Annotated in this window: 45 protein-coding genes (1 of these 45 cut by a window edge); 29 read left to right on the forward strand and 16 right to left on the reverse strand. The window is 48.4% G+C overall.

The features are described from left to right. Position 1 precedes the first annotated feature (1 nt). Positions 2–538 carry a chromate transporter gene (locus ABXR35_RS14325; RefSeq protein ID WP_367061741.1) on the reverse strand — a complete coding sequence of 179 codons (537 nt, stop codon included), beginning with the start codon at positions 536–538 and terminating at the stop codon, positions 2–4. A gap of 12 nt (positions 539–550) precedes the next feature. Continuing rightward, positions 551–1,204 (reverse strand): chromate transporter, encoded by a 654-nt coding sequence (locus tag ABXR35_RS14330; RefSeq protein WP_367061744.1) that lies wholly within the window; start codon positions 1,202–1,204, stop codon positions 551–553. Positions 1,205–1,647: 443 nt separating this feature from the next. Between ABXR35_RS14330 and ABXR35_RS14335 the strand changes: the two genes are divergently transcribed. The 4 genes from ABXR35_RS14335 to ABXR35_RS14350 all read left to right on the forward strand — a co-directional run bounded on the left by ABXR35_RS14335 (position 1,648) and on the right by ABXR35_RS14350 (position 5,335). Then, on the forward strand, positions 1,648–2,136 hold the full coding sequence (locus ABXR35_RS14335) for a PTS sugar transporter subunit IIA (protein WP_367061747.1): 489 nt from the start codon (positions 1,648–1,650) through the stop codon (positions 2,134–2,136). A 284-nt stretch (positions 2,137–2,420) separates the two neighbouring features. Then, positions 2,421–3,077, forward strand: a complete 657-nt coding sequence (locus ABXR35_RS14340; RefSeq protein ID WP_367061750.1) for a peptide-methionine (S)-S-oxide reductase MsrA — start codon at positions 2,421–2,423, stop codon at positions 3,075–3,077. A gap of 299 nt (positions 3,078–3,376) precedes the next feature. Further along, complete coding sequence (locus tag ABXR35_RS14345; protein ID WP_367061753.1) at positions 3,377–4,363, forward strand: LacI family DNA-binding transcriptional regulator; 987 nt, start codon at positions 3,377–3,379, stop codon at positions 4,361–4,363. Positions 4,364–4,495: 132 nt separating this feature from the next. Continuing rightward, on the forward strand, positions 4,496–5,335 hold the full coding sequence (locus ABXR35_RS14350) for an endonuclease/exonuclease/phosphatase family protein (RefSeq protein WP_367061756.1): 840 nt from the start codon (positions 4,496–4,498) through the stop codon (positions 5,333–5,335). Between the two features lie 419 nt (positions 5,336–5,754). Here the strand turns inward: ABXR35_RS14350 and ABXR35_RS14355 are convergent, their stop codons facing one another. Together ABXR35_RS14355 and ABXR35_RS14360 are read right to left on the reverse strand one after the other, a co-directional pair. Next, a complete protein-coding gene (locus tag ABXR35_RS14355; protein WP_367061759.1) occupies positions 5,755–8,868 on the reverse strand; it encodes a DEAD/DEAH box helicase in 3,114 nt (1,037 codons plus the stop codon). Next, entirely contained in the window at positions 8,865–10,112 is a 1,248-nt protein-coding gene (locus ABXR35_RS14360) for a hypothetical protein (protein ID WP_367061762.1), read from the reverse strand. The genes ABXR35_RS14355 and ABXR35_RS14360 overlap by 4 nt, the downstream gene beginning before the upstream one ends. Before the next feature lie 256 nt (positions 10,113–10,368). Between ABXR35_RS14360 and ABXR35_RS14365 the strand changes: the two genes are divergently transcribed. The 5 genes from ABXR35_RS14365 (at position 10,369) to ABXR35_RS14385 (ending at position 16,628) form a co-directional block, all read left to right on the forward strand. Continuing rightward, positions 10,369–11,688: a diguanylate cyclase domain-containing protein gene (locus ABXR35_RS14365; RefSeq protein ID WP_367061765.1), complete on the forward strand. Its 1,320-nt coding sequence runs from the start codon at positions 10,369–10,371 to the stop codon at positions 11,686–11,688. 289 nt (positions 11,689–11,977) lie between these two features. Beyond that, positions 11,978–12,610: a LysE family translocator gene (locus ABXR35_RS14370; RefSeq protein WP_367061768.1), complete on the forward strand. Its 633-nt coding sequence runs from the start codon at positions 11,978–11,980 to the stop codon at positions 12,608–12,610. Positions 12,611–12,899: 289 nt separating this feature from the next. After that, complete coding sequence (locus ABXR35_RS14375; RefSeq protein ID WP_367061771.1) at positions 12,900–14,483, forward strand: response regulator transcription factor; 1,584 nt, start codon at positions 12,900–12,902, stop codon at positions 14,481–14,483. A gap of 36 nt (positions 14,484–14,519) precedes the next feature. Continuing rightward, a complete protein-coding gene (locus ABXR35_RS14380) occupies positions 14,520–16,325 on the forward strand; it encodes a sensor histidine kinase (RefSeq protein ID WP_436669369.1) in 1,806 nt (601 codons plus the stop codon). Between the two features lie 171 nt (positions 16,326–16,496). Next, positions 16,497–16,628, forward strand: coding sequence for a hypothetical protein (locus ABXR35_RS14385; protein WP_367061774.1), 132 nt, complete (start codon positions 16,497–16,499; stop codon positions 16,626–16,628). A gap of 100 nt (positions 16,629–16,728) precedes the next feature. Here ABXR35_RS14385 and ABXR35_RS14390 read toward each other — a convergent pair whose 3' ends face one another. Then, complete coding sequence (locus ABXR35_RS14390) at positions 16,729–17,337, reverse strand: DedA family protein (RefSeq protein WP_367061777.1); 609 nt, start codon at positions 17,335–17,337, stop codon at positions 16,729–16,731. Positions 17,338–18,025: 688 nt separating this feature from the next. Here ABXR35_RS14390 and ABXR35_RS14395 point away from each other — a divergent pair. The 8 genes from ABXR35_RS14395 to ABXR35_RS14430 all read left to right on the forward strand — a co-directional run bounded on the left by ABXR35_RS14395 (position 18,026) and on the right by ABXR35_RS14430 (position 29,171). Next, a complete protein-coding gene (locus tag ABXR35_RS14395) occupies positions 18,026–18,937 on the forward strand; it encodes a copper amine oxidase N-terminal domain-containing protein (RefSeq protein ID WP_367061780.1) in 912 nt (303 codons plus the stop codon). A gap of 509 nt (positions 18,938–19,446) precedes the next feature. After that, positions 19,447–20,736 (forward strand): extracellular solute-binding protein, encoded by a 1,290-nt coding sequence (locus ABXR35_RS14400; protein ID WP_367061783.1) that lies wholly within the window; start codon positions 19,447–19,449, stop codon positions 20,734–20,736. A gap of 219 nt (positions 20,737–20,955) precedes the next feature. Then, positions 20,956–21,831 carry a carbohydrate ABC transporter permease gene (locus ABXR35_RS14405; protein WP_367062789.1) on the forward strand — a complete coding sequence of 292 codons (876 nt, stop codon included), beginning with the start codon at positions 20,956–20,958 and terminating at the stop codon, positions 21,829–21,831. Beyond that, the gene (locus tag ABXR35_RS14410; protein WP_367061786.1) at positions 21,824–22,648 is read left to right on the forward strand and encodes a carbohydrate ABC transporter permease; all 825 of its coding nucleotides are present in this window, start codon (positions 21,824–21,826) and stop codon (positions 22,646–22,648) included. Before ABXR35_RS14405 ends, ABXR35_RS14410 begins: the two co-directional genes overlap by 8 nt. Positions 22,649–23,127: 479 nt before the next feature. Next, positions 23,128–26,229, forward strand: a complete 3,102-nt coding sequence (lacZ, locus tag ABXR35_RS14415; RefSeq protein ID WP_367061789.1) for a beta-galactosidase, LacZ type — start codon at positions 23,128–23,130, stop codon at positions 26,227–26,229. Positions 26,230–26,445: 216 nt separating this feature from the next. After that, on the forward strand, positions 26,446–27,051 hold the full coding sequence (locus ABXR35_RS14420) for an esterase/lipase family protein (protein ID WP_436669375.1): 606 nt from the start codon (positions 26,446–26,448) through the stop codon (positions 27,049–27,051). 157 nt (positions 27,052–27,208) lie between these two features. Then, on the forward strand, positions 27,209–28,018 hold the full coding sequence (locus tag ABXR35_RS14425) for an AraC family transcriptional regulator (protein ID WP_367061794.1): 810 nt from the start codon (positions 27,209–27,211) through the stop codon (positions 28,016–28,018). A gap of 130 nt (positions 28,019–28,148) precedes the next feature. Continuing rightward, positions 28,149–29,171 carry a proline dehydrogenase family protein gene (locus tag ABXR35_RS14430; RefSeq protein ID WP_367061797.1) on the forward strand — a complete coding sequence of 341 codons (1,023 nt, stop codon included), beginning with the start codon at positions 28,149–28,151 and terminating at the stop codon, positions 29,169–29,171. Here the strand turns inward: ABXR35_RS14430 and ABXR35_RS14435 are convergent. From ABXR35_RS14435 to ABXR35_RS14460, 6 genes are all read right to left on the reverse strand, one after another. After that, positions 29,147–29,440 (reverse strand): hypothetical protein, encoded by a 294-nt coding sequence (locus tag ABXR35_RS14435; protein ID WP_367061800.1) that lies wholly within the window; start codon positions 29,438–29,440, stop codon positions 29,147–29,149. The two genes, ABXR35_RS14430 and ABXR35_RS14435, sit on opposite strands and share 25 nt — an antisense overlap. A 283-nt stretch (positions 29,441–29,723) precedes the next feature. Then, the gene (locus tag ABXR35_RS14440) at positions 29,724–30,317 is read right to left on the reverse strand and encodes a hypothetical protein (RefSeq protein ID WP_367061802.1); all 594 of its coding nucleotides are present in this window, start codon (positions 30,315–30,317) and stop codon (positions 29,724–29,726) included. 340 nt (positions 30,318–30,657) lie between these two features. Beyond that, complete coding sequence (locus tag ABXR35_RS14445; RefSeq protein ID WP_367061805.1) at positions 30,658–31,971, reverse strand: alkaline phosphatase; 1,314 nt, start codon at positions 31,969–31,971, stop codon at positions 30,658–30,660. Positions 31,972–32,483: 512 nt separating this feature from the next. Continuing rightward, positions 32,484–33,815, reverse strand: a complete 1,332-nt coding sequence (locus ABXR35_RS14450) for a sensor histidine kinase (protein ID WP_367061808.1) — start codon at positions 33,813–33,815, stop codon at positions 32,484–32,486. Continuing rightward, on the reverse strand, positions 33,812–34,486 hold the full coding sequence (locus ABXR35_RS14455; RefSeq protein ID WP_367061811.1) for a response regulator transcription factor: 675 nt from the start codon (positions 34,484–34,486) through the stop codon (positions 33,812–33,814). Before ABXR35_RS14455 ends, ABXR35_RS14450 begins: the two co-directional genes overlap by 4 nt. 130 nt (positions 34,487–34,616) lie before the next feature. Next, entirely contained in the window at positions 34,617–36,188 is a 1,572-nt protein-coding gene (locus tag ABXR35_RS14460; protein WP_367061814.1) for an MDR family MFS transporter, read from the reverse strand. 193 nt (positions 36,189–36,381) lie between these two features. Between ABXR35_RS14460 and ABXR35_RS14465 the strand changes: the two genes are divergently transcribed. The 4 genes from ABXR35_RS14465 to ABXR35_RS14480 all read left to right on the forward strand — a co-directional run bounded on the left by ABXR35_RS14465 (position 36,382) and on the right by ABXR35_RS14480 (position 42,841). Then, positions 36,382–37,008: a VC0807 family protein gene (locus tag ABXR35_RS14465; protein WP_367061817.1), complete on the forward strand. Its 627-nt coding sequence runs from the start codon at positions 36,382–36,384 to the stop codon at positions 37,006–37,008. Positions 37,009–37,175: 167 nt separating this feature from the next. Next, positions 37,176–38,327, forward strand: coding sequence for an iron-containing alcohol dehydrogenase (locus ABXR35_RS14470; RefSeq protein WP_367061820.1), 1,152 nt, complete (start codon positions 37,176–37,178; stop codon positions 38,325–38,327). Positions 38,328–38,683: 356 nt separating this feature from the next. Next, entirely contained in the window at positions 38,684–39,217 is a 534-nt protein-coding gene (locus tag ABXR35_RS14475; RefSeq protein ID WP_367062791.1) for an MOSC domain-containing protein, read from the forward strand. 36 nt (positions 39,218–39,253) lie between these two features. Further along, entirely contained in the window at positions 39,254–42,841 is a 3,588-nt protein-coding gene (locus tag ABXR35_RS14480) for a DEAD/DEAH box helicase (RefSeq protein WP_367061823.1), read from the forward strand. 31 nt (positions 42,842–42,872) lie between these two features. On the opposite strand, the gene ABXR35_RS14485 is transcribed toward ABXR35_RS14480, so the two are convergent. Next, positions 42,873–43,991 (reverse strand): HD-GYP domain-containing protein, encoded by a 1,119-nt coding sequence (locus ABXR35_RS14485; protein ID WP_367061826.1) that lies wholly within the window; start codon positions 43,989–43,991, stop codon positions 42,873–42,875. Between the two features lie 370 nt (positions 43,992–44,361). Here ABXR35_RS14485 and ABXR35_RS14490 point away from each other — a divergent pair, with 370 nt between their 5' ends. Then, entirely contained in the window at positions 44,362–45,150 is a 789-nt protein-coding gene (locus ABXR35_RS14490; RefSeq protein ID WP_367061829.1) for an SDR family oxidoreductase, read from the forward strand. A 404-nt stretch (positions 45,151–45,554) separates the two neighbouring features. Further along, positions 45,555–45,869 (forward strand): cupin domain-containing protein, encoded by a 315-nt coding sequence (locus ABXR35_RS14495; RefSeq protein ID WP_367062793.1) that lies wholly within the window; start codon positions 45,555–45,557, stop codon positions 45,867–45,869. A gap of 169 nt (positions 45,870–46,038) precedes the next feature. Here the strand turns inward: ABXR35_RS14495 and ABXR35_RS14500 are convergent, their stop codons facing one another. Beyond that, positions 46,039–46,224, reverse strand: a complete 186-nt coding sequence (locus tag ABXR35_RS14500) for a hypothetical protein (RefSeq protein ID WP_367061832.1) — start codon at positions 46,222–46,224, stop codon at positions 46,039–46,041. Positions 46,225–46,244: 20 nt separating this feature from the next. Beyond that, positions 46,245–46,583, reverse strand: coding sequence for an MGMT family protein (locus tag ABXR35_RS14505; protein ID WP_367061835.1), 339 nt, complete (start codon positions 46,581–46,583; stop codon positions 46,245–46,247). A gap of 395 nt (positions 46,584–46,978) precedes the next feature. Between ABXR35_RS14505 and ABXR35_RS14510 the strand changes: the two genes are divergently transcribed. Beyond that, entirely contained in the window at positions 46,979–48,475 is a 1,497-nt protein-coding gene (locus tag ABXR35_RS14510; RefSeq protein WP_436669376.1) for a methyl-accepting chemotaxis protein, read from the forward strand. A 187-nt stretch (positions 48,476–48,662) separates the two neighbouring features. Here ABXR35_RS14510 and pyk read toward each other — a convergent pair whose 3' ends face one another. Continuing rightward, a complete protein-coding gene (gene pyk / locus ABXR35_RS14515; RefSeq protein WP_367061841.1) occupies positions 48,663–50,078 on the reverse strand; it encodes a pyruvate kinase in 1,416 nt (471 codons plus the stop codon). Between the two features lie 271 nt (positions 50,079–50,349). On the opposite strand from pyk, the gene ABXR35_RS14520 reads away from it, so the two are divergent. Continuing rightward, positions 50,350–51,156: a helix-turn-helix transcriptional regulator gene (locus ABXR35_RS14520; protein ID WP_367061844.1), complete on the forward strand. Its 807-nt coding sequence runs from the start codon at positions 50,350–50,352 to the stop codon at positions 51,154–51,156. Positions 51,157–51,176: 20 nt separating this feature from the next. Here ABXR35_RS14520 and ABXR35_RS14525 read toward each other — a convergent pair whose 3' ends face one another. Then, positions 51,177–52,079: an AraC family transcriptional regulator gene (locus ABXR35_RS14525; protein ID WP_367061847.1), complete on the reverse strand. Its 903-nt coding sequence runs from the start codon at positions 52,077–52,079 to the stop codon at positions 51,177–51,179. Positions 52,080–52,458: 379 nt separating this feature from the next. Between ABXR35_RS14525 and ABXR35_RS14530 the strand changes: the two genes are divergently transcribed. The 4 genes from ABXR35_RS14530 to ABXR35_RS14545 all read left to right on the forward strand — a co-directional run. Beyond that, on the forward strand, positions 52,459–53,001 hold the full coding sequence (locus ABXR35_RS14530; protein ID WP_367061850.1) for a hypothetical protein: 543 nt from the start codon (positions 52,459–52,461) through the stop codon (positions 52,999–53,001). Positions 53,002–53,164: 163 nt separating this feature from the next. Next, positions 53,165–54,253, forward strand: coding sequence for a C40 family peptidase (locus ABXR35_RS14535; RefSeq protein WP_367061853.1), 1,089 nt, complete (start codon positions 53,165–53,167; stop codon positions 54,251–54,253). A 432-nt stretch (positions 54,254–54,685) separates the two neighbouring features. Further along, the gene (gene abnB, locus ABXR35_RS14540) at positions 54,686–57,166 is read left to right on the forward strand and encodes an arabinan endo-1,5-alpha-L-arabinosidase AbnB (RefSeq protein WP_367061856.1); all 2,481 of its coding nucleotides are present in this window, start codon (positions 54,686–54,688) and stop codon (positions 57,164–57,166) included. Positions 57,167–57,556: 390 nt separating this feature from the next. Then, positions 57,557–57,671: the start of a DUF4870 domain-containing protein gene (locus ABXR35_RS14545; protein WP_367061859.1), read on the forward strand. Its footprint extends 224 nt past the window's final position; only the first 115 of its 339 coding nucleotides appear in the window; it begins with the start codon at positions 57,557–57,559; its stop codon lies off the right edge, out of view.

The raw sequence follows: 57,671 nt of genomic DNA on the forward strand, positions 1-57,671 counted from the left end.
ATTAAAACAATACGATGCCCATCACTGCCGAGCCAAGGATGACCAGTAGCGGATGTGCCTTGTATTTGACGATTGCCACAAATACGCCTGCTCCAATCAGCAGTGTCAGCCATGTTTTCCATTGCAGCAGTGCATCCCAGCCGTTGCCCAATCCGAAGTGAATGGCAGCATACACGATCAACCCAGTCACAATCGGACGCAATCCGTAAAAGGATGACTTCACCATAGGGCTGCTACCGAGTCGGTAAAACAATCCTGCGAGCGTAATAACCAGCACCAGCGACGGCAATACAATCCCTGTTGTCGCAGCAAACGCACCAGCTATCCCCGCCACATCATAACCGATCAGCGTCGCACTATTGGTTGCGATCGAACCGGGCGCCATGCCTGCGATGGATATGGTTTGGCGAAACGTATCCGCGCTCATCCAGCCGAATTGCTCCGCATCATGCTGAATGAGCGGGATTACCGCATAACCGCCACCGAACGAAACAAACCCAATTTTCAAAAAAGATAAAAATAGCTGCCATAACAGCATGGGTACACCTTCTTAAATATAATATTCGATATACGCTTGAGACGCTGATGTCGCATGACGCTGTTTTTCGGTACGCGCCTGCAAGCCGAGTGCCATTTTAATACGGATGATAACCAGTCCAATAATCAATCCGGCAAGGATGAGAAAGACCGGATTAAGCCCTGTGAGTAGCAGAATCATGAGCGAACCAGCCGATACAGCGATTGTCGTCCAGTCGAATAGTGAATTTCTGCCCATCCGATACGCAGCGACAGCAATCAGCCCGATCACTGCGCCCTTGATCCCTTGAAACGCCGCCTGTACTTTTGGCTCATTTTGGAAGAATGAATAAAACAGACTCAATCCAAACACGATCAAAAACGTCGGCAGCGTAATCCCAAGTGTCGCCGCAATCGCCCCGCCAATCCCCGCCATCCGGTAGCCGACAAACGCCGACGCATTCACGCCTACACCGCCCGGTGCGGAACCAGCGACCGATAACAGATTGTTCATTTCCTCCTGCGGTATCCAGCGCCGCCGCTCGACCACCTCGCGCTCGATCATCGGAATCATCGCATACCCTCCGCCAAACGTCGCCGGTCCAATTTTGAAAAAGACCACAAACAGCTCCACCAGCATGCGCAAACGCTCCGATACTCGCGTCTGCTGGGAACTTGAAGTTTTCATACCCATCCGTCCTTTCTGTATACTTCTAGTATATCATCTTTTTTTCAAAATGAAATTAACTTATTGATGAACAGAGAAGCATGTTTGAAAACATAATGATAAGCAGACGCCATACTTTCCGAAATACCGTATTTTAAGTTCAAATCTACAGTATCATGCTGCAAATGAGTATATAATGGGCTTTTGTAGACATAATCATTGGATAAAAGCATCTAAAAGCCTTCGAAGCAATCGTTCTTTTTCTAAACAATAAACAAGGCTATAATGAGTTTTTTCGGTTTTGGTAAAAAGTCACTGAATTTGACAATCGCTTGGAACGGCACGTATCATAGAAGCCAAAATCCGGCGGAATCATAATATAGAGAATGATGAAATCGCAGACCACCTATGCTCCTGCAACCAGATCACTGTCTGCTCGCCGTCATCATAAGGAGGAACCAACCATGCTGTCATTTTTCAAAAAAGGAAAGACGCAACCCATTGAAGCACTATCGCCGATCACTGGTCAGGCGGTGGATCTATCTCAAGTACCTGATCCAGCATTTGCCGAGAAGCTGATGGGACAAGGCATTGCGATTGAACCGAAGGAAGGTAAAGTCCATGCCCCCTTCGACGGTAAAATCGCCCAACTATTCAAAACTCGTCACGCTCTATTAGTGGAGCATAGCTCCGGTGTGCAGGTGCTGATCCATGTCGGGGTAGATACCGTTTCGCTCAAGGGAGAAGGCTTTACCGCTCACGTGGCTACTGGCGACAAGGTAAAACAGGGACAATTGCTGCTGGAATTTGATATTGCACATATTCAGGCGGCGGGCTATCCGGTCATCACACCGATCATCATACCGGACGGACAGGACACGGTGAAAAGCGTAGAGGAATATACGGGCAGTGTTACAGCGGGACAGGATAAGGTACTACAAGTGAACCTGTAAGCTGATTACTATTGCCGATTTTATAGAAGGAATGTACAATTTCTGAATACGAATACGAATACGAATACGAATACGAATACGAATACGAATACGAATACGAATACGAATACGAATATGAGTCCGAGTCCTGTCGCTGCCGTTTAGGCGGGCAGGATTTTTCTTTATATACAAGAGAGAGCAGATAGATACTACGTAGATAGCGACTGGATGGAAATGATCTCAGCCAAACAGCAGTGGCAAGTGACAATCCAGCATAACGAGCCGAAAAGTAGGGGGAATACAACATGAACTATGATGCACAGAGCAATCCGAAGGACGACATCTCCATACAACGCATCACACTCGGACTGGGCTGCTTCTGGGGTCCAGAATCATGGCTGGGCGCATTGAAAGGCGTAGTGCATACATCTACTGGATATGCGGGTGGAACGACAGAGCAGCCGGTGTATCGGCAGATGGGCGATCATTCGGAAACCATTCGGCTGGAATATAACCCTGATGTGTTGCCACTCGAAACATTGCTCACCTTGTTCTGGGAACATCATCGTCCAGAAGTCATTAACACGTACAAGGATAGCCGCCAATATCGGTCGATTCTCCTCTACGAACATGAAGATCAACGGAACATCATCCAGCGTCTACAAGCCGAACATGAATCACGCGCATATACAGAAATTCAGCCATGTAGTACCTTTTATCTTGCCGAAGAACGGCATCAAAAATATTATTTACAGCGTAAGCCGGAGGTGCTGGCAGCGCTGGATTCCTTATTTACCAATCGTGAACAGGCTCTGCAATCGACGCTGGCGGCTCGCTTGAACGGATGGAGCCGAGAAGCTATAACAGTAGCTGATCTCCTCGCTGAGCTGGAGCACTGGCAGGAGCCGCTAAATGAGCAGCAGCAGGAACAGTATCGAGCATTGCTGCTATCGCTCACTTGATAGTAGCAATAAATAAGAAGGTGGAGTGGTAAAGTTTACCATTATTCCTGTATACTAAGTACGATTACAGGCATGGCATATCGGCATTAACGGCTGTGTCTTACATATAACATATGGATCGATGGGAGATACGAAATTCCAATTGAGCGATACATCAGCATATGAAGATGATGAATGGAGCTAGTGTATCTGACCATATGCTTGGGAGGATACTGTATATTTCCGTATGTATTTCGATCTTCATCAACGATAAAGGAATGATTCAGCCTGTATCCTTAGCAATAGGAGCGTATATGACTATGAAACCGAGTATTTTTGACGTAGCCAAACGGGCGGGATTATCCGTCGTAACAGTATCCCGTGTGTTAAATGGGGCAGGAACGGTGCGGGAGAAAAACCGACTCAAGGTGCTGGAAGCAATTCGTGAGCTGGATTACCGACCTAGCGCTGCCGCACGCTCATTAGCACGCGGGCGGACAGGCACGATTGGATTGATTTTGACGACATTACATGATTCCTTTTTCGATACGGTTGCCAAGGAGATTAACGATCTACTCGCGATGCAGGGATATTATCTGGCAATTTCGGTATCGACGGGGCTTAGCGAGCATGGCGAGCATTATATGATGCAGGAGGATCGTTTGGATGGCATGATTCTGCTGTCGCCAGTCGAGGAAAAAGAACTAGCGGATGAGCTAGCCAAGCGGGATATTCCGTATGTGATTATCGACAATCAGCTGCCGCAGCATAGCGCAGAAGCGATCTCCATCGACAATGCGCACGGCGGATATATCGCTGGACGGCATTTGCTGGAGCTGGGGCATCGCCGGATTGTACATTTGTGTGGAGATGAATTATTTTTGAGCACACGCGAGCGGCGCAGTGGATTTACGCAGGCATTGAAGGAAGCTGGAGTGGAGCCGCTGGTAGAGCAGGGAACGTATACCGTTGCGTTTGGATATGAAACCGGGCAGCGCTGGTTGCAGGAGGGGACATTGCCAGAAGCCGTATTCGCCGGAAATGACTATATTGCGATTGGATTGATCAATTCCCTGATGAATGGCGGTATTCGTATTCCGCACGATCTCTCGATTATCGGTTACGACGATCAGAATATCTCCTCCCAGCTGCGTCCGCTGCTGACCACGGTGCGACAACCCGCAGACGAGATGGCACGCACGGCAGTGGAGCTACTACTGAACAAAATGAATCAACCGGAGCAACCTGTACAGGGCATTTGCATTCGCCCACAGCTCATTGTCCGCGAATCAACCGCTGCACGCTGACAGCGGTTTTTTGATGTGGACTGTAGATGCAACCGATGCTGCACTCCCTATGGGGAAAAAGGAGTATGGTATGATGGAAGATAGCAAAGTTGCAGTGGCAACTCAATATAGAAAGAGCAGGTGGAGAGAATCATGAAACTGTTAACCTTGAATGTGCATGGCTGGCATGAGGAGAATCAATTGGACAAAATTCGCGAATTGGCGTCTTTTATCGATCAGCATCAATTCGATCTGGTCGCGATGCAGGAGGTCAACCAGTCGGCGGCAGAGCAGCCGTTGACGGATGACCAGCTGCGTCATTATGTAGAATTCGACTCAGAAGGAATCATCCGTCAGGATAACTATGCGCATGTGCTGGTGTCGCATATTCAGGCGGACTATTATTGGACATGGATTCCGGTACATTCCGCGTCCAAAGGACGACTGGATGAAGGATTGGCGATTCTGTCCCGCACACCGCTAACCGAGGCAGTCTTCGGTTACGTCTCCACCCAGCGCATCTATGACAATTACAAAACACGCAAAGTATTGGCGGTTCATACCGAATATGAAGGGCAGCCAATGTGGCTGGCAAATGGACATTTCGGATGGTGGAACGATGAAGTCGAACCATTCCGCCCACAATGGGATCGCGCAGAAGAATTGCTAGCACCCTGTCTGGATCAACAACTCTTTTTCCTCGGTGACTTCAACAACGTAGCCGAGATTCGCGGCGAAGGCTACGATTACATGATGAAGCAAATCTGGCACGATACGTACACCCTCGCCCAAGAAAAAGACGGCGGTCATACCGTAGTCAAATCCATTGGCGGCTGGGAAGGCAACACCCAACCTCTACGCATCGACTACATTTACAGCAACCGTCCCATTCCCGTACATCGCTCACAAGTAGCCCTAGACGGTCAAAACGGCGCAGTCGTCTCCGACCACTTCGGCGTAATGGCAGAACTACATTGGCCAAACCCAGAGTAAACAAGTCAAGAAGCATAACTACAAAGCACAAACTACAACCACAAGCCCAATCATTAAAAAACAAAAGAGAACGACACCAGATATCTGCTGTCGTTCTCTTTCTTCTACATAACCCACTCTCTACCACCTTCTATTCCCTCTGCTCCTCCCCGTGAAGAGTTGCAAATGGCGTTGGTGTTGCGGTGAGCACGGAGCGGAGGGAATAGGGGAAAAGGACGACTTACAGTGTTTGCGATATTCAAACACGGGGTTCAATCAAGAGTGATTTTTGCGAAAGCAAAATATCTTACTTCTTTGGAGGGGCGGGAATCTACCTATACTCTCAATTCGTAGATTCTCGTACCTCCACCGGAGTCCCGTCCCCTTATCCCTTCCCGCAGCGGACCCTCACCCAACCACCACTGCCCATTTCCCCACTCTTACACGTCCACCCACTCGCGCCGCAAGCTAAACAAACTTTGCAGCTCATCGTTGGACAATTCCGTAATCCACCCTTCCGAGGTGGAGATAATATTATTGCTTAGCTGCTGCTTACTCTCCAGCATCTCATCAATCCGCTCCTCCAGCGTGCCTAGCGAGATAAACTTATGCACCTGCACATCCCGCTGCTGACCCATCCGATATGCGCGGTCGGTCGCCTGATTCTCCACCGCCGGATTCCACCAGCGATCCACATGGAAAACATGATTGGCAGCGGTCAGATTCAGACCAACGCCGCCCGCCTTGAGCGACAGGATAAAAATATTCGGCTCGCCCGGGCTTTGGAATTGCTCGATCATGCGGTCACGCGCTGTTTTGGACGTGCTACCGTTTAAGTACAGCACCGACTCGTTCATATCCTCGCTCAATACCTTCTGAATGATCTGACCCATACCAATGTATTGAGTGAAAATCAGACACTTCTCGCCTTCGGCACGCAGCTCGCGTACCATCTCCACCAGCCGTTCTAGCTTCGCAGAGCGACTGATCAGCGCATCGATACTCCAATCCGTTTCTTCCTCTTCTCCCTCTTCCTGCGGCGATACGGTATGCACGAGCGCTGGATGGTCGCAGATTTGCTTGAGCTGAGTCAGTGCAGACAGAATCGCGCCTTTGCGCTTCATTCCCTGCAACTGGTTCATCTGCTGCATCAGCTGATTGACTGCCTGATCGTACATCACGCCCTGCTCCGGGGTGAGATTGATATACGTCTTCATCTCGTTCTTTTCCGGCAAATTCAACTGAATATTCGGGTCTTTTTTCGTCCGGCGTAGCATGAATGGCTTGACGAGCTGTTGCAAATTCTGGGTGCGCTCCTCGTCATGCTCTTTTTCAATGGCGGTCGCAAACCGATCCTGAAATCCCTTCATACTGCCCAGATAGCCGGGGGTGATAAAGTCGTAAATCGACCATAGCTCGGCAAGCCGATTTTCGATAGGTGTACCCGTCATAGCGACCCGATGAAGGGCATGCAGACTTCGTACCGTTTGCGATTGGCGCGTTTGTGCATTTTTGATATTTTGCGCTTCATCCAGACAGATCGTTGCCCATGTGACCGTCTGCAATAGCTCCTGATCCAGCGAAGCCGTTGCAAATGAAGTCAGAATGACGTCGTGATCGTCCACCAACTGCTGAAATGCGTCGCCGCTCAGTCGCTTGCTGCCATAGTGTAGCGCAACGCGCAGAGACGGCGCGAAGCGACTGATTTCCTTTTGCCAGTTGCCGAGTACAGACGTTGGACAGACCACCAGCGAGGTCGGGCTAGATACCGAAGAACTGACCAGCAGCGCGGAGTCCTGTTCAGCCGTAGGCTGGATTGGTTCGGAAAGGCTGGTGGAAAAGGCTGCTGCCAGTTGCGTATGCTGTAGCTGCTGCGCATCGTTTTGTTCCATGCTTTGCAGCACGATCTGATGCAATCGCTCAGCTTCGGTTTCGGCATCTTCCTTGATATGCAGCAGATAAGTGATCAGCTGAATTGTTTTGCCGAGACCCATATCGTCCGCCAAACAAGCGCCAAGCCCGAAGCGGCGCAGGAAGCTCAGCCATGAGAAGCCTTCCTGCTGGTACGGTCGCAGCTGAGCATGCAGTCCCGCAGGAACCGGAATAAGTGGCATATCGTTCTGCTGGCTAATTTGGCTGATTAATCCATTCAAATGCTCATTCAATTCCACTTCAATCTCAATACGCTGGAATTCTTCCTCTTCTGCATCGACGACATCTTCTTCTTCGCCATTTTGCTTGCTGCGGCGCATCAGATGCAGTTGCAGCACATCCTGAAATGACAATCCACGTCGTCGGTCAATACCCTGCATCGCGCGGCGAATCTGCTCCAGCAGTTCAGGATCGAGTACAATCCATTGTCCACGGAACAGCGCAAGTCGTTCCTGCTTTTCCGCCAATTCAAGAAATTCATCTTCGGTCAGTTCGGTTTCGCCGATAGCGACCCGCCAGTCGAAGTCAATGAGCGCATCCAAGCCGAAAAAGGACTTGCCAGTACGCTTTTCCTCTTCCTCGCTCACTTTGGCTTTGAGCTTCGGACGCTTGCGCCGTGCGGCTTCCCACCATGCAGGAAGCAGTACGAGCCAGCCCGATTGCAGTAGCCGATTACTGTACTGTGACAGAAAGCGCCATGCTTGCTCATTGTTCAGACTGCGCCCAATCATATCATGTTCCGTCCCAAATTGATGAATCGGCAGCACGGCGCGCAATTGCTCCCGCCAGCCAGCCGAGCGATCCAGTACATGCTGCTGCCACGCGGTTGGCCAGTCGCCATCTGCCTGCCCGTTCATGCTCAATTGCACAGGCACCAGATGCGTTTCGTCCGTTTTATCCTGTAAAATCAATCGCAATTGCCAGCCGTTATTATGCTCTTCCGGCTCCACCAGCTGCAAGGCTGGACGGAAAGGCGCGGAATCGCTTTTCCAGCCAATTGACACTAACCAGCTATTTTCATCCATTCCAGCAGTGCTATTGTTGCGGTCAAATAGCTGCGGATATTCGCGCCGCAGATCGGCAGCTTCGGCTTCGGTGTTGTAATACATCTCCGACACATTGGCGGAAAAGGATGCCTGCAAGCCTTCTAGCAGTTCCGGCTCTACGCCGGTTTGCAGCAATCGCTGCAATTCCTGCCGCTTGGTGCGGGATACGGATTTGAGTAGGTACTCTGGGTCCCATTTCCATTGCAATTTGCCCCGTCGATAAGCGCCGAGTGAAGGCAGGTACTTTTTATCGTTCAGGCAGTTCAATAGCGCAGGAGCGAGCTGACGCAGGGCATCTGCGTCGCCTTCCCAATCCCACTGCACATGATGCAGTAGCGGTGCCTCTGCAAAGAACGGAATAACCTGCTCCGCAGGCAAGACGATCAGCTCGACCTCTGGCGTTTGCTCCATTTGCAGCTGAGTGCCGTAAAAGGAAGGCTTATGCCAAGCAAACAGCAGATGCTTAAGGTAGAGCGCCGGTACGAAGCCGTACGATTCCTTGGTGCCGTAGATCAGCGCATCGCCATATTCGCTCATGCCGACGCGGATTTGGATATGTTGTAAATGATGACTCATGGAATCAGCTTCCCTTTCCGTAATTCTTCCTGTAACGCGCGCAAACGACTATGCTTGGCGGCAAATTCCTCAATATATTCCTGCCAGATGTCGTCCTGCTTGAGCTTGGCATACAGCTTGGACAGACGCTTGAGCAGCTTGACTGCTGCTTTGTAGCCGTCGCGATTTTTGTGTGCCATATGTCGCTCGACCGCCTGATGGTAAAAGGGCAGCAGCAGCTCCGGTGCGTTCATTTCCAGCGGCTTCAGCTCGGTTACTTTGTAGTTGGCAGGGTCTTTGCCTGCAGATAATTGGTAATCCATCCACTGACGGTATTTGCCATATGCCATCAGGCGTTCTTCATAAATGCGTCCACCGAGAGGTAGCATGCGTTCCAGCGCTTGCCACATCTGCGGCTCGCGATCTGGCAGCTGTTGTACTACCATTTCCCAATCATCGCCGTAATGCTGCAAGTCGGAATATTGTCGGCGCAGCACGGGAACCAGTTGTTCCAGCCACCATGCCAGTCGTTCCCACTGCTTGTCTGCCGCCAGTTCGCCGGTCAGATCCGGCATCCGTTCGGGGTAAAAGTCATGCCGCTCCGCCGCCTGCCGAATCCATTCCAGCGCCTGCTCATCGTCTTGAGATAGAAAATGAATATAGCTGCGCGCGAGCAACCCGGAGTTGTAAGCAAATCGCGGAGCTTGCCGATTCTCCTTTTGCTGCTCAGCTTGAGCAAAGGCGCGTTCTAGCAGCTTCAGCTCACGTTCTAGCAGCGGCACTGCCTGTGGCAATGACATCAGCCAGCCGTGCCAAAGCTGGTAATAGCAGCTCAGCAGCACATGCGTATCTCGTACTTCATACAGCATGTTATGCCGTAATTCCTTGAGCAGCCCACCCAGCACAACGCGTTCCTCCGCCTGTTCCAGTGGAGCCAGTGGAGTGGACAGCCATTGCTGCAAACGGGCTTGCACTTCCGTTGCCGCCATTCGGGTATGGTAGCCCAGTGATAATGTAGTCGAGCCGGTTGTGCGATGCAGCGGCTGCATCACCCGACTGTATATGGTTAATTCCACCAGCAACCGATACAATTGCGCAGCAGCTGGGGTTAGATCAGGCATGACGCGAAGACATTGCTCCAGCGCCTGCTCGGTATACGTAACGTTGCGGATGTCTTGCTCCAGTGGAGCCAGTTGCTGTTCAATCTGGCGCCGCCATTGATCCAAGATGGAATCCGCCGCGGATTCATGGGAAGGTTGATTCATATCAAATGTTCTCCTGCATACATAGGCTATGTGGTATCCCTTTATTATACCATTTGCCCGTAATGCCACGACCGTGTTTTTATAAAAATTTATTGTTTTTCCTACTAAAATGGGGCTTTGTACGCTATAAACTGCTTGGATTGCCGCCGATATAATATATATTATTTGTTTCCTTAACCATTCCCAACCGCGGTAGCTGATCGATACTGCTTGTAGAACGGCGGAGTGGGATCATTTTGCGGAAAGGAGGATTCTTATGGAATTCTCCAATGAGCTTCTGGTTGGCTTCGAGAACGATGCGCAGCTGCGCTTGTTGCTTGATATGATACCGGAGCTGATTGTATTGAAAGACGGCGAAGGGCGCTGGCTGATTTGCAACCGCATGGTACGTGAGGTGCATCAGCTGGACGAGTTCGAATATATAAATAAAACCGATCTGGAATTGGCAGAGATGCGACCGGAGCTGCGTTCGGTTTTTGAATTTAATGCCTTGACTGACGAGCAGGCATGGGAGAAAGGCTCCACTCTAGTTGTGGAAAAGTCCTTTGTAGGCTATGACGGAGAGGAGCGCACATGGGAAGTGATGAAAACGCCGATCTTTTGCGATGTTCATGAACGGAATCGTTTGATCATCGTTAGTCGCAATATCACCGACCGCAAGCTTGCCGAGATCGCTTTGCAGCAGAAAAAGGAACGCTACCAGCTGATTGCCGAAAATATGACCGATGTGATTACCATTCTCGGATTGGATCGTACGGTGCAGTATGTATCACCGTCGATTTGGCGTGCGCTTGGTTATACGCCAGAGGAATTAATGCACACGGAGCGTTTTCAACTGGTGCATCCCGATGATATTGTTACATTTGCCCAGCTGCTAAACGAGATTCTTGCAGAAAAGAAAGTGCATGTGGTGACGGAATGCCGGTATCGGCATAAAGATGGTCACTATATCTGGTTTGAGATGAATATGTCTTATGTGCATCAGGAGCACAAAGACGATTATCTACTGACCGTGGCGCGCAATATCGAAGAACGTAAAATGCACGTACAGCAGCTCAAATCGCTTGCGTATATTGATCCGTTAACCGGTGTACCGAATCGCCGTTATCTGATGAATCAGCTGCATCAGGATATTGAGCTGGCACATCAAAATCAGACGATGCTAGGTATCCTGTATCTGGACATCGACCGATTCAAGCAAGTGAACGATACCTTCGGTCATGAGGCAGGCGATTGCCTGCTGACGCAGATGGTAGAGCGGATTACCGGCGAGCTAGGTCCGATGGACACGATTGCCCGGATCGGTGGCGACGAATTTATCGTCGTGCTGCCATTGGTGAGCAGTCGCAGCCAGATTAGCTGGATGGCAGATACCATCTGTCACGTCTTGCAGAATCCATGGCAACTGGATAACCAGCACGTATGTACCGCCTCGTCCGTCGGCGTAGCGATGTATCCGAATGATGGTACAACCGCCAATGCTCTGCTACGTTGTGCCGATCTGGCACTATATGAAGCGAAGCGTTCAGGGCGTGCACAGGTTGTTTTTCATGAGGATATGGAAAGCACTTCGTAAAGGAATGTATAGATTCAATAAGATTCTTTATAGCCAGATGTGTAATAATTATTATTCTATAAAATGAATATTTATGTATTATAATTAGCAGTCAACTTTGCGATGAGGTTTGTATTTACTCATCTAACAAGGTTGACTTTTTTTCGTTTGAGATATTATTATTCAATATCATGTATAAGTAATACTCCTATAGCCATTCTATTGAATATTTAGCCAAGGGAACTTACAGAATACATATGGGCATAGGAGAAGCTGCTGTAATGAACTACATAGTATAGGAGGATGAATCATGCTGGATATGTCAACGATGATCGGCTTTGCTCTGGTGGCGCTCGGTATGGTGTGTGCGCCGGGACCCAATATGATCTATCTGTTATCGCGTTCGATTACACAAGGACGGATGGCAGGAGTGATCTCGTTAATGGGTATTATGCTGGCATTTACAGTGTATATTACGGCGACGATGCTAGGATTGTCGGCGCTGTTTCACGCAGTGCCGCTCCTGTATGAGCTGATTCGCTGGGCAGGCGCAGGCTATCTGCTCTGGCTCGCTTGGAAGTCGCTCAAGCCGGGACAATCGTCACCACTTGAACCGCAGCAGTTGTCGGTCGATTCGCCGCGCAAGCTGTTCATGATGGGCTTTATGACCAATTTGCTGAATCCGAAGGCAGCAGTGCTGTATATCTCGCTGTTGCCACAATTTATCGATCCAACGCGCGGTTCGATCCTGATGCAAAGTATGGAGCTGGGACTGATACAGATCACCATTAGCTGCATGATCAATCTGTTGATCGTACTCACTGCGAGTGCTGTCGCTGCATGGTTCTCCAAGCGTCCGCTCTGGTTAAAATGGCAGCGCTGGCTGATGGCAGGCGTATTGACTGGACTCGCTGCACGCATGGCGCTGGATCGCAGCAAATAAGCAATTGAGGAAGAGAATACCACCTGCGCACAGAGAAATGTGTAGGTGGTATTTTTAGCATATGATGGTGTAGCGATGGTACTTGATGCAAAACATTTTGTGCCGTAAATCTCTGTTTTGTGATAGCATAAAAAGACAAAATCAGACAACTTTATCGCTCTTTTATGAAAACGTTATCAAATATAAATTCGGAAAACGCCATATTCGCGATCCATCCCATATAATGAAGATATACCATCGTGTTCAAATCATATCTAGCGTAACATCCAGTCTTATAGGGAGTGTCCTAATGAAAGAATTATGCAAAATACTAATCGTCGATGATGAGGTGCTGGTTCGGCAAGGAATTAAGCATTATCTCGTCTGGGAACAATACGGATTCCAGATCGTGGGCGAAGCTTCCAATGGACGTGAAGCGTTGGAGCTGATGGATGAGCTGCGTCCGCATATCGTCATTACCGATATTGTGATGCCGATTATGGATGGCGAGGAATTCACCCGCATCGTGAAGCAGAACTATCCTGCCATCGAGGTCATCGTATTGAGTAGCTATGGGGAATTCAACTATGTGCGCTCGACCTTCCAAAACGGCGTAGCAGACTATATTCTCAAGCCCAAGCTAGAAACGCAGGAACTGCTACAAGTGCTGCAAAATACCGCCCGTCGCATTCCGTCGTTGCAATACGACGAGCAAAATGGTGGCGAGCAAATTACAGTGGATCATGTACTGGAAAAGCTCATCGCTGGATTCGATGCTGAGTATGACCCGGAGCTGCTCACTACGCAGTTTCCGTATGACCGCTGTTATCTAGTTGGTGTACAGCCGCGGCTGATCCATGGCGGTACGGGCGATGCGTTGAACCAACAGCGCAGCAAACAGATTGCTGGCATTAGCACTCGAATGGCAGAATGTCTGGAACAATGTGGGCTGCCGCTGGCTTTTCGTCCAGTAGCTGCTGATCCGCAGATGGTCGTCTTTTTATTAAATCTGGATGCGGCACAGTATGACGAACTGATCCAACTTCTGCGACAACTGGCATCTCATGATGAGGAAGAGATAGAGACGGCGCAGCATGCGTGGGCGCTCAGCGAACACTTTGAGCAGCCGCAGCAGATTGGAGTGATGTATCAGCATTTGCTGCGACTGCTGGAATATCGGTTTTATTTTCCCAATCAGGCGCTCATGATTGAGCATGAATTGCCGGAGCCAGTGGAGGTAAAGGGCGGATTCAATCTGAAGCAGTTTACCGAGGAGCTGCGACGTGAACAGTTTGATAGCGCCTTTGCATCTCTACAGGAGTATGTGCAGACGCTGGCGGGCAATTATCGGGCAACGCCGTTTGAATTGAAGTCGTTTCTTGGCAATATTATTTTCAACATTATTACGCTGCTGGGCAATCAGGATTATGATGTACGGCAGCTGGATCAGGAAAAGTATGACTATTTCCGCGATATTAACGATGCGTTGGATGTACAGCAGACATTGGCGCTGTTGCATGGCTTTTTGGAGAGAGTGCAAGCAAGCATCGCAGAGCGCTCCGGTCAGCAGGGCAGCTCCAATATGAAGATGCTGCTGGAATACATCGAGCAGCATTATGCCGAACCGCTGAGTCTGACTGGGCTGGGGCAGCATTTTCATTTTAACCCGTCGTATTTATCAAGCTATTTTACAACCCATAACAAGGAAGGCTTTAGTGAGCACTTGAATAAGATTCGGGTACAAAAGGCTGCGGAGATGCTGACGGATGATCGGTATGCCATCTCTGAGATCAGCGATAGAGTCGGCTACTCGGATCATAGCTATTTCACCAAAGTATTCAAAAAATGGACCGGTCTGTCGCCCAGTCAGTACCGCCGGCAGCATGTGCGCTAAACGGCAGGATCTTACGAAGATGAGTGTGAATGTGAAATGAACATCAAAAATCATATGCGCCGTTTTGAGCAAAAGGGATTGTTTTTCAAGCTGTTTATCGTGATGGTCGTCAGCATCATTACCGTCTGTTTATTGACTTCGCTAGTAACGATTCGGATGTCAGAGCGGCTATTTACGGAAACCTTTAGCATTACCAATTCCAAGGTGCTGAATCAGATCAAGAGCAGTATGGAATCGTTCAATGATTCGATTGTGAATGCGGTGAGCCATGCGTCCCAGAACGGGACTGTCAAAAGTTATCTGACGGGCGGGGAAGGCGATTCCTTAAGCGCGTCGGTTACCTATTTTGGCATGGGGCAGCAGATGAAGCAGATCAAGTCGAATGTGGATGCGTACGATGTAGGGGTGACGCTAGTCGGCGTTAATGGACGTAGCTTCACCTCGGATTGGTCGTATTGGCCGGTGCAGACTCAGCAATTGGCAAAGAGCCGGATCACCGAGCGTACGGTGGCAGAGCCGAAGCGGCTCATGTACCAGTATGACGAAGAGACGGCAAAGAGCGGGAAGGAAGATTATATCATCGCGTCCAAAGCGCTGATGGAGCGGACAAGCGATTACCTGTACGGTACGATCTATGTGGCGATTCGGGAGCAGGAATTCAAACGCTTTTACAGCAACTTCACCAGCACAGGCAATGATGTGCTGATTCTAGACGCGTACGGACGAATTGTTTCCTCCAATCGAGAAGAGCTAATCGGCACCTTTTCCCCGAAGCTCTTAAAGGATGTAACCGAGATTCAGGATCAGCAGCTCAGCTATAAAAATGACGATGTAATGGGCAAAAATCATATTATTCTCGCCAATTACATCCCGTCCTACAACTACTATCTGGTCAACCTGATCGACCGTGAATATGCTGTCGGACAGATCATTAACGTGCGCGACATCGCCTTGATCTGTATTGGCATCGTGCTCGCTGCGCTGCTGACCGTGTTCCTCATCTCGCGTCGCCTGACGCAATCACTGACCCGTTTGGTGCGCCAGATGTCTACCATTACGGAAAAGGACTTCGGCAACTACGTGCATGTGACGGGTAGCTATGAGGTGCAGGAGCTGAGCCGAGCGTTCAACTATATGCTGGACGAGCTGAACGAGTATATCGCCCGTCTGCTAGAAACGCAAAAAGAACAGCGGAATGCAGAGCTGGCAGCCCTTCAGCGACAGATCAATCCGCATTTCCTGTACAATACACTGGCGTCAATCAAGATGCTCGTGCAAAAGGGCAACAAAGAAACAGCTGCTGAGACGATCAACGCACTCATTTCCCTGCTGCAAAACACAATCAGCAATGTGAGCGAGACGATCACCATCGAGCAGGAATTGAACAATATGAAGAACTATGTATTTATCAACCATGTGCGCTATGGCAATAAGGTACAGGTCAACTATTTCGTCGCACCGGATTGCATGGACTACCAAGTGCCTAAGCTGATCATCCAGCCGTTTATCGAAAATGCCTTTTTCCACGCCTTTAACGAAAAAGGATCGGGCGTTATCTACATTATGGTGTCGCGTCTGGACGATATGTTAGTATGCGAAGTGGTCGACAACGGCGACGGCATCGATGGCTTATCCGATGGAGAGGACAGCCAACTGCCGAATCCGAAGTCCAAACGCCAGCTGTTCACAGGGATCGGTATTCAGAATGTAAACAACCGTATTACGCTGCTGTACGGCGATCAGTACGGGGTGAGTATTTCCAGTAAAAAGGGCGAGGGAACGAAGGTGAAGATTACCTTGCCGCTAATTGTGGAGCAACAGGAGTTGTTTGATCGTTCGTGATGAATGATGGTGATAGAGCCGCAGATGCTTATGTGTTACGTAAAGGCTCGTAAAGGTTTCCTATTTGATTCGGAGAATCCGATTTTGTGTAAGCTACAATGGTTCAAAGTGGAAATTGTTGTATTTTATATGATAGTTTGGATGTATCTCGAAGAAAAAAGGGGGACTTACATGAAGACCAACCGAATGACCAGTCGCAAACTGATCTGGGGCATCGTCGCTGCCGTTGTGATTGTGGCGGTGGGGATTGAACTGTTCATGCTGCTAGGATACGCGATGGTGACAAACCATCCGTCGAGTTAAGGTGTAACGATCATCGCAAGTATGATCATCCATTGCAGAATCATTATACAAAAAAGAGCCATATGGTATTGTCCATACGGCTCTTTTGTATTCCTTTCGTTTACGCCTTCTTATGCCTTCTCACATACCAAACAATAAACCCAATCCCCACCACAGCAATAATGACGTAAGCAATATTCGAATACACATCCATAAACTCTGTAATCCGATGCCAGTTCTCCCCTAGACTCGCCCCTATAATAACCAGAATCGAGTTCCAGATCACTGTCCCAATCGTCGTAAACAGCAGAAACAGTCCAAACTTCATATTGGACATGCCTGCCGGAATCGAGATCAGGCTGCGTACTAGCGGCACCATACGGCAGAACAGCACCGTCCAATACCCATACTTGTCGAACCACTGGTCTGCGCGGCGAATATCTTCCTTTTTCACCCGTAAAAGATGACCCCAGCGGTCGATGATTTTTTCCAGCCGCTCCACATCAATCAGCAGCCCCACGCCGTACAAAATAACCGCCCCGGCTACCGAGCCAATCGTCGCCGCGATAATCACACCAATCACCGTCAGTGACGAGTTGGTCGTCATAAATCCGCCAAACGGCAGTACAATCTCCGACGGGATCGGTGGAAATACATTTTCCAGCGCAATGATCAGCGCGATGCCGATATAACCGAATTGTTCCATAAAATTCGTAATCCAGTTTTGCAAAATAACCCTCCTCCAATATGGTTCACCTAATCTGGCTATAAGCGCTCTGTATCTCTATACGGTATACTGCCTATTTATTTGTACAAAATGACATATGAAACTGGTACTCCATCATAAGCCTTTTCTCTTTATACACCGAACGACCTTCATTTGAAGCGTGTAAATCCAGTCATATCAACATATTTATGGATAAAAAGTGTCATATTCCGACGGATTTGCTAAGAATTATGGTTTGCATAAAATATACAGCATCGGTTGTTCATATGCAAAGTTTGCCGTCTTTTCTGTTTGTCATCTCCCTGCATGTACGCAGATAGGACAGCAAGCGTTACAACAATAGATCATATTCATATGCCATTTTCCAAACGATGACAGAATTGAAATTTTATGAATACGCTATAGCGGGTAAGCATAGGTAAGCAGCAGAGCGGTTCTAACCAGCCGTTGCCGACTGGCTTAGTTGGCAGTGGGGGTATAAAAGATGATAAGATAAAGCTGGACAGCGGAATGTTCCGTTTCTGCATACCTCAGGGCAGCCAATTAGAAGCTGCGGCAGAATCGGGAGATGTTTCGGCATACGGATGGAATGGGAACCGCAAAACACGGCGTTGGCATAGGAACAGGTTGTGCAACATTTGTATGCACAGCGGGGTATCTGTTTGTATGACGATCAATGGAGGAATAGAATATGATGAAAACAGTTTCCAAGCTGATTGTATCAATCGCGCTCGTTTTTAGTATGGGAGCCGGTACGGTTCAGGCAGCAGCGGCATCACCAGACATTCAGGTTATCGTCAACAATTCAACCGTGTATGTTGGTGTGACCGCTTACGTGGACCGCGGCACAACGATGATTCCCATCAAGGCGCTGCAGTACATACCGGGCAATTCAACGATATGGAACAATATTAATCAAACGGTAACGGTCAGTCAGGAAGGCAAGGTCATTACGCTGGTCATTGGACAGACGACGGCAACGATCAATGATCGTACGGTGCAACTTCCAGTCGCGCCAACAATTCGTGACGGACGGGCAATGGTACCGCTACGCTTTATCGCGGAAGCGGCAGATGCAACGGTGTATTGGAATCCGACATCGCGCATCGTCTATGTTGCCAAAACACCAGATCAGAATCTACGCCAGCTGAGCGGCACCGATCTGGCAACCGCACGCGAGGCAGCCGTATCGATTCCGCGCATTAACCGACTCAAGAGCTTCACCCCATCGGAGAAAAGCGGCGGCAATTACCGTTATTACTTCCCAGAAGGACAGTATTACCCGTTCTTCGAGCAGCGTGGTGATGTCGTTTCCTACTATGAAATGCAGGACAACCACAGCGAGCTAGTATGGACAGCCAAGCTGGATCTGACCAAGCAGTCGACGAACAATCTGTTCTTCCTGCCGTATGCAATTGAGCAGGAGGACGGAACCATGCCGAGCATTCTGAGTCGCGTCGTCTTTTTTGATAATCTGACATCTAACGGTGTATCGCGTTATGGCTATATCGACAACCCGATTCAGTCGGCAGGCAACAATAGTAGTAGCAGTCAGGCAGAAAATCGCTTTACCAATATACCGGAAGAGAAGCCAGTCAAATAAGCATAGCCAGTATCACTCTATCGTCAGCTTGGCACATGTACTGAGTAAGCCGATCACGATAGACAAGCAACTCCAATGACACTGGCAGCAGATATGGATACGCCACGCTCGATGATTTTCCGTATCCATCCTTATCGTCCCGTCAACAGCCGAACCTGCGCAGTATAATGCAGGTTCGGCTGTTTGGTGTGGATATTCTCATGAATCATTACCAAAATACAGCTTCTCTTTTCCACAACTTCTACCTTGTCTTTCCACATTTGATTTGGAAAAGAAAGATAAAAGCGGATACAAAGCCATATCTCTTTTAAAATTAATCTAAAAAATGTACCAAAAAGCAAAGATAGTACCAAATGATAACGCTATCAAAAGGAGCGATGCCAATAATATAACAAATCCGTATAAATATATTCCTAACATCCGCTTAGAACGAGGTGGTAAGATTAATTTGTCAATAAGCAAACGCTTTCAAAAGTAAAACACTATACAAGAGCAGGGGTTGAAACAAAATGAAAAAACTGATGTTTCTTTTACTGGCAAGCGTACTGCTGCTGTCCGCATGTTCTAGCGGAGGCGGAAGCGCAAGCTCAGGTTCTGATCCATCCGCCAAAGAAATTACCATTTGGGCATGGGACAAGAACTTCAACATTGCCGCACTGGAACTTGCCAAAACAAAATATATGGAATCTCATCCTGATGTAAAAATCAACATCGTTGAAAATGCACAGGCTGATATCGTACAAAAGCTGAACACTGGTCTGAACTCCGGTACAACCAAAGGTCTGCCTAACGTTGTTCTGATCGAGGACTATCGTTCCCAAAACTTCTTGCAAGCGTATCCAGATTCTTTTGTCGATATGTCTAGCAAAATCAAAGCTTCCGACTTTGCTGATTACAAAGCAGGTCCTACCAGCTTTGAAGGCAAACAATACGGGATTCCATTTGACTCTGGCGTAACAGGCATGTATGTACGTACAGACTATCTGAAGGAAGCTGGTTACACACCAGACGATCTGAAAAACATCACTTGGGATCAATACATCGACATCGGTAAAAAAGTAAAAGCTGCTACAGGTAAAGATATGCTGACACAAGATCCTAACGATCTCGGTCTGATTCGTGCGATGATCCAATCCGCGGGTTCTTGGTACCTGAAAGAAGATGGCACAACACCAAACATCGCGAACAATGCCGCACTGAAAAAAGCGCTGGAAACATACAAAGCAATGTATGATGCCAATATCGTAAAAGCAAACTCCGACTGGAGCCAATTCTTGGCTGCATTCAACAGCGGTGATGTAGCATCCGTACCAACAGGTAACTGGATTACACCATCCGTAAAAGCAGAAGCTTCCCAATCTGGTAAATGGGCAGTTGTACCATTCCCAGTGCTGACAGATGTGCCAAACTCGGTACACGCTTCCAACATCGGTGGTAGCTCTTGGTATGTAATGAACGTAGACGGTAAAGATACAGCTGCTGACTTCATGGCTTCCACTTTTGGTTCTGACAAAGACCTGTACCAACAAATGCTGGATAAAATCGGCGTTGTGTCTACACTGAAATCCGCTTCCGAAGGTAGTGCATATGATAAAGCTGAAGAATTCTTCGGCGGTCAAAAAATCTATGCTGACTTCGCAAAATGGACAACAGAAGTTCCAAAAGTAAACTATGGTCTGCACACTTATGCAATCGAAGACATCATGACAGTGGAACTGCAAAACTACCTGAACGGTAGCAAAGACGTTGACACCATGATGAATGATGTACAAGCACAAGCTGAAGCTCAACTGAAATAATCCGGACATGGTAATGAATGGGGAGATAAAACCTTGGGCTGATCGTTCAAGGTTTTATTTCCTTATTATGACCGGGGCTGTAAACCATACCTGAAATGTGTACGTCGCAGGCTAAGCATACAAAAACAAACAAGCAAACCGGCGATACGAGGGAGATGAGACGATATGAAAACTGCTGAACCCGCTTTGAACCAGAGTCAGAAAACAACACGCCCACGCATGGGCAACCATATGAAAGAAAGTATTACCGGCTGGGTATTCGTTGGAATCGCAGCACTCTTGATTTGTATTTTCTTCTTCTATCCTATGATCCAAGCACTGATCCTGTCCTTCCAGACAGGTAAAGGCATGAATTTGAAATTTAATGGCCTTGATAACTACGCACGACTGTTCATCGACAGTACCTTTATCATGGCTGTCAAAAATACATTCATCTATCTTCTGTTCCAAGTACCGCTGATGGTCATTCTGGCCCTGTTTATCTCGGTACTGCTGAATGACCGCAATCTGAAATTCAAAGGCTTTTTCCGTACGGCGATCTTCCTGCCGTGTATCACTTCACTGGTTGCGTACTCCGTTGTATTCAAATACCTGTTCGCACCAGACGGTCTCGTTAACGGTATGCTGATGGGTCTGCACGTAATCGGTACACCGATCCAGTGGATCACCGATCCATTCTGGGCGAAAATCACAATCATTATCGCGATCACATGGCGCTGGACTGGCTATAACATGATCTTCTATCTGTCCGGTTTGCAAAACATTGATAGCTCCATCTATGAAGCAGCGCGTATCGACGGCGCTTCGGCAGTTCGTCAATTTTTCAGCATTACCGTACCACTGCTCAAACCAATCATTCTGTTTACGTCGATCACTTCGACGATTGGTACTCTGCAATTGTTCGATGAGGTTGTGAATATTACTAAGGGTGGACCGGGTAACGCAACAACGACCATCTCCCAATACATTTACAATCTGTCATTCAAATACTCGCCAGACTTTGGTTATGCGGCGACCGTATCATACTCAATCGTAATTATGGTTATCATTCTTTCCTTCATTCAGTTCAAAGTGGCAGGTGAGCGCAATGGCTAAGACCAAATCAACATTCACATATTTGTTCCTGATTATTGCTGCATTTGTCTCGATCTTCCCATTCTTTTGGATGATCGTCAGCTCGACGAATCTTTCGGTAGATGTTACGCAAGGACGTCTGCTGCCGGGTGCTCATCTGATGGACAATCTGGCGAAGCTGACCAGCTCCGTAGATATTTGGACAGCGATGGCGAACTCGGCTAAAATCTCTGTCTCCACAACGATTCTCGCGCTGCTGATTGCTTCACTGGCAGGCTATGGCTTTGAAATCTATCGCAGTAAAGCAAAAGACATCGTGTTCAATATCCTGCTGCTGTCGATGATGATTCCATTCGCAGCCCTGATGGTGCCGCTGTACCGTATGTTCGGTAAGATCACTAATGTTGTATCCTTTATCGGTATTGATACACCAGCAGCGGTCGTTATCCCAACGATGACTACCGCGTTCCTCATCTTCTTCTTCCGTCAAAGCACAAAGATGTTTCCAAAGGATCTGCTGGAAGCAGGACGGATGGACGGACTGAGCGAGCTGGGCTTGTTCTTCCGCATTTATATGCCAACGATGAAAACAACGTATGCAGCAGCTGCGATTATCACTTTCATGTCCAGCTGGAACAACTATCTGTGGCCACTCGTTATTTTGCAAACACCAGAGAATCAAACGATTCCGCTGCTCATCTCTAACTTGGGCTCCAGCTACTCACCAGACTATGGTGTGATCATGCTGGCAATCGTGATCTCAACTCTGCCAACAGCGCTTGTATTCTTCCTCATGCAGAAGCACTTTGTAGCAGGTATGGTTGGATCGGTGAAATAAGTTTGCGACTGGGTTTATGGAAATCATAGGCTGAGGTTGTGAGCTGGAACGCTCCGGGGAAGGGATTGTCCTGAAGTGTCGCCGTTAAGGGTCGGATATTTTGAATTTCCTTTGACAAGGAAAATATCCGACCCTTAAATGCGAGCGCTTCGCTCTTTTCAGGACAATTCCCTTCCCCTCCGCTCCAGCGTACCACCGCAGCCTTTTTCCATGCACAGCGTAAATGATTTCACTTGCGGTGAGGAGTAGGGGAAGGGATTTTGGGACTAGCGTTTGGAGTTGGAGTTTTGGATGTAGTGTTATGTATTTTTTTGTGTGGGTTGGGTCTGTGAATGTGGTTTGAGAGTTTTGAAGGATTTGGGATTTTCTTGTATAAGAATATGGAACTATTATTGAAGCGATTTTATTATATTAAATTGGTGTGGGATGACAGGATATAATAATTAGGTAGATATTTTAACGGAATGGAGTGGATGGGTATGAGTAAGACGGAAGTGGATGTTCGTGGGAAACAGCGTGTGAATGAGGCTTCGCTGGAGTGGTTGACGGATACTTCGGTGTTTGCGGTGAATCGGGTGGATGCGTATTCGGATCATCGGTATTATGAGTCGTTAGAGCAGGCTCAGGCTGGTGGCACGATGGACTGGCGATATTCGTTGAATGGCAATTGGAAGTTTCATTATGCGATCAATCCAGCGGCACGTCCGCAGGGCTTTTATACAGAAGGATTTTCTTGTGCGGGCTGGGGCGATATTACGGTTCCGGGGCATATTCAGACGCAAGGCTACGGGCAGATGCAGTATGTGAATACGATGTATCCGTGGGATGGCGTGGAGAATCTGCGTCCACCGTTTATCTCCGAGGATTATAATCCGGTAGGTAGTTATGTGAAGCATTTTGTATTGCCGGAGCAGCTGGATGGGGAACGTCCGGTGTACATTTCGTTTCAAGGTGTCGAATCGGCATTTTATGTATGGCTGAATGGCCAGTTTGTGGGATATGGGGAAGACAGCTTTACGCCGTCCGACTTTGACCTGACTCCGTTTATTCAATCTGGCGAAAACCGTCTGGCTGTGGAAGTGTATCAGCGTAGTACGGGAGCATGGTTGGAGGATCAGGATTTCTGGCGTTTCTCCGGTATATTCCGTGAGGTGTATCTGTATACAGTACCAGAGGTTCATGTGCGTGATCTGCATGTCCATGCTGGGCTAGACGATACGTATACGCAAGGGCAATTCCGTGTGAATCTGTCGCTGGAGCAAGGACAATCTGCCAATGGTGCCAAAGCGGTCTTGGAATTGAAGGACGTAGATGGCAATGTAGTGGCATCCGGTGAAGCTGCATTTGCAGATGGGGAACAGGGTGGAACAGCCAGCTTTGACGCAACAGTAGACAATGTATCCACATGGAATGCGGAGCAGCCATATCTGTATACACTGTACATTTCCGTATATAACGCTGCTGGCGAATTGACGGAAGTGATTCCGCAGCGCGTAGGCTTCCGCCGTTTTGAGATGATCAACAAGGTGATGTGCATTAACGGCAAGCGGATCGTATTCAAAGGCGTGAACCGTCATGAATTCAACTGCCGTACCGGACGTGCGGTGACGGAAGAGGATATGCTGTGGGATATTCGTACGATTAAGCAAAACAATATGAATGCGGTACGTACATCACATTATCCGAATCAGACACGCTGGTATGAGCTGTGCGACGAGTATGGCATTTACCTGATCGACGAGATGAATCTGGAAACCCACGGTTCATGGCAGAAGCTAGGTGCGGTTGAGCCATCGTGGAATATTCCGGGCGATTTGCCGGAATGGCAGGATATCGTGATGGATCGTGCGATCTCGATGGTGGAGCGCGACAAGAACCATCCGTCCATCCTCATCTGGTCATGCGGGAATGAGTCGTATGCTGGTCAGGTCATCCTGAATGTGGCAAACTATTTCCGCGAAACCGATCCGACGCGTCTGGTGCATTATGAAGGTGTCTTCCATAACCGCGATTTCGACGACAGCAGCGATATGGAGAGCCGGATGTACGCGAAGCCAGCGGATATTGAAGAATATCTGAACAATGATCCACAAAAGCCGTACATCAGCTGCGAATACATGCACGCGATGGGCAACTCGGTCGGTGGCATGCACAAATATACCGAACTGGAAAATAAATATGAGCTGTATCAAGGCGGCTTTATCTGGGATTATATTGACCAAGCGGTTATGAAGAAAAATCGCTTTGGCGACGAGTATCTTGCTTACGGCGGCGACTATGATGATCGCGCGACCGACTATGGTTTCTGCACAGACGGAATCGTGTACGCAGACCGCAAAGTATCGCCGAAAATGCAGGAGGTCAAATTCCTGTACCAAAATCTCAAGCTAATCCCTGATCAGCAGGGCGTAACCGTGCGCAATGAGAATCTGTTCGCTGGTACGGAGGAATACACGCTGGTGTACCGACTGTACCGCGAAGGTGTATTGGTGCATGAGCAGAAGCTGGATGTACAGGTAGAAGCAGGTACAGAGCAACATGTAGACATTCCCTTGCCAGAAACGGCGCAAGCAGCAGGCGAGTATGCGATTCACGCATCCTTCGTGCTGAAACAGGCGACGCTATGGGCGGAAGCTGGATATGAAATGGCATTTGGCGAGCATGTATTCATCGTAGAGTCTACGCAGTCGCAGACCATTCCCGTGCGTATCGGCGAGATGCGTATTGCCGAAGGCGATGTGAATGTGGGCATCCACGGCGACAACTACAGCATCATGTTCTCGCGTGCCGCAGGTAGTCTCACTTCGCTACGCTATGATGGACGCGAATACATTTCCACACCACCTGCACCGCTGTTCTGGCGGGCAACGACGGATAATGATCGCGGTACAGCGCAAGGCTTTACATCAGGTGCATGGTTTGCAGCTAGTTTGACGCGCCGCTGCACAGGTATGCAGTTGGACAAAGCGGACGACCGTGTAACATTTACATTCCAATACGCGTTCAGCATCCACCCAGATGTGAGTATGACAACCGTCTACACTGTATACCGCGATGGCAGTCTGCATGTGAAATCAAGCTATGTTGGCGCAGCCGGTCTGCCGGATCTGCCGATTGTAGCGTTGTCGTTCAAAATTCCAGCCGATTACCATCATCTGAATTGGTATGCGATGGGTCCAGATGAAAACTATATCGACCGCGCATTCGGCGCTAGACTGGGCGTATTCCAAAATGATGCTGCCGACAATGTGTCTGGCTATGTAGTACCACAGGAGAGCGGTAACCGTACTGGTGTGCGCCGTGTGGACATCACCAACGATAACCAGCAAGGTCTGCGCATCACGTCTCCTGCACATGCACCAGTGGAATGCAATATCTCGCCATACACTGCATTTGAACTGGAAAGTGCAGCCCATCTGTATGAACTGCCACCAGTACACTACACCGTCGTTACGGTTGCAGGTAAACAAATGGGCGTGGGCGGCGATGATAGCTGGGGCGCACCGGTACACCCGGAATATCGCATTTCGTCGGATACCGATCTGAGCTTTGAATTTACCATTGCACCGTTCCGTGTCTAAACATACACCCCTGTTGTGTCATTGCTGACATAACAGGGGATTTTTGTATTCCAGTATTTGACATAGATAGCAAGCGTGTTATATATTAGTGAGGTATTTTATTCCTAAAAATATACATATAGGGAATAAGAATCATAAGGCAGTTAAGCGGGACTACAAGATAAATGGTACATCGCTCTGCCCACCTTACTTTGACTATAAAGGAGAATACATATGATCAAATCTGTACTTCGTTTGCGCTTGACTATCGTTATGGCATTACTTGTTTCATTGACAGGGCTGTGGGGCAATACGCCGTCTGCCAGCGCGGCAACAACGCATACTCCAATTATTTTCGTGCATGGACTGGGTGGCTCTGCTAGTAATTTTATAGCGATTGAAAGCTATCTGACTCGTCAAGGCTGGTCCTCCAACGAACTGTATGCTATCGATCTGCCTACCAAAAATGGTGTGCAAACACTCAACGCCGCAGCGATTCGCAGCAAGGTAGACGATGTGCTGGCGCGTACGGGCAGCACGAAGGTGAACATCGTTGCGCACAGCATGGGTGGCGCTAACAGCTTATATTACATCATCAACTACGGCGGCGCTGATAAAGTGGACAAACTAATCACGCTTGGTGGTGCGAATCGTCTGACGACGAACAGTGCACCTGCTGGTGTGGATGTAACCTCGATCTATACACTGAACGATCAGATTGTTAGCAACTATCTGTCCATTCTGGATGGTGCGAATAATATCCGTATTGCGGGTGTTATGCACATCGGTCTGCTGTACAACTCCAATGTGAACAGCCTCATTCTGGAAGCTCTGCAAAAGTAGATTTCCATTTACAACAGGGTTGATTGGAATGGATGGTGCGAATCACGGAATCACATATCCATCTATCACGGTCGGCTAGGCATCTATTGCCTATGCCGACCCTTTTTTTTATACTGAGAGGACTATAACAATGAAGCGGGCTAGAGGGGGAGATGGCATGGCAGATGTATCCTTTTACCGTCATCATCAGCTGCCCTTTGTAGAAGGGAAACGCTGTCGAGCGGATGAGCTGGCGTATCATCGGCATTTTCATGATGAATATTCCATCGGGCATATTCATTGTGGACGTACCCATGCGTGGTGCGATGGGCAGGAGATGCAGGTGGAAGCGGGACGAATGATTAGCTTTCCGCCGCAGATGCTGCATGCCTGCCACCCAGAACAGGGGATGGCATGGAGCTATGATATGCTGTTTATCGACCCGGATTGGTTGAATGGAATGGAGCGGCGCGCGTTGGAGCAGATTCATATTCCATATCTGTTATCGGACGGCAAGAATCGTAATGCTCTAGTACCGATGCAGCAAGTCATGCAGACGCTGATGAATGGCGGCGAGCCGCTGGAAGTAGAGACGGCGCTAATTTCGCTGCTGCATATGATCACCGGCACCGAGCATGGGGATTTGGAGCATGGACAGACATCTGTACAACAGGATCGCAAATATATCGGAATCGTTCGCGATTATTTGCACGCGCACTTTGACCGTCCGGTGCTGTTGGAGGAATTAGAGCAGTTAACGGATATTAGCCGTTTCCATCTGATTCGGCTGTTCAAGCAGTGGCAGCATGTGCCGCCGCATGCGTATCAGAATGTACTTCGTATTAATTATGCCAAAGCTGAGTTACACCGCCAGCGCCCGATTGCTGAGGTGGCAGCAGAGGCTGGTTTTTACGATCAGAGCCATTTTACCCGCATGTTCACGCGGATTGTAGGTGCGACGCCGCGCCGGTATCAAGTCTCGGTATAAGTGTGCGATCACAGGCAACGATCCTGTGCGTTTGTAACGATTGGCAGTCATTTCGTATAAATAGAGCAATTTTGTACAATCATTGGTCCCTCTCTTCCGGTAATGTATACCGCAAAGGGAGGGATTTTGTATGAATCCAATCAATAGAGAACAGCAATTAATGACAGAGGCAGCGGCTGCATTAAAATCCATTGCACGTCGCCCAGATGTCAAATCCAGTGTAGAGCAGAATCCACAGCTTTATCAGCTGTTGCAACGGGCAGCAGCGCGTTATGTAACCGGAGATCATCAAGCACAGGCGCTAGAGGCAGGGCGGATTTTAAGCGATAACGGGTATGCCGTGTCGCTGGAATATATCGGGGAAAATACAAAAACCCTCGCCGAATGTGAACATGCCACTAGCGAGCTGGCAACGCTGATTGGAGCAATGGGGAAGCAGGGCATGAGCGGTCGAGTATCATTCGATCTATCGCATATTGGTCTGCTGCTGGATGCGGAGCTGGCACTAAAGCATCTGCTCCAGCTGGGGCAATTGGCACAGCCGCTGGGCATTGAGCTGTTTATTAGCATGGAGGAATCGGCGAAAACGGACGATATTTTGCATATTTATGAGAAGGCAGTAGCGATCTATCCATTGATCGGTATTACGCTGCAAGCACATTTGCACCGTACGCTACAGGATGCCAAGGCAGTGTTATCCGCTGGTACACTAGTACGGCTGGTCAAAGGGGCATATGAGGAGCATTCTAATATGGCATTATCGCGGTCGGCGGAGCTGGATCGACGGTATGGGGAGCTGTTCCAACTGGCGGTGGAGCGTGGCTGTTCTATTTCGGTGGCAACGCATGATGAGTCGCTGATCACATGCTTGCTGGGCATGGATTGGAGAGATGCGGCTGGGGTTGAATTTGAATTGCTATATGGGATTCGTCCTGAATTATGCGTGCGGCTGCGGCAACAAGGACAGCCCGTACGCGTGTATCTCACCTACGGGCAGGAGTGGTACTTGTATCTATGTCACCGAATTGCCGAATATCCGCCCAATCTGTTTCAGGCATTGATCGATATGGTGGATGGGAAACGGCAAGCGCCGGTGATGGAGTATGTACAGTCAAGCTTCGCTTTGGATCATTCCACCCATAGCGCCACATAGATAAACGTGACAAACAATACGACTGGTGTAGCGGCAGCCAGCACGTATAATAACGCTGTGCGCGGATTGCTAAAGTATTCTTTGAGACGCTGCCAGTCGCTTTTCAGATAGGACTCGGTTATATCGGCATCTAAAGGTTGCGTAGGTGCTTGTAGACTACGGATCATCTGCTGTAAGGCAGCGACTTGCTCCGACTCACTGCGTTGCTGCAATTCCTGCTGCAACTGCGCTTGTAGTTCCGCAATGGAAGGCTGTGTGGAATGCTTCATCATTTGGACTCCTTTCTAATCATTTCCAGTTTCTATCTATACCATATCATGAACAGGGAACAGATGAAATACAAAAACACACGGATCGCCAATGATGGCGATTCGTGTGTTCCTTTAAAGTTTTATGGAGACATTTCATAACAGGGAGTAAAGTGTATGCCAAAAACACCACCAGTAATCCGAGTGATTCTCTTCTTTCTCATTCTCAAACCAATACTTTTTTGATAAGAATGCTTCAACCGCTATAGCTGCTGTACATAAACGAGTACTTACTAGAATTCAATTAATCGTTAATGTTCTCAAGATCAAAGATAGTAGCCTCTGATAACATGATAAGTCTATTATTGTTTATAATAAAAAAGCTTAAACTTACAGGTATGCTCATTTTTGTAGAAGGATCACTTACATGTATTACTTTTACTACATCGTCTATTTTTAAATCGGGTATGTCTATTTTATATAATCTATAAAAAGCGTCTGAATTATAACATGTAGCTGTAATATTATATATTGGTTTTTTCAGTTCGTATTGATAATTACTATAATTTTGTAATCCTTTTGATGAGAAGAAATCTTTTCCTAGTATAATTTTATCTCCGATAAATGTTTGTCCTGTTGGATTTTCGGAAGCATCATTATACGAATTTGCAAATCCTAAAGTCTTCTTGATGTTCCAATCCCCATAAAAATATTTCTCAGCATCACTATCCAAACGTATAGTTTCTTGAGAACAATACTCAGAGTTATTTTTTGGTGTATTTGATTTTTCAATTACAGGTGTAGACCCATTCAATTGATTCGATTTTGGATCAGCATTTCCACAAGCCGATACTAGCAATAAGAGTATCGTAATACAAATAAACAGTGCTTTGTTCATACATTACACTCCTACTATACATTTATTTTTCGTATGGATTTTCTTTGCTTGACTGCATTAAGCTCATTAATCTAGGAAAAATTATATTAAAGTAATTAAAGTGATGAATGACATAAAATTAACTTTATTTGTAATCACTTTAAATTTTTTGAGGAAAATCTGTCTTTCTTTCACTAAAGGACGGGGAAGAAGAATACTAACGTTCAAGCAAATGTAATCTTCATAACTAGTAACAGAGAATAGGTGAAATACAAAAAACACACGGATCGCCAATGATGGCGGATAATCCGTGTGTTTTTTAAATGACGATATACATACTTAGCGTGCTAGCCTGCCAGAATTATTTCAGCTTCAGCAGTTTAACTAGCTTGTCGTGAATAGCGGTGTTCTGATAGTTGCCCGTAAATTGGTCAGAGCCGGGACCCATTGCAGTCAGTGCAACATCAACTGCGCTATGTCCGTCGGTTGTCCAATCGATATAGAATTTCTCCTGCGAGTTCGCAACGGTGAATGGACCGTCTTCCTTGGACATGCCATCGCCGGATTCGTCCTCATCGTCGGCACTTTCAATCACCATACCACCGGTTTCGTGGTCGGCTGTAACGAGTACGAGTGTGTCGGGATGCTTTTTGGCATAGTCTTTGGCGACTTTGACCGCTTTGTCGAGCTGTTGACCTGCCTTAATCGCCAATGCAGCATCATTGTCATGCGCCATCTCGTCGGTGCCTTCCTCCTCAACCATCAGGAAAAAGCCTTTTTTGTTACTAGACAGCACATCCAGCGCTTTGCTAGTCATGTCCGGCAAGGAGACGATGGGATTATACTTGTTGCCCAGCTCGTTATGCGCTTGGAACATTTCTTCATTAGCGAACAGACCGAGCAGCTTGCTGCCCTTGGCAGCTTTTAATTCGGTACTATCTGTTACATAGTTGTAGCCAAGCTGCTTGGCGCGCTCTACCAGATTGCCCTGCGTGCCTTTGCTGGCTTCGGTTGGGTCTTCTGCTGGTGCATCGGCATGAGCGCCAGCCGTTCCTTTTGGATACCAGAAGTCCTCTCCGCCACCGAGCAGCACGTCAATTTTGCTATTCTCGATATATTGCTTGGCGATATCGCTCTGCGCAGAACGGTTCTCCACATGCGCGCCAAAGGCAGCACCTGTAGCATCCGTTACCTGACTTGTCGTTACGACGCCCGTGGACATGCCGGCTTTTTTCGCCAGCTCCATGATCGTAGTGACAGGCTTCTTGTTCGCGTCGACACCGATAGCGCCATTGTACGTTTTCACGCCAGTGGCGATAGCCGTTGCTGCTGCCGCAGAGTCGGTGACCAGACTATCGCTAGAGCTAGTGCGCACCAGTCCGCTGACAGGCATGTTGTCCATTTCCAGTGTGCCATTTTTACCGACGGTGGCGTAGCGAATAGCATTACGGCTTGCTTCGCCCATGCCGTCACCGATGAAGAGGATCACATTTTTCGGTTTGGTGACCTTGTTGGCAGCTGGTGTTGGTGCTTTGGCAGCTGTTACTGGGGCAGTCTTGGTTTTGGTTGCCGCTGCTGCGTCAATGGTAGGTACTGCACCAGCCAGCAGTGGCAGACTTAATACGGCTGCTGCACCGGCAGCCAGTGCAGCTTTTTTCAGAGAAGATTTGTTCATCATTCACACCCCTATATGTATTCATATGATGTATTGATCATATATGAGTATTGTTATGTCAAAATGTTTATTTTGTAAATTACATATGAAATTGCTTACAAATAGGAGGGTTGGCATTATTTTCTTCTCATTGCAAGAGGAGTTCAGCCAAACAGCCAGCACAGGGTAATAGTAAGACCGCGATAATCAGGCTGGGAAAAGACAGAAACAGATCGACCGTAGCATCCAGCCATGATTGCTTACTCCAACGACCTTCAACGATTGGTTGTGACATTGTAACCACTCCTTTCCATCGAAAATGGGGAACATGTCTTTCTTTCACTAAGGGATGGGGCAGAGGAATACTACCGTTCAAAATACTACTATTCAAGCAAATGGAATCTTCATATAGTATCCTTTTTTTGTAAAAGGACCTGCCCTCTCATACGTTGGAATAGAGCGAAGGTTTGCAGAAATTGTTCAGAATAACCCAAAAAGTCCGCTGCCCATATTCATGGCAACAGACAAGGGAATTACAGAACCTTCTTAATAGGAGGCATCAGAAGTGGCAGCTTTACGCAGAACTGGGCTCCGCCTTCTGTCCGCGTGCTCGCGATTACTGTGCCACCGTGCATTTCCACCGCTTTCTTCACAATCGACAACCCCAGCCCACTGCCGCCAGCTGTCCGCGTACGTGACTTGTCTCCTTTGTAAAATCGTTCAAACACACGCGGCAAGTCTTCCTCTGCAATGCCGGGACCAGAGTCGGTAATCGTTACGACCGCAATGTCGGTTTCGATGTTACCAATCACCATCTGCTCCTGCGTAAGCGCGATATGCAGACTGCCGTACTCCGGTGTGAATTTGATCGCATTCTGGATCAGATTGCTCCATACCTGATTAAGCAGATCCTCATCCGCTTCCAAGGTTACTGTTTGTAGGTCCAGCTCTAAGTCTAGCTGCTTGTCCAGCCATTGCGGCTCGCACGCCAGCACCAGATGTTGAATCTGGGCGTCCAAACGATACGTACGTCGTTCAAATGGATACTGCTCGGATTCCAGCGAAGTCAGCTTGAGCAAATTATCGCTTAGTCGCGACAAGCGCGCACTCTCAGTCTCGATAATAGACAGATAATGTCGCCGCTCCTCCGGTGTGAGCTGTTCATTTTGCAGCGCAATGGCGAATCCGCGTAATGAAGTAAATGGCGATTGAATCTCATGTGATACATTGGAAATAAACTCCTGCCGCAGCAGCTCCATTTGCTGCAAATTGCGCGCCATCACATTCATCATCTGCACCACTTCGCCAAATACCCCGTCATACCGCTGCTCGGTATCCAGCGCAATCTGAAAGTCTCCACTGCCGATGCGCTGAATCGCATCCTTCATTTCGCGCCAGATTTGATCGGGATCACGATGCAGCATGACCAAAACCAAACGAGTCGCAAAAAACAATACAAACAGCATGAGAATCATCGTGAGCAGCGTCAAGAGCTGCTGTACATAGCCATGCAGCTGTACATCGTAATACTGCAATAGCCCATTTACGATGAAATAGGCAATCGAGCCTGCCGCCAGAAACAGCAGCACAAAGCCGAGCAAACGTCTTACGAAATATGAAATACGAGTGGACAGCTTGCGTTTGCTTTTGCCAGTAAGTAGTAGAGGCTTGTGGGCATGGTCATTGAGGGTGCGAGTATCGCGAGCTTGTCCCAATGTCTTCGTTAATGCCTGATAACGTCTGCGAACATCCTGCATACTGCTCATATCGTCATCCGTCGGATGGGAGGAAGAGGCATGCAGCGACTCATCGGGTGGAGACGAAGCAGGTACGGCGGGCTGTCGACGATCTGGCGATGTGCTCATCCTGTCGCATCCAATCGGTAGCCGAGTCCGCGCACCGTATGGATGCGAAGTCCTGCTTGCCATTCGTCAAATCGTTCGCGCAGCCGATTGATATGCACATCTAGCGTGCGCTCATTGCCTTCAAAGTCATATCCCCATACCTTTTCGATCAGCAGATCACGGGTCAGCGTACGCCCGACATTACCAGCCAGTTGAAAAAGCAGCTCATACTCTTTGGGTGGCAATGTGATGGAGGTGCCGCGAATATCGGCGTGGAATGCCCGCTTGTCCATAAATAGTTCCGCGACCGTCACCTGCTGCGACGAAGCGATCTGATACCGCTTCAGCAATGCTTTGACGCGCACTTGCAGCTCTGCTGGCTCAAATGGCTTTACTAGATAATCGTCCGTTCCCAGCTCGAAGCCACGCACCTTATCGCCTGTTTCGCCCTTGGCAGTAAGCATGAGCAGCGGAATGTCATACTGCTCACGCAGTTGGCGGCATAGCTCCCAGCCGTCTATTTCCGGCATCATAATATCGAGAATAACGAGATCGGCAGGGTCTTCGTCCATCAGCAGCAATGCCTGCTTACCATCTACAGCAGTGCGAACAAGTAAGCCCTGCTGCTGCAAAATCAGCGATACCAGTTCGGCGATATGAGGATCGTCGTCGGCGATAATCACTTTTGCCATCCGAGCCGCCTCCTTTGATTTGTTTCATAGATTGATGATTATATTGGAGCTGATTATCCAGCTCTCTACATACATGGATACCATACAGTTGCTATAGTTGTAGTTCGTGTCGATGCCTGATATTCCTGCCTCATGACGTGGAGGCGGTAGACGAATCGGAGTCACTGCTTAATGGAGTGTCGTGATCGGCGTTCTTTTTGCCAAGCACACCCGGACTGAGGAACCAGCAGAAGATATACGCGACAATCGCAAAGCCAAAACCAATCGTAAACAAATGCTCAAACGACGAGGTCATCACCTGATGAATATGTTGAATCACCGAAGAGGATACCCCGCTTGGCAACGTACCTGCTGCTATACTTTCCTCACTACCAGCTGGCAGCTGTCCGCTCATGGAATGAATGCCATCACGAATGTTTTTGGCGAGCAGACTACCGAATACGCTCAAGCCGATTGTTGCTCCAATGGATTGGAATAACTGCACACTACTCACAGCGACCCCGCTATGCGCCGGATCAACCGATTCCTGAATGATCAGATTATCCGAGCCGAACAGAATCCCCATGCCCACACCCATAATGAAAAAGGAAATCACTACATAGATCAGCGATACGCCCGGTGTCAGTTGCATTAGCATGATCAGACCAATCAGCGGCATAATCATAAATAGAATAAACAGCTTACGATACGCCACCCTCGTAATAAGCGCACTGCTTAGCATACTAGAAGGAATTGCCCCTGCCATCGCCGCCATCATCAGATAACCGGATGTAGTCGGTGTCAGTCCCATCACATGCTGGGCAAAATAAGGAAACGACGCGAAGGAACCCATCAATGCCAGCATCACTGTCATCACCAGCAGGGACAGCACAACAAAGTTACGATTACGGAACAGTGACATAGGCATAATCGGCTCGGCGACTCGGCGCTCCACCCATACGAACAATCCGGTGAATACCGCTGACAATACTAGCATCCCGATAATCAGTGGTGAAGACCAAGACAATTGCAGATTGTCGATCATCACTGGCGTGAGCAGCAGCGATAGCAAGGCGCCGACCAGCGTACCCGCACCCAGCCAGTCGATGGAGCGACTGCCTTCCTTATCGCCGCGCGATTCTTTCATACTGAAGAACAGAATGACCGCCGCCAATAGACCTAGCGGAATATTAATGAAGAATACCCAATGCCAATTCAGATGCCCGACAAAGTATCCGCCCACTACGGGACCGACCAATTGCGGCAAAATCATTAGCGGACCAATCAGCCCTTGAATCTTGGCACGCTGCTTCAGCGGAAAGGAATCCCCGATAATGACCAGCGCCAGCGGCATCAATCCACCAGCACCTATACCCTGTATACCTCGACCGATTAGCAGCGTCATCATGGATGGTGCGATGCCACAGATCAACGAACCGATAATAAACAATCCCATACTGACCAAATAGATACGCTTGCGTCCATACAGATCGGCAAGCTTGCCCAAAATCGGCATACACACGGTCACCGCTAGCATATAGATACCGGCAACCCATCCGTAAAAGGCAAGCCCATGCAGATCTCGGACAATCGTCGGCATCGCTGTCGATACAACCGTCTCATCCAATTCCGAAAAAACCAATCCGATTATTAACCCAATCAGCACCAGAATCCGGCTACTCGTTTGCAGTACTGGCGTAGCTGTTGCAGTATTACTACTCATATTCCATTCCCCATTTCCCAAAGTATAAACGCACGTCTGCCTTCTTCACGAGAGTGAATATACCAAGGTCATGTAAACGGAATTTAAACAAACTCAACCTCTAGGTGGAGATACATTCAACCTATTGGTAGAGTTAGATTTTACCCTATGGCGGTATCATAAAGGCATAACCTTGATACGGGAGATGAGAAGAATGTCCAATCTGTCCAGAATGCTGTTGAACCGCTCTACCATGCTTACGCTTGTTATCAACGGGTTGCTGCCGTGGCTAGTGTATACGTTGCTGCTGCCGCATATCAACGGATTATTCGCGCTATCGATTGCTACGCTGATTCCGCTACTGGACAACGTACGCAGTATATGGAAGCATCGCAAACTGGATGTGTTTGGCGGATTGATGTTGTTCGGATTCGTACTCAGTCTGGTGATGGTATTGCTCGGCGGCAGCGAGAAGCTGCTGATGATGAGAGAGTCGTTGATTACCGCTGCGGTAGGATTGCTGTTTCTAGGATCGCTTCTGATGCCGCGTCCGTTAATCTTTTATATGGTGAAACGGTTTGCTCGCTCCGTATCGCCGGAGGAGAACTGGCAGTATCCGTACTTCCGCCGTATGATGCGCAATATGACATTAATCTGGGGGGGAGGGCTGCTGCTGGAAGTGGGTGTAAAGATTCTCATGATCTATGATCTGAGTACCGTACAGGTGCTGGCGCTGTCGACACCGGTATCGCTGGGCATGATCGGATGTATTGTATTGCTGACCATTACATACCGTCGCCGCGCTTCTGTACAGATGAGCAAGCTTAGAGCACAATCCTAAATGGATAGATTAAATCCATACTAAATCAATTCAAAGTATGTTCACGTATCCTCCTCTTATTGTGACTATATTCACAATTGCGCTTATATCACCGTGCTATCATGAAATGGTAAAGACAAATCAGTCGCAGTCCAAGCAATTCAAAATAGATAGCGGAGGGAATAACGATGAGTACGCATGTGGTATATGTGCCAAGTACAAATCTGATGGGTAAGGGCTGTTTGGCGGAATTGGGCAATGTTATCACCGAACCTAGCTTTCAAAAGGCGCTGGTCGTCACTGATCATGTTCTGAATCATAACGGAACGGTGTGCAAGGTGCTGACTGTACTAGAAGGCGCGGATATTGACTACAAGGTGTACGACAACGTTAAGCCGAATCCAACGACCCGCAATGTGTATGACGGTGTAAAGGTATACCGCGATCATCACTGCGATTTTATCATCTCCATCGGTGGCGGCTCTCCGCAGGATGCTGCCAAAGCGATCGGTCTGTATCTAAACAACGGCGGCGATCTACGGAATTACGAGGGCGTGGGCAAAACGCAAAACAAATCTGTGCCGATTGTAGCAATCAACACTACCGCAGGCACATCGAGCGAATATACAATCAACTATGTCATCACCGACGAAGAGCGCGGTGTGAAGATGGTTATGGTCGACAAAAACTGCCTTGTCACCATCTCCGTCAACGATCCTGAGCTGATGGTGGACAAACCGGCAGATCTGACCGCTGCCACTGGTATGGACGCGCTGACACATGCGATCGAAGCGATTGTCACACCGGGCGCCTTTACCGTTACCGATGCAACGGCTCTGGCAGCAGTCGAGATTATTTTCAAATATCTGCCGCGTGCTGTGCGCAACGGGCACGATATTGAAGCGCGTGAGCAGATGAGCTATGCGATGTTCCTCGCTGGGCTGGCATTTAACAATGCAGGTCTTGGTTATGTACATGCGATGGCGCACCAGCTGGGCGGCATCTATGATCTTCCGCACGGGGTCTGCAATGCGATGCTGCTGCCGATCGTCGAGAATGAGAATGCCAAACACGATGCTTCCAAATTCCGCCGTATCGCTTGTGCCGCTGGTATCGACCCTACCGACAAGTCCGATCTGCGCTGCGCTGAAGAGCTGATTGGTGCCATCCGTATGCTAGCAGAGGAAGTGGGTATTCCGTCCAAATTAACACAACTCGGTGTCGAGCAGGTCGATCTGGAACTACTTGCTGATCATGCAATGCAGGACGCCTGCGCACCCGGCAACCCGTATCAGCCGGACAAGCAGGAAGTCATGCGCATGTTTCAGGAGATTTTGTGATCAAATAGATTGTGTGATCCTCAAGTTCCGCAATACGAGTCTATTCTGTTTATTTATCATGGACAATGTGTAGGAAAAGATCGCTGTACCAACATCATACTTCTCGCGAAGCCGTCTTTTGTTCCAACATGGAGCAGAAGGCGGCTTTACGTTTGTGCTTTCCTTTTTGGCGGCTCACTGGAGCAGCATTCTGTTCCTGTCACTACATATTCCTTGTATAAAATACAGCGAAACTTTCATTCCACCCTTTAAACTTGTGCTCACTATTGATAGCATAGAGCTACGGATGAAACCGAACAAATGCACCCCTATTCACATATACATCATACCCCATTAGGAGATGAACGATGAACACAATGATTACGGTTGAGCATGTACTGATCGCTGATAGTAAAGGCAGCTTTGTCACCCGTCCGCTGCCGGAAATTCAAGTTGAGCTGGCAGGTATTCCGGGCGACCGCCATTACGGGCTGCTGCGTCCTGCGGATGTACGCCAGAAAATATACAAACGTGGCACGATGATCGCCAATCGTCGCCAGGTTAGCATCGTCTCGTACGAAGAATGCGTAGAGATCGCTTCCCGTATGAAGCTACCAGAGATTCAGGCGGAGTGGCTGGGCGCAAATATCATGTTAAAAGGGCTGGATTCGCTCACTTCGTTGCCCATCGGTACGCGAATCCTATTCCCAGATGGTACTGGGCTTATCTGTGAAGGCGAGAATCCGCCATGTATATTGCCGGGGAAAGTGATCGAGAGCATCAGCGGTATCGAAAAAATCAAATCACGCTTCGTTCCTGCTGCCAAAAAACGTCGTGGCATTGTCTGCTCAGTAGAGCGCGAAGGTGTCATCCGTCAGGGAGATGAAGTTCGCATCATTGTACCGAATTGACGATGTTGCAGTGAAGCAAGGAAGGAGCTTTCATTGATGAGTCATACACTTCGACTGTCCACTATTCAGCAATGGTGTGGCAAAACATCCTACAATAAAGGCATGTCCTATTACCGGGAAGGCAAAGTTGGCTTTACGGTGTACAACGATGCTCTGCTGCACTATGAAGCAGATGTACAGATCAAAGCTAACGAGATCGAGCATGTCTCGCTGCATATGGAGGAGGGCGGCGATGTGCAGGCAGTCTGCACATGTCCAACCTTGTCATCGTACCGCTATTATTGTCAGCATATTGCGGCGGTTATGATTCATGTACATGAATCCCGACTACGTGAGGAGCCGCCGCAGCTCATTGCGCCGCGTATTACCGAGTCCACAGCCGAATCGACGCAGCAGATGGCGCACATCAGCCAACGCCAATCGACCACGTCTCCCCATAGTAAACCAGCAAGCCCAGATGCCGATTCCGAAGCAACGACCTTCACCCATGATCTATCCGCGATGAATGAGCAGCAGCTTGCTGGGGAATTGCTGAGTCTGTTTGCTGCCCCACCTCAGCGTGCAGCTGGACGACGGCGTTATTTGGAAACGCGGGACGAGCTGGCGGTAGAGTTTATTTGTCGTCCGGTTGCGTATGGCAATGGTCAATATCGGCTAGGCATCGAAATGAAGGCAGGACCGAAGCGACTGTATATTGTGCGTCAGCTGCGTAGTCTGTTGGATAGCATTCGTCGCCGCGAAAGCTACCCCTTAACCGCTCGCTTCAGCTACGACCCAGAACTGCATAGCTTTACTCATGCAGACAACGAGGTTATTCGTCAGCTGCTGCATATTTTCGAGGATGAGCAGCCAGACGAACTACACAGTAGCCACAGGCAGCATAATCATTCAGCATTCACAGCTACAACGCCAGCAGGTAGAAGCTCTACCTCTGCTCGTGCGATCCCTGCACCTCGAGGGAAAACAGGCAAAAGCACGTTGTCCGCTACCAACGAACGGATGCTGATCATTCCCGTATCCCACTGGCATGTGCTGCTAACGGCGCTGCGTCAATGCCCTTCGGCACGAATTGCAGTCGGTGAGCAGGAGTTGCCACTGATCTGTCAGCAGGGCATGCTGCCCCTACATTTTGCGCTGGATGCTGCCCCTACGTTTCGCCAAGGCAATCACAATGGCACAAGCAAGGGCGACCGTCGCAGTGAATTGATCGTACGCGGCTTGCAGTCGATGATTGTATTGGAGGCATATGGTGCGGTATTGAACGGAGCGGAGCTGTGGTTGCTAGAGGAAGACCTATGTCGCCGATTGAGCGGCTTGCAGACGCTACTGCATTATGGCAATGGACAGGATGGCGAACAGCGATTGACCTTATCTTCGGAGCAGCTAGAGCCATTTGTACAGCAGGTGATCCCGGGGTTGATGAAGCTAGGAACCGTGCAACTGACCCGCGGCGTATCCGACCGGATTGTACAGACACCGCTGCAAGCTAGATTGTATCTGGATCGGGTACGGGATCGATTACTGGCAGGGCTGGAATTTCAATATGGCGATGTGGTGCTGAATCCATTGGAGCCGGAGCAAGGCAAGGATGAGCAAGAGCGTATTCTACTGCGTGACGGTGAACGAGAAGAGCGGATTTTGCAGATCATGGAGGAAGCCGAGTTTACTGCGACCGAAGGCGGTTATTTTCTGACCGACGAAGACGCGGAGTATGAATTTCTGTATCGTACCGTGCCTAAGCTGGAAAAGCTGCTGCATGTGTACGCCACCTCGATCGTCAAGGCGCGTATTCAGAATCCGTTATCTCCGCCACGGTTGAGTGTGCATACCGATCATCGGCATGATTGGCTGGATTTCAAATTTCAGCTGGATGGCATTCCCGAAGCCGCCATTATTGATGTACTGCAATCGCTGAAGGAGCAGCGTCGGTATCATCGACTGCCGAATGGATCGTTTTTGCCGCTGGAAGATGAGGCATTCCAACAGGTTGCCGATTTTATCCGTAAAACAGGGATGGCGCAACCAGACGATGTAGAGCAGCCGCTGGAACAAGGCATTTTATTCAAGCTACCAGTCATGTACGGGATTGAGACGCTGGATGTGCAGGATGAAAATGAATATATACGCTTTGATCGTTCGGTCCGCCGACTGCTGGACAGCATCAAGCATCCGGGTCGGCACGATGAGCCGGTTCCTGCTTCGCTGGAGCATGTGCTGCGGGATTATCAGCATGCGGGATACCAGTGGATGCGCACGCTAGCACGATACGGCTTTGGCGGTATTTTGGCAGACGATATGGGACTTGGCAAAACGCTGCAAAGCATATCTTTTATTCTATCTATGGCAGACGATATTCGTCGCAGCGGTCGTCCAGTGCTCGTCGTAACCCCTTCGTCCCTCGTCTACAACTGGCAGTATGAGCTTCAGCGGTTTGCCCCAGAGCTGAAGGTGCTGCTAATTGATGGCAGCAAGGAGGTACGAACCCAGCGCTGGCAGCAAGTGCTAGCCCAAGAGCCGGACACCTATGAGCAGTATGTTGGTACAGAGCAGCAGCCCTTCGATGTGATCATCACCTCGTATCCGCTACTACGCCGTGATATTGAGCTGGCAGGCACGCATGCGTACCATACGCTGATCGTGGATGAAGCGCAAAATTTCAAAAATGCACTGACGCAGACTGCACGTGCTGTGAGCAAGATTCAGGCGAAGCATCGTTTTGCGCTGACTGGCACACCGATTGAAAATTCCGCCTATGAGCTGTGGTCGATCATGCATGTCATCATGCCGAAGCTGCTAGGAACACGCAAGCATTTTGCCGATCTGGATCATACGGTGATTGCGGCGCGTATTCGTCCCTTTGTACTGCGGCGCATGAAGTCACAAGTGCTGCACGAATTACCGGACAAGCAGGAGACGACGCTCGTATCGGAACTGCTGCCGGAACAGAAGACGCTATACGCTGCTTATCTGGCACAGCTACAACAGGATACACTGGAACATCTGTATGAGAAGAACTTTGCTGAGAATCAGATTCGGATTCTCGCTGGATTGACCCGTTTGCGGCAACTATGTTGTGATCCTTCATTGTTTGTGGAAGGGTATGAGGGTGGTTCTGCCAAGCTGGAGCAATTACTGGAAGTGGTGCAGGATTATCGTGATTCCGGTCGTCGTATGCTGATCTTTTCACAGTTTACCAGCATGCTGAAGATTATCGGTGACCGACTGCGAGAACAGCAGACTTCTTATTTTTACCTAGACGGAAATACCCCGTCCGCCGAGCGGTTGGAGCTGTGTCAACGATTCAATGAAGGGGAAAAGGATGTATTTCTGATTTCGCTAAAAGCGGGAGGAACTGGGTTGAATCTGACTGGGGCGGATACGGTGATTTTGTACGATCTGTGGTGGAATCCGGCAGTAGAGGAGCAGGCTGCCGATCGTGCGCATCGGATGGGGCAGCGCAACAAGGTGCAGGTGATCCGTCTGGTCGCGCGTGGAACAGTAGAGGAGACGATGCTAGAACTACAGCAGACCAAAAAGGAATTGGTACAGCAAATGATCCAGCCCGGTCAGGCAAAGCTATCGGCACTGACAGAGCAGGACATTCGGGAGCTGTTAATGATTTGATATGGTGTTTTTGATTGGATTGCAATCAAGTTCAGACGGTTGCTGAGGGCATATGCGAATTCATGCCCTCCACCTCGGTAATCATCACGGAATGATGGGCGAGCAGATCAAGGTCGAATGGAGCCGCGAGACGCTCGCCTTGTTCATTAAACAGGATGCGTACAATTGGACGCTGCGGAATCTCGGAGTGAATATGCACCACAACGCCTTTGAAGCCATTGCTGAGTGTCACGGTCACACCAATCGGATAAATGGCGATTCGACTTTTGAATACTTCCAGCATGGAACGATCGTACAGCGTGCCGGAACCAGAATACAGCACATCCAGTGCCTGATGCGGCAGCATAGCAGCACGGTACACACGGCTGGTAGTTAGCGCATCGTAGGAATCAGCGATACCAATCCATTTCGCATAATCGTGAATGTCGGGTTCTTTGATTCCGCGTGGATAGCCACTTCCATTCAAGCGCTCATGATGCTGATAAGCACAATGGGCAGCCAGCAGTGGAATACCGGGTTCATCCTTGAGGATTTTGAAGCCGTATTCGGTATGCAGCTTAATCGTGTTGTATTCGTCATCAGTCAGCTTACCGGGCTTGAACAGAATGTCGTCTGGGATATATGCTTTGCCGACATCATGTAGTAAGGAACCGATACCTAGCACACGAAGCTCATCCGTAGAATAGCCGTGCACCTTGCCCAGCAGCAATGTATAAATGCAAACATTCAAGGAGTGATGATACAGATAGTGATCCTTGGTGTGCATACTCATCAGCATGACCATCACTTCTGGATTGCTGCTCAGTTCTTTCAATATGGTATCGACAATACCGGCAAATGACTTGCCAATAACTGGATACATCTTCTTTTGCACATGCGGATCGGCAAGGCTGCAAAATTGCGTACGGATTTCCTTGAGTGCTCTGCGTTTGGTTTCGGCGGAGATAATATCCTCTGCCATCACGTCATCGGTATCCTTGTCCTGAATATAGACATAATCCAACCCGTGATTATACAGTTTTCGGATGATACCGGATGTTAGCTCAGCACTTTCCGCCAGCAGTACGACACCTTCGTCATTATAGATTTTTTTGGCCAGTCGCATCCCGGGTTGGAGCGAAGTAATCGGTAATAGCCTCAATATAGTCACTTCCATCTATTCAGGAATTATCAAGATCAGCATATCATTTGCGGTCATGAAGTTATAACTGCTGAAGCATGATATGTATGTATGGGGAACGATATAAAGGAAGATATGTGCAGATCTAGTAGAACGTTATCAGAAATGTATAAAAGAAAAGATATACTATATATCGTCAGACAAGCGTAAATCTATAATGATTATAGGACGGATTTTTAAAATGCGATAGACTTCGGGGGGAAAGTTTGATGGAGAAGTAACAAATTGATCAACTTATCTATCTGGAAGTGCCTAATCTGTATAAATAAGGGTAAGTGTATACATCTATTTTCACCAATGCGTGATTAAAGGAAACAATATATAGCAAAGGAGAGAAAATATGGAAACGAATTTAGCTGGAAAAAGTGTGTTTGTTGCGGCGGGCAGCAAGGGTTTGGGGCGAGCAAGTGCATTGGAATTTGCTCGCGAAGGCGCGCAGGTGACAATCGCTAGCCGCAACGCAGAGCATCTTCAACAGGCAGCCGCCGAGATTAAACAAATTACTGGTCAGAATGTGCATCAGGTTGTGATGGATGTAAGCGATGGTGAGCAAATTCAGCAGGCGCTGCATGAGGCGGTGCGTCATTATGGGCGATTGGATGTGCTGGTTACGAATGCTGGCGGACCGCGTAGTGGGACATTTGCCGATATGGACGATGCCGCATGGCAGCAAGCATTTGAAGCCAATTTGCTCAGTACGATTCGGTTAATCCGAGCAGCGCTCCCCTTTTTACAGCAGGCGGGTGAGAGTCGGATTGTCAATATCGCGTCCACTTCAGTTAAGCAGCCGATTGATGGCTTAATTCTGTCGAATGTGTATCGCGCAGGTATTCAAGCGCTCACCAAGACACTGGCGTCGGAATATGCCGATGCTGGTGTGCTGATCAATACGGTTGCGCCGGGGCGCATCGCCACAGATCGCGTGATGGAGTTGGACAGTCAACATGCGAGTAGTCAAGGCATACCACTAGAACAGGTACAGGCGGACGCGGTACGCTCTATTCCGCTCGGTCGTTTGGGTACACCAGAGGAATTTGGACGGATGGTCATGTTCTACGGTTCCTTTGCGAATACGTATGTAACGGGGCAATCGCTGATTGTGGATGGCGGGGCAATTCGGGCATTCTAATAAACCCACATAACCAAACAAAGAACTCACATACATTCTCACAATCTCACTTTCCATCATGTGACGATATTGTGTCATGTTTATGGTATTATGGATGAAAGTAGACCGAAATCTGCGGATTTTGGTCTTTTTTTTGTCTTTCAAACGATAAAAATCGACTTTTTTCAATAAAGGTAGTATAAAATAACTATAAACACATTTTATTTTTTGTGATTTAATACACTATATCTTTGTTTTCAAACATGTTATTATGTGTATCAGTTGTTTCACCGAATGTCATCCGCTGACAATGCAGATTGAAGATAGGTTTTCGTACATAAATGCCGCATATTGGTTATTTAAATTATCATCAATCTGACATGATTATTATAAAAAAGGAGTTGTGTACTGTGAGTAATGTGAGTCTGAACAATGTAGGGATTTGGGAATTGGTTGAGCCGGGCGTTCGCCGCAAAGTATTTGAACCGGGGCAGTCGCTGATGATGATGGAAGTGCATTTTGAAGCAGGTTCCAAAAGCAGCGAGCATTCCCACCCCCATGAGCAAATGAGCTATTGCATGAAAGGGCGCTTCCAGTTTGTGATCGACGGCGAAGTGCATGAGCTGCATGCAGGCAAAGCATTGGCTATTCCTGCTGGAGCGCTGCATTCGGCTAAGGCGCTTGCGCCGGGAATCCTGCTGGACTCCTTTACTCCATTACGCGAAGACCTGTTGAGCTAATCCTCAAGCCAAACGTAAGAACATCATCGTGGATCACAAACGGAATCATGGACCCCACTCCATGAATCGTTCTGTAGGTGATTATCCTGTTGCTGTATAAGAAGCTGTACATGACAAAGCCCGCATTTTCCAACCGACGAAGGGAGATGCGGGCTTTTTTATGATGCAATCAACGAAATATGCTATGGATGCTACGCTGTACAAGACAATGCGGTGCACCGTAGCCATAATTGCTACTGTAGTTGTAGTTGTAGTTGTAGTTGTAGTTGTAGTTGTAGTTGTAGTTGTAGTTGTAGTTGTAGTTGTAGTTGTAGTTGTAGTTGTCGTTGTCGTTGTCGTTGTCGTTGTCGTTCATCCTCATCGAACTAGCGCCGATTATAGGTGGTGAATGTCTTCTCCGCCCACATCATCCACCTCATGCCGGAATTGCTCGAGCAGCACCCGTCCGTCTAATGTAAAGCCTACGCCTTCCTCCTCCAACCGGATGCGCTGTTCAGACGCGGATTCGTCATCCTGAATCGCAATCTCACCCAGCTTATTGATCACCCGATGCCATGGCAGCTGATGAGCAGCGCTCATCGAATGCAGCACACGTACTACCTGACGAGCGGCGCGCGGACTGCCTGCTGCTGCGGCAACCTGACCATAACTCATTACTCGTCCGGGCGGGATGGAAGAGATGACTTCAATGACTCGCTTTGTAAAAGGTTGCATTACAATATCCTCCTTGCTGAACCTGCCGAATGATTCTATCCTGCTGCTTTTAGTATACCAATATTCATCCCGATATATCCGCTAGGAATAAGCAATATAGATGGTAAACGCCTGTTTTATCCACTTATTTATACATATTTTAGTGTAAGTTAAAAAAATATATAAATTATCGCGAAAATTGTTTCAAAAAGTCGAAATATAGTTTAAAATCCTTATAAAATCATGAGTCTAAAGTTTTAAATGCGAATATTATTAGTTCCTGATACCTAAAACATATCTCTCTTATTCATCATAGATACTCTACCTTCGACACAAGGTTGCCCTGCTTTTGTCTTACCATTTTGCCAAACACTGTACCCTAGAACACGGTGTTTCAAAGGAGAACAAACATGTCCATTTTTGCCGCCAGAAAGAATTCGTCCACTGTACAAGAATTGCTGGAAGCTAGCCGTCGTCTTGCGAAAGATCCAACTGCCCCAATGCAATTGCAAACCGAAGACCCAGCTATGCGTGAGATTATGGAAAATATCAATCAAGCTGTGCATACGATTCGTCAGAAAAAGCAAGGCATTGCGATGCGTATGAATCTTGTCACCAAAGCCATTCATGTCGGTCTGTGGGATATGGAAGTGGAAGCAGGCGATCCGGTCAACCCGAACAATGCGTTCACATGGACAGATGAATTCCGCCATATGCTCGGCTATCAGAATTTGCAGGACTTCCCCGATGTGTTGGATAGCTGGGCTTCCCGTCTGCATCCAGAGGATACCGATTGGGTATTGCAAGCGCTGGCTGACCATTTGCTGGATCACAGTGGACGCACCCCTTACGATATCGAATATCGCCTGAAGCTGAAAAGCGGCGAATATCGTTGGTTCCGTGCAACGGGTACAACGGTGCGCGATAGCAGTGGTGTACCGTTGCGCATCGCTGGAGCGCTGTTCGATGTACATGACAGACGCACCAAAGATGAAGAGCTGCAAATGCTCGTCACTCGCTATGATCTAATCAACAAGGCTCTGGTTGAAGCACCGTGGGATATGGTGGTTGAAGCTGGTGATCCGATCAATCCGAACAACGAATTTTGGTGGTCTCCACAATTTCGTCAAACGCTCGGTTTCCGTGACGAGCACGATTTCCCGAATGTACTGAGCAGCTGGAGTGACCGTTTACACCCAGAAGACAAGCAAGAGGCGCTGGATGCGTTTGCTGCGCATCTGAATGACCATACTGGTCGTACGCCATTTGCTATTGACTACCGCTTGCAGCTCAAGAGCGGCGAATACCGCTGGTACCATGCAGGCGGAACGACGAACCGCGATGCCAAAGGATTGCCAATGCGTGTTGCTGGTACGATTCGCGATATTACATTTGAAAAGAACAAAGATCATGTTGTGGATGCCATGACAGAGCGTATGTCACAGCTGTCACAATCGATCAGTGAAATGACGATTGCGATCAACTCCGTAACAGGGCAGGCACAGGATCTGGCAGCTGCGCAAGAGCACTCCACTGATGCTGCCAACAAAGCAAAAAGCAGTGCTGATGAAACGAAAAATATCTCTGTCTTTATCCGTGAGATAGCCAATCAAACCAATATGCTCGGTTTGAATGCCTCCATTGAGGCTGCTCGTGCGGGCGAACTGGGACGCGGCTTCTCTGTTGTAGCAGACGAAGTACGCAAGCTGGCGATTCATAGTGCCGATGCAACCGAGAACATCGAGAAAAGTCTGACTGAAATGAAGGATCAGATCGAAGAAATCCTACAGCAAATCAGCAACATGACTGCGCTGACGCAATCACAGGCAGCACTTACTCAGCAGCTCAATGCTTCCATGGACGAGATCAATCATATGTCCCAATCGCTGACAGAGTTTGCGAAACAGATCTAATCTACTGATTAGGCGATAAAGGCTTTGCCAAGGAAGAATAGCGACTTTGTGCTGGGAATATAACAAATTTGCAGATTCCTTATGCAAGATTGAATAAATACGAAAAAGCACTCTGTCATCAGACAGAGTGCTTTTTGTTCTATCCTACCCTATGACATAGGATGCAGTACTAGACGGAACGTTTCTATCAAACCTGTTGAATTTTGAGCAGGTTGGTATTCCCTGATTGCCCGATTGGAACGCCAGCGGACAGAACGACAATATCGCCAGCAGCGATATGACCCGTTGTCACAGCATTGCGAATCGCAGAGTCGAACATTTCGTCTGTGCTGGATACTTCTTCGCCGTGTACCGGAATGACACCGGACAGCAGACACAGCTTGTTCAGCACAGCTTCGTTGTGTGTGACAGCAATGATCGGTGCGTTTGGACGATATTTGGAGATCATGCGAGCGGTAAAGCCGCTTTCGGTGGAGATGATGATCGCTTTTGCGTTCAGCTCCAGCGATGCGCTCACAGCGCCCTGACTGATTACTTCGGTAATGTTGGTTGATTGCTGTGCTCGTTTACGTGAGAATTGCTCCTGATAATCAATCATCGTCTCGGCGCGACGCGCTACCGCAGCCATCGTTTGTACCGATTGTACTGGGTATTTACCCGCAGCGGATTCGCCAGACAGCATGATGACATCAGCGCCTTGCAGCACAGCGTTTGCCACGTCACTCACTTCGGAGCGAGTTGGACGCGGGTTCACCTGCATCGATTCCAGCATATGTGTAGCTACAATAACGGGTTTACCCGCTACATTACATTTGTCGATCATTTCCTTTTGCAGTGCCGGTACGTCTTGAATAGGCACTTCTACCCCGAGGTCGCCACGGGCAACCATGATACCGTCGGACGCTTCGATGATGTCATCGAGATTTTCCATGCCTTCAGCATTTTCGATTTTGGAATAAATTTGTACATCTTCGGCATTGTTTTTTGCCAAAATGCTGCGAATTTCGCGAATGTCATCGCCTTTGCGGACGAAGGAAGCAGCGATCATCTCGATGTTTTGCTCCAGACCGAAGTGAATGTGCATTACATCGCGCTCTGTTACGCCTGGCAGGGAGGTATGGATACCCGGCAGGTTTACACCTTTACGAGGCTTGATCATACCGCCGCTGACGATTTCGCAGACAATCTCGCTATCTTTGACTTCCAGCACGGTCAGGTCGATCAGTCCATCATCCAGCAGGATGCGGTCGCCTTCGTTCACGTCTTGGTTCAATTGCGGATAGTTCACGCCGATACGCTCGGCATCGCCCAGAATTTCTTCCGTAGTCAGAATCAGCTTGTTGCCGGTACGCAGTTCAAAGGATGCTTCTTTCAGTTTGCCGATACGTACTTCTGGACCTTTGATATCCATCATGATCGGGATAAACGTGTTCAGCTCAGCAGCAGCCTTGCGCACGTTGTTGATACGCATTACATGATCTTCCAGTTCGCCGTGCGCCATATTCAGACGCGCTACGGTCATGCCCGCTTTGATCATTTCTTTCAGCATATCCACCGAGTCACAAGCAGGTCCCATGGTACAAATAATCTTCGTTCTCAGCATTATAGATGTTCCTCCTCATATTGTGCAGGCTGTATGACGACAGCCCATCGTATTGGCGGCTGTCCCAACATCTCCTGACACCCGGGGTAGGCAAGGACGATGTACCGACAACCTGTATTATCCATTTCATTGTAGCTGTAATATACACAGTGTGCTATGAAATATAGTACGATGATTGCAATATAGTACGATCTATTTTGCGAATAAGAGGGAAATGGATCTACAATGGAAGCATACAACAGGGCAATCAGGGACAAAAGGAGGGCGCGGGATGCTACAGCTAACCAATGTACACGAAGATCATCGGATGGAATGGTATGAGGAGCGTCAGTTGGACCGATACAGTTATATCCTGAGTTTATGTACATATGGCAATTGTGTGTACTGGGTAGATGGGCAGAAGAGAATTGTGGAAAAAGGAGAGCTGCTGCTGATTCCGCCATGCTGCTTTTATTATGGCAAAAGCATTCCAACTCATGTTCATACGAAGCAGGTTCTTCATTTTAGAACAAAGGAACAGATACAGATCAGCACAGACAGCGATATACACCAGCTACCGCTTTTACAGCGTGATCAGGTGCTACATATCAAGCCCGGCAGCTATGAGCGATTGCACGACCTGATCAAGCAAATTGTTGTACAATGGCGGGAAAAGCCAGCGTATTACGAACTGATGAGTCAAGGCGTGCTGCTGCAATTGCTGGTAGAGATCAACCGCGAGTACGACCGCGGACAGATGCGCGATGACAAGCAGCGACTGGTAGAGCAGATGAAGCGGTATATCCAGCAGCATTACAGCTCACGTGTAACCAAGGAGCAGCTGGGTGATGTCATTCGGCGTACACCGAATTACGCCGCGACCCTGTTCAAGGATGTGACCGGTCAGACGATCAGCCAGTATATGCACGATGAGCGGATGAAGCGCGCTGTCTATATGCTGACCGAATCGCAATTAACGGTGTCGGAGATTGCAGAGTTTCTCGGCTATCCCGAGGTGTCGTACTTTTATCGGATTTTTAAAAAGAAAATGGGGATGCCGCCTGCCGAGATGATGCAGGAGCGTCCACCGATGCGATAGTAGAGAGAGATAGGAAGGATTCAGTTGGCTTGGCTGCGCATATGCTTGGGCGAGACACCCTTGAGCTTTTTGAACATTTTGGAAAAGAGAAATGGGTCATCATAGCCGACCGAACGCGAAATTTCGCCGATGGATAATGCGGTATGCTGAAGCAGCTCCACCGCCCGATTCATGCGGTATTCCAGCATAAAGGCTTGCAGCGACAGACCGAACTTTTCCTTAAACAAACTGGACAGATACGTACGATCCAATCGCACGGAATGAGAGATGTCCAGCACGGTGATCTTTTGGCTGTAGTTCGTTTCGATATAGTCGATGGCTTGCCGGATATGTAGCTCCTTGGAGCGGGAACGACCTTTGCCATGATCTGGTACAGGCAGCCGCGCGATTAGCTCGTACATGATCTGGTATAAAATGCCCTGCGCATGAATATCGCCAGCAGGCTGATGTGAGGTAGATAACAATTGTTCGTAAAAGCTGCTTAGTGTTGGCGGTAACATCGGCTTCCATAAGGTATCTACTGTTGAACCATTAACGCCTTGATGAGAAGTAGAGATGCGCTCATCGCCAAAGCGATAGACAGGCTCCTCTGGTGTTAATCCGGCACGTTCCATCAGCGTTCTGGCATGCAGCCCGCGAAAACCGATCCACGAATACACCCACGGCTGCTCTGGATCTGCTTCGTACTGCACGACGGTATTCGGTGGAATCAGAAAGCCCTGATGCGCAGATAACCGATATTCCCCCTCACCCAATCGGAAAATCCCTGTACCCTCATGAACATAATGCAAAATATAATCGTCACGTACGCCTGGTCCCCACGCATGCCCCGGCAAGCATTCTTCCTTGCCAAAAAAGATCAGCTTCAAGTCCATTGGCTGATGCGCTTCAGATTCGGTATAAATTGTATGATTCAGCGGCATTGCGTTTCAATCCCCTTTTTGCGTATATAATGATATTATGACATGAAGATTATGAAGTGAGAAGCATGTAGACGCAAATCATTGTTATAGAAAGATGTGATTATCACATGTATGCAGATATGCTGTATTTCTTGTTAGAGGTCAATGACAATCTTCATCCATCAGGAACTAGCGACGATGAGAAAGGGAAATATCGTATCTTCTATCGGTACGATCTATCGTTGATTGCAGCAGTCCATCGTCCTTGATCAAATCTGGAAGTGTTTTACAACAAGAAAGCCTAAAATGTTTGTGTTAGTATGAATGACATAACCTGTATTTTCGGAGGGAGCGGGAGCATATCGAAAAGAATCTGCTTGGCACATGTATCGTTATTTTTTTGCTGATCTGTGTCTTTTCCTATTTCAAATTTGCCCGCCCGCCACGTCAGCAGGAGGAGGGCGAGACGCGTGATCCGCTGGACAGCATCATGAAGCCGTTCAGCCTATTTGATCGAGTCTCGATGGCAGTGATTTTATCGCTTGGACTCGTCATTGTGGTGGCGGCATCGGCGTTTGCGGCATACGCATTTTTCTATTTGGCTTCCTTTATTCATTTGATCGGGTTCGAGAATCGCAGTACGGCGATGCTGTATTCGATCTGGACGGGGGCGGGCTTGTTTATTCTGGCAATTTATATCCAGCCTGCGGCGGCGGAATGGTTGTATCCGATTCTCGGTCGTCCACTGCGCTTCTGGCAAACGCAGGTCGTTGCGATTGTGCGCAATACGCTGCTGCTGTATACGCTCGCGGAGATCATTCGCGGTGTAGATACACATGGCATCTGGGGCGCGCTCGGATTGGCTTGTATTTTCCAATTGATTCAGTGTATTCGGTTTGACGAGGATTTGGATGTACGACCAGGTAGTAATGACGAGCGGTAAAAAAACCAGCAAAGTAGGATAGAACATCAATGGAGCATAGCAACTTCAACCATCGCCTGGCGTATACATACAGACGCAATCATGCAGCCTGAATTCATGACAGAGATAACGGATATGGGCAGAACGTCAGGGTATACTATTTTGGCAATAGGGAGATGACGGGATGAATCAAGCGACACAATTATCACAAACAGCACGTTCTCCGCGCGGCATAATCATGCTCTGGATGATGGGCATCATACTGCTGCTAGGCACGTTACTGCCATCTGGAGTACACGCTGCTGAAGGGGGAGCGACGGTCATGCAGGATCAGGATTGCACCATCAACAGCAAGACGCGCAAGCATTATGTGAATGTGGCGGTCGCTACGCTATGGACACAGCCCGGATTGGCACGCAAGCTGGATCAATCCTCGCTGTCCACTCCGGTTGATATGGAGCAATGGACGGCTGATATGAACACTGCTGACAAGCGCCGCTGGCTGACCGGCAAAACAGAAACGCAAGCGTTGTACGGTCAGGAGGTTCGTTTACTACAGGTGAAGGGCGACTGGGCATATGTAGCCGTTGTCGGACAATCTACACCCAAGAGCAAATATGGCTACCCCGGCTGGTTACCGAAACAGCAAATTCTAACCACCACCAATGGCGCTGCTTACAGTGAATGCCCAACCGCCATTGTGAAGGATAAAACAGCACAGCTGTACGGCGAGAATCGTCAGAGCAAGCTGCTTACCTTGAGCTTCAATACACGTTTGCCAGTTACATCCACATCGACTAACGGCTGGGTACAGGTGCATACCCCCGATAATCAATCGGCATGGCTGAAAAGCAGTGCGGTTGATGTGTACAAGCAATTGTCGGACATTCCTGCACCAACGGGAGCCGATCTAGTACGTACGGGCAAGCAGTTCCTCGGACTGCCTTACCTGTGGGCAGGGATCTCAGCATACGGATTTGACTGCTCTGGCTTTACATCGACTATTTACGGCTTCCACGGCATAAGCCTGCCGCGCGATGCTTCCGCTCAGATCAAGGAAGGAACTGCGGTAAGCTGGAGTCAATTGCAGCCTGGCGATCTGATGTTCTTCGCTCATGATAACGGCAAAGGCAATGTTCATCATGTGTCGATGTATATCGGCAACGGTCAGATGATGCACTCGCCCAAAGCAGGCAAAACGGTTGAAATCATCTCGATCAACACCCCTGCTTACAAAACAGAATTTGCTGGGGCAAGACGATATATTCAGTAAATATAGAGTATGACATTTCCCCCTCAAAATCCCCTATCTTCGCTGCTTGTATGGTACAGATCCGTCATGGATCTGGCATGACGGCACGCAGGATAGGGGGTTTTTGTGATGAGTAGAATGAGAGAAACTATAGATTTCGTACATATTTAATTTATGTTTTTGTTTAATATTCGTATTTTTATAAATTTAATGCTTGAAAAAGAGCAGAAGGTTCCTTTATGATAAATCTAGCTTTACTAAGCCATACGAACTTCACCAAGCAAGACTAGCTTCCGCGAATAGAGCAATTTGGTTTGTACATCGTACTAGACACTGTATTTATGTAAGCGCTTAACAAAATGAGAATACACAGCCTACACCTTTCGTAATGCAAGCATAACCCTGCTTTCGTACAAGATTGATCCTATTTCCAAATGAGAGAGGAAGACACATATGACATCTCGTTTCCGTAAACAAGCCAGTATAACCGCTATTGCTGCTACTCTGGTGATACCGATGCTGCTGCCATCATCCACTATCTTCGCTGCTTTTCCAAGTACGGATTCTCTAAAAGTGACAGCTGCTCCAACGTCGGGCGCTATCACTAATGCTACAGCTACATCGAATCCCACTGTGTTACCGGGTGCATCCACCGATGCTGCCGCCGCCACAGCTACCGGTACACCTGTGTATCAGGAAGCGTCTGTTCATGATCCGTCGGTGATCAAGGTTGGCAATGAATTTTACATATTCGGTTCTCATCTTGCTTCTGCCAAATCGTCCGATCTCATGAATTGGAGTATGATCTCCTCTGGTGTAGCAGATGGCAATCCATTGATTCCCAATGTCACCACTGAATTAAAGGATGCACTAAGCTGGGCACAAACGAGTACACTCTGGGCAGCCGATGTTATTCAACTGGCAGACGGCAAATTTTACATGTATTACAACGCCTGCAAAGGCGATTCTCCTCGTTCTGCGATGGGCATTGCTGTAGCAGATAACATCGAAGGTCCATATCGCGACAAAGGTATTTTCCTCAAATCTGGCATGTGGGATCAGATTAGCGAGGATGGTACTATTTACGATGCACGCATTCACCCGAATACGGTTGATCCAGATGTATTTTATGATAAGGATGGCAAGCTGTGGATGGTATACGGCTCGTATTCAGGCGGTATTTTCGTCATGCAAATGGACCCGGTTACCGGCAAGCCGCTACCGGATCAAGGTTATGGCAAAAAGTTAATCGGCGGTAATCACAGCCGGATCGAAGGCGCGTACATGCTGTACAGCCCGCAAACGGATTATTACTACATGTTCCTGTCGTTTGGTGGACTGGATGCGACTGGCGGTTACAATCTGCGCGTTGTTCGTTCCAAAACGCCGGATGGTCCATTTTACGATGCGGCTGGAAATGATATGACGAATGTGAAAGCAGATCCGTCCAAACCGCTGTTTGATGATGATTCCATCGAGCCGTATGGAGTCAAGATTATCGGCAACTACCAGTTTGAACGTCAAATTGGCGATCCAGGTACAGGCAGTGGAGCTGGCGCGGTATCGCCTGGTCATAACTCCGCTTATTACGATGAGCAAACCGGACGCTATTTCCTCATCTTCCATTCCCGCTTCCCCGGACGTGGCGAGGAGCATGAAGTGCGTACCCATGAGATGTTTATGAATGCAGACGGCTGGCTGACGGTAGCGCCTTATCGTTACGCAGGCGAGCAGAATCCACAGGCAAAGGTTACCGCAAGTGAGATTCCGGGCGATTACCAATGGATCACACAGGACAAAAACATTAGCGCCGACATCCACCAAGCCGTATCAGCAACACTGAATGCAGACGGTACTATCACTGGTGACGTTACCGGTACATGGCAGCTGCAAGGAAAGAACACAGCACTGCTTAAGGTCGGTGCAGCCACATATAACGGTGTCTTTTTACATGAAATCAATGCCGCTTCTGGCAAAACCGTGCTGACGCTGACCGCGTTATCCAAAGATGGAATCAGCGTATGGGGCAGTCAGCGTGAGGTGCAAAAGGACAAGCAGCTCGTCTCAGCAGTAGATAAGGATCTGAGTCTGGGCGAGACGGATCATGTCTTTTACGATCTGGATTTGCCACTGACTGGAACACGCGGCGTGCAGATCAGCTGGCGCTCCACCAAGCCGGAGATCATTTCGGATACCGGTACAGTCACTCGTCCAGCAGCAGGCACAGGCAATGCGCGTGTTACGATGATCGCCACCATCACGAAAAATGGTGCGAAAAAGAACAAAAACTTCAAAATCACGGTGCTAGAGCAGGCGCGAGGTCCATTACTGAGCCAATATACATTTGATGAATCTAGCGGCACGACCGTAACTGACAGCACCTACAATCATTATGATGGTACGCTGATCAACGGCGTAACTCGCAATGTATATGGCAAGTCTGGCTCAGGTATTACGCTGGATGGCGTGGACGATTATGTGCAGCTGCCGGGTACGATTACAGATGCGGAGGATTTTACCTTTGCAAGCTGGGTGAAATGGGACGGTGGCGCTGCGTGGCAACGAATTTTGGATTTTGGTGATGGAATGAATGGCTTTATGTTCCTGACCCCTTCCCAAGGAAATGGCGTACAATTTACCATTCACCGCAACAATACCGACCAGAGCATCATCACATCATCTGCTCTGCCAATCGGACAATGGGTACATGTAGCGGTTACGCTGTCTGGGGATACCGGTAAGCTGTATATCAACGGCAAGCTGGCAGGCAGCAACGACCAGATGACCTTCAATCCGCATGATCTGATGACCCGTGAAGCATATTTAGGCAAAAGCCGCTTCGCTGCCGATGCGTATTTGAAGGGCAGTCTGGATGAGGTGAATATATACAACCGAGCGCTGAGTGAGCAGGAGATTCAGGAGCTGGCGAAATAAAATGAATGAAGAAGTAGAAGGGAATAAAGAAAACAGCGAAGTGGAACATAGATTGAGAATATGATTTAAACCCATTGCCTCATCCAACGACCTGTTTGATCGAAAGAACGACACCTATCCAACATATACCTTATAGTAAAACAAGCATGTTCATCTGGTTTGAACATGCTTGTTTGCTATATGCTTAACTGCAATCTGACTACGCTCGCATGTTCTTAAAATTCCCCGACCAAATTGTATAATAGACAGTACTCATCTCCGGTATCAGGTGGTATACTCAAGTTGCATTCCACCAATATGAAACTTTTACATAACCACCCACGTATTTCTCGTTATACCTGCACTGAACAGCAGTACAAACTCAAATTATTAACGAAAGAGGTTAGAACCATGTCCAATTTTCAAGACCCATACGGTCAACAGGGCGATCCGAATGATGTACAAGCAAACAAAGTAATGGCGATTCTGGCGTACATCATATTCTTTATTCCACTGCTTGCCGCTC

The sequence above is a fragment of the Paenibacillus sp. JQZ6Y-1 genome, assembly GCF_040719145.1.
GTDB classification, from domain to species: Bacteria; Bacillota; Bacilli; order Paenibacillales; family Paenibacillaceae; genus Saccharibacillus; species Saccharibacillus kandeliae.

Excerpts from the sequence above, each read along its gene's own strand:
- ABXR35_RS14395 (WP_367061780.1), top strand. The coding sequence starts at position 18,026 with ATGATGAAAACAGTTTCCAAGCTGATTGTATCAATCGCGCTCGTTTTT.
- ABXR35_RS14350 (WP_367061756.1), top strand. The coding sequence starts at position 4,496 with ATGAAACTGTTAACCTTGAATGTGCATGGCTGGCATGAGGAGAATCAA.
- ABXR35_RS14435 (WP_367061800.1), bottom strand. The coding sequence starts at position 29,440 with ATGAAGCATTCCACACAGCCTTCCATTGCGGAACTACAAGCGCAGTTG.
- ABXR35_RS14330 (WP_367061744.1), bottom strand. The coding sequence starts at position 1,204 with ATGAAAACTTCAAGTTCCCAGCAGACGCGAGTATCGGAGCGTTTGCGC.
- pyk (WP_367061841.1), bottom strand. The coding sequence starts at position 50,078 with ATGCTGAGAACGAAGATTATTTGTACCATGGGACCTGCTTGTGACTCG.
- ABXR35_RS14480 (WP_367061823.1), top strand. The coding sequence starts at position 39,254 with ATGAGTCATACACTTCGACTGTCCACTATTCAGCAATGGTGTGGCAAA.
- ABXR35_RS14370 (WP_367061768.1), top strand. The coding sequence starts at position 11,978 with ATGCTGGATATGTCAACGATGATCGGCTTTGCTCTGGTGGCGCTCGGT.
- ABXR35_RS14380 (WP_436669369.1), top strand. The coding sequence starts at position 14,520 with ATGAACATCAAAAATCATATGCGCCGTTTTGAGCAAAAGGGATTGTTT.
- ABXR35_RS14410 (WP_367061786.1), top strand. The coding sequence starts at position 21,824 with ATGGCTAAGACCAAATCAACATTCACATATTTGTTCCTGATTATTGCT.
- ABXR35_RS14500 (WP_367061832.1), bottom strand. The coding sequence starts at position 46,224 with ATGAACGACAACGACAACGACAACGACAACGACAACTACAACTACAAC.
- abnB (WP_367061856.1), top strand. The coding sequence starts at position 54,686 with ATGACATCTCGTTTCCGTAAACAAGCCAGTATAACCGCTATTGCTGCT.
- ABXR35_RS14535 (WP_367061853.1), top strand. The coding sequence starts at position 53,165 with ATGAATCAAGCGACACAATTATCACAAACAGCACGTTCTCCGCGCGGC.
- ABXR35_RS14355 (WP_367061759.1), bottom strand. The coding sequence starts at position 8,868 with ATGAGTCATCATTTACAACATATCCAAATCCGCGTCGGCATGAGCGAA.
- ABXR35_RS14445 (WP_367061805.1), bottom strand. The coding sequence starts at position 31,971 with ATGAACAAATCTTCTCTGAAAAAAGCTGCACTGGCTGCCGGTGCAGCA.
- ABXR35_RS14520 (WP_367061844.1), top strand. The coding sequence starts at position 50,350 with ATGCTACAGCTAACCAATGTACACGAAGATCATCGGATGGAATGGTAT.
- ABXR35_RS14465 (WP_367061817.1), top strand. The coding sequence starts at position 36,382 with ATGTCCAATCTGTCCAGAATGCTGTTGAACCGCTCTACCATGCTTACG.
- ABXR35_RS14470 (WP_367061820.1), top strand. The coding sequence starts at position 37,176 with ATGAGTACGCATGTGGTATATGTGCCAAGTACAAATCTGATGGGTAAG.
- ABXR35_RS14340 (WP_367061750.1), top strand. The coding sequence starts at position 2,421 with ATGAACTATGATGCACAGAGCAATCCGAAGGACGACATCTCCATACAA.
- ABXR35_RS14405 (WP_367062789.1), top strand. The coding sequence starts at position 20,956 with ATGGGCAACCATATGAAAGAAAGTATTACCGGCTGGGTATTCGTTGGA.
- ABXR35_RS14460 (WP_367061814.1), bottom strand. The coding sequence starts at position 36,188 with ATGAGTAGTAATACTGCAACAGCTACGCCAGTACTGCAAACGAGTAGC.
- ABXR35_RS14400 (WP_367061783.1), top strand. The coding sequence starts at position 19,447 with ATGAAAAAACTGATGTTTCTTTTACTGGCAAGCGTACTGCTGCTGTCC.
- lacZ (WP_367061789.1), top strand. The coding sequence starts at position 23,128 with ATGAGTAAGACGGAAGTGGATGTTCGTGGGAAACAGCGTGTGAATGAG.
- ABXR35_RS14505 (WP_367061835.1), bottom strand. The coding sequence starts at position 46,583 with ATGCAACCTTTTACAAAGCGAGTCATTGAAGTCATCTCTTCCATCCCG.
- ABXR35_RS14385 (WP_367061774.1), top strand. The coding sequence starts at position 16,497 with ATGAAGACCAACCGAATGACCAGTCGCAAACTGATCTGGGGCATCGTC.
- ABXR35_RS14490 (WP_367061829.1), top strand. The coding sequence starts at position 44,362 with ATGGAAACGAATTTAGCTGGAAAAAGTGTGTTTGTTGCGGCGGGCAGC.
- ABXR35_RS14525 (WP_367061847.1), bottom strand. The coding sequence starts at position 52,079 with ATGCCGCTGAATCATACAATTTATACCGAATCTGAAGCGCATCAGCCA.
- ABXR35_RS14450 (WP_367061808.1), bottom strand. The coding sequence starts at position 33,815 with ATGAGCACATCGCCAGATCGTCGACAGCCCGCCGTACCTGCTTCGTCT.
- ABXR35_RS14430 (WP_367061797.1), top strand. The coding sequence starts at position 28,149 with ATGAATCCAATCAATAGAGAACAGCAATTAATGACAGAGGCAGCGGCT.
- ABXR35_RS14365 (WP_367061765.1), top strand. The coding sequence starts at position 10,369 with ATGGAATTCTCCAATGAGCTTCTGGTTGGCTTCGAGAACGATGCGCAG.
- ABXR35_RS14325 (WP_367061741.1), bottom strand. The coding sequence starts at position 538 with ATGCTGTTATGGCAGCTATTTTTATCTTTTTTGAAAATTGGGTTTGTT.
- ABXR35_RS14440 (WP_367061802.1), bottom strand. The coding sequence starts at position 30,317 with ATGAACAAAGCACTGTTTATTTGTATTACGATACTCTTATTGCTAGTA.
- ABXR35_RS14425 (WP_367061794.1), top strand. The coding sequence starts at position 27,209 with ATGGCAGATGTATCCTTTTACCGTCATCATCAGCTGCCCTTTGTAGAA.
- ABXR35_RS14475 (WP_367062791.1), top strand. The coding sequence starts at position 38,684 with ATGATTACGGTTGAGCATGTACTGATCGCTGATAGTAAAGGCAGCTTT.
- ABXR35_RS14345 (WP_367061753.1), top strand. The coding sequence starts at position 3,377 with ATGAAACCGAGTATTTTTGACGTAGCCAAACGGGCGGGATTATCCGTC.
- ABXR35_RS14335 (WP_367061747.1), top strand. The coding sequence starts at position 1,648 with ATGCTGTCATTTTTCAAAAAAGGAAAGACGCAACCCATTGAAGCACTA.
- ABXR35_RS14455 (WP_367061811.1), bottom strand. The coding sequence starts at position 34,486 with ATGGCAAAAGTGATTATCGCCGACGACGATCCTCATATCGCCGAACTG.
- ABXR35_RS14360 (WP_367061762.1), bottom strand. The coding sequence starts at position 10,112 with ATGAATCAACCTTCCCATGAATCCGCGGCGGATTCCATCTTGGATCAA.
- ABXR35_RS14375 (WP_367061771.1), top strand. The coding sequence starts at position 12,900 with ATGAAAGAATTATGCAAAATACTAATCGTCGATGATGAGGTGCTGGTT.